The organism is Roseateles microcysteis (genome assembly GCF_036880965.1).
Lineage (GTDB): Bacteria > Pseudomonadota > Gammaproteobacteria > Burkholderiales > Burkholderiaceae_C > JAUASW01.
In genome coordinates, this window is the sequence record NZ_JBAJMV010000007.1 from 341,819 (window position 1) to 398,579 (window position 56,761).

At 67.1% G+C, this 56,761-nt stretch carries 50 protein-coding genes (2 of these 50 cut by a window edge); 19 read left to right on the plus strand and 31 right to left on the minus strand.

The annotated features are described in order from the left end of the window. The 10 genes from V3596_RS20205 to V3596_RS20250 all read right to left on the minus strand — a co-directional run. Positions 1 to 9: the start of a TonB-dependent receptor gene (locus V3596_RS20205; protein WP_334279635.1), read on the minus strand. The gene continues 2,883 nt to the left of window position 1, outside the view; the window shows 9 of its 2,892 coding nt (coding positions 1-9); it begins with the start codon at positions 7 to 9; the stop codon falls past the left edge of the window. 213 nt (positions 10 to 222) lie between these two features. Then, entirely contained in the window at positions 223 to 1,275 is a 1,053-nt protein-coding gene (locus V3596_RS20210) for an ABC transporter ATP-binding protein (protein ID WP_334279636.1), read from the minus strand. Between the two features lie 17 nt (positions 1,276 to 1,292). Further along, positions 1,293 to 2,639: a GH1 family beta-glucosidase gene (locus tag V3596_RS20215; RefSeq protein ID WP_334279637.1), complete on the minus strand. Its 1,347-nt coding sequence runs from the start codon at positions 2,637 to 2,639 to the stop codon at positions 1,293 to 1,295. Positions 2,640 to 2,661: 22 nt separating this feature from the next. Then, a complete protein-coding gene (locus V3596_RS20220) occupies positions 2,662 to 3,507 on the minus strand; it encodes a carbohydrate ABC transporter permease (RefSeq protein ID WP_334279638.1) in 846 nt (281 codons plus the stop codon). Positions 3,508 to 3,512: 5 nt separating this feature from the next. Further along, positions 3,513 to 4,433 carry a carbohydrate ABC transporter permease gene (locus V3596_RS20225; RefSeq protein ID WP_334279639.1) on the minus strand — a complete coding sequence of 307 codons (921 nt, stop codon included), beginning with the start codon at positions 4,431 to 4,433 and terminating at the stop codon, positions 3,513 to 3,515. 12 nt (positions 4,434 to 4,445) lie between these two features. After that, positions 4,446 to 5,723, minus strand: a complete 1,278-nt coding sequence (locus tag V3596_RS20230) for an ABC transporter substrate-binding protein (protein ID WP_334279640.1) — start codon at positions 5,721 to 5,723, stop codon at positions 4,446 to 4,448. A 168-nt stretch (positions 5,724 to 5,891) separates the two neighbouring features. Next, positions 5,892 to 6,947, minus strand: a complete 1,056-nt coding sequence (locus V3596_RS20235; protein WP_334279641.1) for a LacI family DNA-binding transcriptional regulator — start codon at positions 6,945 to 6,947, stop codon at positions 5,892 to 5,894. Positions 6,948 to 7,076: 129 nt separating this feature from the next. Continuing rightward, complete coding sequence (locus V3596_RS20240) at positions 7,077 to 8,168, minus strand: rhodanese-like domain-containing protein (RefSeq protein WP_334279737.1); 1,092 nt, start codon at positions 8,166 to 8,168, stop codon at positions 7,077 to 7,079. Between the two features lie 22 nt (positions 8,169 to 8,190). After that, positions 8,191 to 8,619 (minus strand): DUF6691 family protein, encoded by a 429-nt coding sequence (locus tag V3596_RS20245; protein WP_334279642.1) that lies wholly within the window; start codon positions 8,617 to 8,619, stop codon positions 8,191 to 8,193. 14 nt (positions 8,620 to 8,633) lie between these two features. After that, a complete protein-coding gene (locus tag V3596_RS20250) occupies positions 8,634 to 9,074 on the minus strand; it encodes a YeeE/YedE family protein (RefSeq protein ID WP_334279643.1) in 441 nt (146 codons plus the stop codon). 66 nt (positions 9,075 to 9,140) lie between these two features. On the opposite strand from V3596_RS20250, the gene V3596_RS20255 reads away from it, so the two are divergent. Beyond that, entirely contained in the window at positions 9,141 to 10,832 is a 1,692-nt protein-coding gene (locus V3596_RS20255; protein ID WP_334279644.1) for a helix-turn-helix domain-containing protein, read from the plus strand. A gap of 9 nt (positions 10,833 to 10,841) precedes the next feature. Here the strand turns inward: V3596_RS20255 and V3596_RS20260 are convergent, their stop codons facing one another. Then, positions 10,842 to 11,726, minus strand: a complete 885-nt coding sequence (locus tag V3596_RS20260) for an alpha/beta fold hydrolase (RefSeq protein ID WP_334279645.1) — start codon at positions 11,724 to 11,726, stop codon at positions 10,842 to 10,844. Then, positions 11,723 to 12,469 (minus strand): substrate-binding periplasmic protein, encoded by a 747-nt coding sequence (locus tag V3596_RS20265; protein ID WP_334279646.1) that lies wholly within the window; start codon positions 12,467 to 12,469, stop codon positions 11,723 to 11,725. Before V3596_RS20265 ends, V3596_RS20260 begins: the two co-directional genes overlap by 4 nt. A gap of 81 nt (positions 12,470 to 12,550) precedes the next feature. On the opposite strand from V3596_RS20265, the gene V3596_RS20270 reads away from it, so the two are divergent. After that, positions 12,551 to 13,081, plus strand: coding sequence for a histidine phosphatase family protein (locus V3596_RS20270; protein WP_334279647.1), 531 nt, complete (start codon positions 12,551 to 12,553; stop codon positions 13,079 to 13,081). 10 nt (positions 13,082 to 13,091) lie between these two features. On the opposite strand, the gene V3596_RS20275 is transcribed toward V3596_RS20270, so the two are convergent. Both V3596_RS20275 and V3596_RS20280 read right to left on the minus strand, forming a co-directional pair. Beyond that, a complete protein-coding gene (locus V3596_RS20275; RefSeq protein WP_334279648.1) occupies positions 13,092 to 14,891 on the minus strand; it encodes an ABC transporter substrate-binding protein in 1,800 nt (599 codons plus the stop codon). Positions 14,892 to 14,893: 2 nt separating this feature from the next. Continuing rightward, positions 14,894 to 16,735, minus strand: a complete 1,842-nt coding sequence (locus tag V3596_RS20280; RefSeq protein ID WP_334279649.1) for an ABC transporter substrate-binding protein — start codon at positions 16,733 to 16,735, stop codon at positions 14,894 to 14,896. Positions 16,736 to 16,954: 219 nt separating this feature from the next. Between V3596_RS20280 and V3596_RS20285 the strand changes: the two genes are divergently transcribed. From V3596_RS20285 to V3596_RS20335, 11 genes are all read left to right on the plus strand, one after another. Continuing rightward, a complete protein-coding gene (locus V3596_RS20285) occupies positions 16,955 to 17,893 on the plus strand; it encodes an ABC transporter permease (RefSeq protein ID WP_334279650.1) in 939 nt (312 codons plus the stop codon). Then, complete coding sequence (locus tag V3596_RS20290; protein WP_334279651.1) at positions 17,890 to 18,933, plus strand: ABC transporter permease; 1,044 nt, start codon at positions 17,890 to 17,892, stop codon at positions 18,931 to 18,933. The genes V3596_RS20285 and V3596_RS20290 overlap by 4 nt, the downstream gene beginning before the upstream one ends. Before the next feature lie 5 nt (positions 18,934 to 18,938). Then, a complete protein-coding gene (locus V3596_RS20295; protein WP_416383998.1) occupies positions 18,939 to 20,621 on the plus strand; it encodes an ABC transporter ATP-binding protein in 1,683 nt (560 codons plus the stop codon). A 66-nt stretch (positions 20,622 to 20,687) separates the two neighbouring features. Then, positions 20,688 to 21,578, plus strand: a complete 891-nt coding sequence (locus tag V3596_RS20300; RefSeq protein ID WP_334279653.1) for an SPFH domain-containing protein — start codon at positions 20,688 to 20,690, stop codon at positions 21,576 to 21,578. A gap of 81 nt (positions 21,579 to 21,659) precedes the next feature. Then, on the plus strand, positions 21,660 to 21,869 hold the full coding sequence (locus tag V3596_RS20305; RefSeq protein WP_334279654.1) for a type II toxin-antitoxin system antitoxin: 210 nt from the start codon (positions 21,660 to 21,662) through the stop codon (positions 21,867 to 21,869). A gap of 48 nt (positions 21,870 to 21,917) precedes the next feature. After that, positions 21,918 to 22,532 carry a TetR/AcrR family transcriptional regulator gene (locus tag V3596_RS20310; protein WP_334279655.1) on the plus strand — a complete coding sequence of 205 codons (615 nt, stop codon included), beginning with the start codon at positions 21,918 to 21,920 and terminating at the stop codon, positions 22,530 to 22,532. An 87-nt stretch (positions 22,533 to 22,619) separates the two neighbouring features. Beyond that, positions 22,620 to 22,745, plus strand: coding sequence for a hypothetical protein (locus V3596_RS20315; protein ID WP_334279656.1), 126 nt, complete (start codon positions 22,620 to 22,622; stop codon positions 22,743 to 22,745). Continuing rightward, on the plus strand, positions 22,742 to 23,623 hold the full coding sequence (locus tag V3596_RS20320) for an alpha/beta hydrolase (RefSeq protein WP_334279657.1): 882 nt from the start codon (positions 22,742 to 22,744) through the stop codon (positions 23,621 to 23,623). Before V3596_RS20315 ends, V3596_RS20320 begins: the two co-directional genes overlap by 4 nt. Positions 23,624 to 23,779: 156 nt before the next feature. After that, entirely contained in the window at positions 23,780 to 25,885 is a 2,106-nt protein-coding gene (locus tag V3596_RS20325; RefSeq protein WP_334279658.1) for a tetratricopeptide repeat-containing diguanylate cyclase, read from the plus strand. After that, positions 25,882 to 27,900: a GGDEF domain-containing protein gene (locus V3596_RS20330; protein ID WP_334279659.1), complete on the plus strand. Its 2,019-nt coding sequence runs from the start codon at positions 25,882 to 25,884 to the stop codon at positions 27,898 to 27,900. The genes V3596_RS20325 and V3596_RS20330 overlap by 4 nt, the downstream gene beginning before the upstream one ends. Next, a complete protein-coding gene (locus tag V3596_RS20335) occupies positions 27,900 to 29,504 on the plus strand; it encodes a SulP family inorganic anion transporter (RefSeq protein WP_334279660.1) in 1,605 nt (534 codons plus the stop codon). The genes V3596_RS20330 and V3596_RS20335 overlap by 1 nt, the downstream gene beginning before the upstream one ends. A gap of 277 nt (positions 29,505 to 29,781) precedes the next feature. Here V3596_RS20335 and V3596_RS20340 read toward each other — a convergent pair whose 3' ends face one another. Further along, positions 29,782 to 32,763, minus strand: a complete 2,982-nt coding sequence (locus V3596_RS20340; RefSeq protein ID WP_334279661.1) for a TonB-dependent receptor — start codon at positions 32,761 to 32,763, stop codon at positions 29,782 to 29,784. Between the two features lie 242 nt (positions 32,764 to 33,005). Continuing rightward, on the minus strand, positions 33,006 to 34,265 hold the full coding sequence (locus V3596_RS20345) for a hypothetical protein (protein ID WP_334279662.1): 1,260 nt from the start codon (positions 34,263 to 34,265) through the stop codon (positions 33,006 to 33,008). A 77-nt stretch (positions 34,266 to 34,342) separates the two neighbouring features. On the opposite strand from V3596_RS20345, the gene V3596_RS20350 reads away from it, so the two are divergent. Next, a complete protein-coding gene (locus tag V3596_RS20350) occupies positions 34,343 to 37,144 on the plus strand; it encodes a DEAD/DEAH box helicase (RefSeq protein ID WP_334279663.1) in 2,802 nt (933 codons plus the stop codon). A 45-nt stretch (positions 37,145 to 37,189) separates the two neighbouring features. Here the strand turns inward: V3596_RS20350 and V3596_RS20355 are convergent, their stop codons facing one another. Next, positions 37,190 to 37,351, minus strand: a complete 162-nt coding sequence (locus V3596_RS20355; protein ID WP_334279664.1) for a hypothetical protein — start codon at positions 37,349 to 37,351, stop codon at positions 37,190 to 37,192. Positions 37,352 to 37,517: 166 nt separating this feature from the next. Between V3596_RS20355 and V3596_RS20360 the strand changes: the two genes are divergently transcribed. Continuing rightward, complete coding sequence (locus V3596_RS20360; RefSeq protein WP_334279665.1) at positions 37,518 to 37,868, plus strand: thioredoxin family protein; 351 nt, start codon at positions 37,518 to 37,520, stop codon at positions 37,866 to 37,868. Between the two features lie 62 nt (positions 37,869 to 37,930). After that, a complete protein-coding gene (locus V3596_RS20365) occupies positions 37,931 to 39,307 on the plus strand; it encodes a leucyl aminopeptidase family protein (protein ID WP_334279666.1) in 1,377 nt (458 codons plus the stop codon). A gap of 85 nt (positions 39,308 to 39,392) precedes the next feature. On the opposite strand, the gene V3596_RS20370 is transcribed toward V3596_RS20365, so the two are convergent. Genes V3596_RS20370 through V3596_RS20385 form a run of 5 tightly spaced genes read right to left on the minus strand, consistent with a single transcriptional unit; the run spans position 39,393 to position 43,016 of the window. After that, on the minus strand, positions 39,393 to 41,036 hold the full coding sequence (locus V3596_RS20370) for a GMC family oxidoreductase (RefSeq protein WP_334279667.1): 1,644 nt from the start codon (positions 41,034 to 41,036) through the stop codon (positions 39,393 to 39,395). Between the two features lie 46 nt (positions 41,037 to 41,082). After that, on the minus strand, positions 41,083 to 41,349 hold the full coding sequence (locus V3596_RS20375; RefSeq protein ID WP_416383999.1) for an inner membrane CreD family protein: 267 nt from the start codon (positions 41,347 to 41,349) through the stop codon (positions 41,083 to 41,085). 3 nt (positions 41,350 to 41,352) lie between these two features. Further along, positions 41,353 to 41,502, minus strand: a complete 150-nt coding sequence (locus V3596_RS21760) for a hypothetical protein (protein ID WP_416384000.1) — start codon at positions 41,500 to 41,502, stop codon at positions 41,353 to 41,355. Positions 41,503 to 41,553: 51 nt separating this feature from the next. Then, positions 41,554 to 42,192 carry a MarC family protein gene (locus V3596_RS20380; RefSeq protein WP_334279668.1) on the minus strand — a complete coding sequence of 213 codons (639 nt, stop codon included), beginning with the start codon at positions 42,190 to 42,192 and terminating at the stop codon, positions 41,554 to 41,556. A 41-nt stretch (positions 42,193 to 42,233) separates the two neighbouring features. Continuing rightward, the gene (locus tag V3596_RS20385; protein ID WP_334279669.1) at positions 42,234 to 43,016 is read right to left on the minus strand and encodes a helical backbone metal receptor; all 783 of its coding nucleotides are present in this window, start codon (positions 43,014 to 43,016) and stop codon (positions 42,234 to 42,236) included. A 215-nt stretch (positions 43,017 to 43,231) separates the two neighbouring features. Between V3596_RS20385 and V3596_RS20390 the strand changes: the two genes are divergently transcribed. Further along, positions 43,232 to 43,726: an RNA recognition motif domain-containing protein gene (locus V3596_RS20390; RefSeq protein WP_334279670.1), complete on the plus strand. Its 495-nt coding sequence runs from the start codon at positions 43,232 to 43,234 to the stop codon at positions 43,724 to 43,726. 87 nt (positions 43,727 to 43,813) lie between these two features. Here the strand turns inward: V3596_RS20390 and V3596_RS20395 are convergent, their stop codons facing one another. The 5 genes from V3596_RS20395 to V3596_RS20415 all read right to left on the minus strand — a co-directional run bounded on the left by V3596_RS20395 (position 43,814) and on the right by V3596_RS20415 (position 49,439). Continuing rightward, positions 43,814 to 46,084 (minus strand): carbohydrate binding family 9 domain-containing protein, encoded by a 2,271-nt coding sequence (locus tag V3596_RS20395; protein ID WP_334279671.1) that lies wholly within the window; start codon positions 46,082 to 46,084, stop codon positions 43,814 to 43,816. Between the two features lie 255 nt (positions 46,085 to 46,339). Next, positions 46,340 to 47,116, minus strand: a complete 777-nt coding sequence (locus V3596_RS20400) for an SDR family oxidoreductase (protein ID WP_334279672.1) — start codon at positions 47,114 to 47,116, stop codon at positions 46,340 to 46,342. A 4-nt stretch (positions 47,117 to 47,120) separates the two neighbouring features. Next, entirely contained in the window at positions 47,121 to 47,789 is a 669-nt protein-coding gene (lptC, locus tag V3596_RS20405; protein WP_334279673.1) for an LPS export ABC transporter periplasmic protein LptC, read from the minus strand. Continuing rightward, positions 47,786 to 48,364, minus strand: coding sequence for a KdsC family phosphatase (locus V3596_RS20410; RefSeq protein WP_334279674.1), 579 nt, complete (start codon positions 48,362 to 48,364; stop codon positions 47,786 to 47,788). The genes lptC and V3596_RS20410 overlap by 4 nt, the downstream gene beginning before the upstream one ends. Positions 48,365 to 48,449: 85 nt before the next feature. Next, positions 48,450 to 49,439: a KpsF/GutQ family sugar-phosphate isomerase gene (locus V3596_RS20415; RefSeq protein WP_334279675.1), complete on the minus strand. Its 990-nt coding sequence runs from the start codon at positions 49,437 to 49,439 to the stop codon at positions 48,450 to 48,452. Between the two features lie 83 nt (positions 49,440 to 49,522). Between V3596_RS20415 and V3596_RS20420 the strand changes: the two genes are divergently transcribed. Next, positions 49,523 to 50,230, plus strand: coding sequence for a phosphatase PAP2 family protein (locus tag V3596_RS20420; RefSeq protein ID WP_334279676.1), 708 nt, complete (start codon positions 49,523 to 49,525; stop codon positions 50,228 to 50,230). Positions 50,231 to 50,278: 48 nt separating this feature from the next. Here V3596_RS20420 and V3596_RS20425 read toward each other — a convergent pair whose 3' ends face one another. From V3596_RS20425 to V3596_RS20440, 4 genes are all read right to left on the minus strand, one after another. Further along, the gene (locus tag V3596_RS20425) at positions 50,279 to 51,550 is read right to left on the minus strand and encodes a Glu/Leu/Phe/Val family dehydrogenase (RefSeq protein WP_334279677.1); all 1,272 of its coding nucleotides are present in this window, start codon (positions 51,548 to 51,550) and stop codon (positions 50,279 to 50,281) included. A gap of 510 nt (positions 51,551 to 52,060) precedes the next feature. After that, a complete protein-coding gene (locus V3596_RS20430) occupies positions 52,061 to 53,275 on the minus strand; it encodes an ABC transporter permease (protein ID WP_334279678.1) in 1,215 nt (404 codons plus the stop codon). A 1-nt stretch (position 53,276) separates the two neighbouring features. Further along, positions 53,277 to 53,984 (minus strand): ABC transporter ATP-binding protein, encoded by a 708-nt coding sequence (locus V3596_RS20435; RefSeq protein WP_334279679.1) that lies wholly within the window; start codon positions 53,982 to 53,984, stop codon positions 53,277 to 53,279. Beyond that, positions 53,981 to 55,210 carry an efflux RND transporter periplasmic adaptor subunit gene (locus V3596_RS20440; RefSeq protein ID WP_334279680.1) on the minus strand — a complete coding sequence of 410 codons (1,230 nt, stop codon included), beginning with the start codon at positions 55,208 to 55,210 and terminating at the stop codon, positions 53,981 to 53,983. The genes V3596_RS20435 and V3596_RS20440 overlap by 4 nt, the downstream gene beginning before the upstream one ends. Before the next feature lie 101 nt (positions 55,211 to 55,311). Here V3596_RS20440 and V3596_RS20445 point away from each other — a divergent pair, with 101 nt between their 5' ends. Beyond that, positions 55,312 to 56,761: the 5' portion of a monovalent cation:proton antiporter family protein gene (locus V3596_RS20445; RefSeq protein WP_334279681.1), read on the plus strand. It continues 545 nt past the right edge of the window; the window shows 1,450 of its 1,995 coding nt (coding positions 1-1,450); its start codon is at positions 55,312 to 55,314; the stop codon falls past the right edge of the window.

The following is a 56,761-nucleotide window of genomic DNA, read 5'->3' on the forward strand; positions in this document are numbered from 1 at the left end:
GGGTTTCATATGTCTCCTTATCGTTTGATCAACTTGCTGGCTCTTGGTCCGTCTCTGGCGGTCGGACCGGTCATTCGCTAGGCAGGTATCAGCAGGGTGCAGCTTCGGTCGGCTGCATCATGAAAGCGCTTTCACAATTTAGCTGTTACGGACACCGAACTCATACTGATTAACCCTAGCGAGTGTTTTTGCGCCACAAAACGGGTGGCGCGACCGGGGAACTCAATGCAGGCCCTGGCCCGCGCTGTCGAAGCCCAGCGCGTGCTGGGCTTCGGCGGTGATGGCCACCGTGGCACCGCTCTGCAGCGCAGCACGGTCGGCCGGCAGCTTGGCGGTGAGCAGGGCATCCAGACCCTCGACACGCAGGTGGGCAATCAGCACGTCACCCAGGTATTCGGCCAGTACGACGGTGGCAGGCACGCCTTGCCCCGCCACCTGCAGATGCTCGGGACGAAGGCCGAGGCGCTGGGTCGACGGTCCGAAGGTCTCGCCACCCAGGTCGCGCCAGAGCTGCAGATGCGCGGCGCTGGCGCCTGCCGCGGGCCGGTCGATGAAATTGATGCGCGGCGCGCCGATGAAGCCGGCCACGAACTCGTTGGCAGGTCGCTGGTAGAGGTCGGTCGGGCTGCCAAGCTGCTCGATGCGGCCCTTGTTGAACACGGCGATGCGGTCGCCCATGGTCATGGCCTCGACCTGGTCGTGGGTCACGTAGATCATCGTCGTGCCCAATTGCTGGTGCAGCCGCGTGAGCTCGATGCGCATGTCCACGCGCAGGGCCGCATCCAGGTTGGACAGCGGCTCGTCGAACAGGAAGACCTTGGGCTTGCGCACGATGGCGCGGCCAATGGCCACGCGCTGGCGCTGGCCGCCCGAGAGCTCCTTCGGGTAGCGGGCCAGCAACTCGGTGATGCGCAGGATCTCCGCCGTCTTGCGCACCTGCTCTTCGCGGGCAGACTTGCCCACGCCGGCCATCTTCAGTGCAAAGCCCATGTTCTCGGCCACCGTCATGTGCGGGTAGAGCGCATAGCTCTGGAACACCATGGCGGCGCCCCGGTCTGCCGGGCGCAGCTCGTTGGCACGCTGGCCATCGATGGCGATCTCGCCACCACTGATCTCTTCCAGGCCGGCGATCATGCGCAGCGTCGTGGACTTGCCGCAGCCCGAGGGGCCGACAAAGACCATGAACTCGCCGTCGCGGATCTCGAGGTCCAGCCCCTGGATCACCTCGGTTTCGCCGTAGCGCTTGCGCAGGCCCCGCAGGGTCACTTGTCCCATTCTGCTTGTCCTTGTGATCAGCGCTGAGCCCGCTGTTGTTGCAGGAAGTCGCGGTACCAGCGTGCGCTGTCCTTGAGCGTGCGGGCCTGGGTCGCGTAGTCCACGTGGACGATGCCGAAGCGCTTCTCGTAGCCCGAGGCCCACTCGAAGTTGTCCATCAGGCTCCAGACCATGTAGCCGCCCATGCGCACGCCCTGCTTCATCGCTGCGTCGACTGCGGCAATATGGGTGGCGATGTAGCGGGTGCGGCCGGCGTCATGCACGCGGCCGTCGGCATTCAGTTCATCCTTGAAGGCACCGCCGTTCTCGGTGACGAAAAGCGGTGGCACCGGATAGTCGCGGTGCAGGCGCAGGAGCAGCTCGGTCAGGCCTTCCGGATAGACCTCCCAGCCCATGTCGGTCACTTCGCGGCCGCTGCTGCGCACGTCCCAGGGCTCGCCGGCGCTGATCACGGAACGCGAGTAGTAGTTGACGCCCAGAAAGTCCATCGGCGTGGTGATGACCTCCATGTCGCCGGGCTGCACCTGTGGTGCGTCGGCGCCGAGGTCGTCCAGCACGTCCTGCGGGTAGCGGCCCTTGAACAGCGGGTCCATGTACCAGCGAACGACGCGGCCATCGTCCAGCACGGCCTTCGCGCGGTCGGCCGCCGAGTCCGTTGCCGCATGCATCGGCGAGAGATTGAGCACCAGCCCCAGTTGGGCCTTGCAGCCCTGTGCGCGCAAGGCCTGCAGTGCTAGGCCATGGCTCAGGAGCAGGTGGTGCGACACCTGGGCGGCAAGCTTGCGGTCCTTCAGGCCTGGCGCAAAGATGCCGACCTGATGGCCCAGCTGCGCCATCACCCAGGGCTCGTTGTGCGTGGCGATGGACACCACGCGGTCGCCCAGCCGCTCCGCCATGCCGCAGGCGTATTCGACAAAGCGATGCACCGTGTCGCGATTGCCCCAGCCGCCGCCGTCCTGCAGCGCCTGCGGCAGGTCCCAGTGGTTGAGCGTCAGGTAGGGCTTGATGCCCCGCGCCAGCAGGCCATCCACCAGCTTTTCGTAGAACGCGAGGCCCGCTTCGTTCCATTCACCGCTGCCTGTCGGGCGCACGCGCGGCCAGGAGACCGAGAAGCGATAGGCGTCGACGCCCAGGCCAGCAATCATGTCCAGGTCTTCTTCCCAGCGCTTGTAGTGCTCGCAGGCCACATCGCCGTTGCTCGCATCGGCGATGGCGCCGCTCTGGCGGCAGAAGCTGTCCCAGATCGACAGGCCCTTGCCATCAGCGGTGGAGGCGCCTTCGATCTGGAAGGCGCTGGTCGCGACGCCCCAGATAAAGTCGGTGGGGAAGGCCGCCTGCGCGGCCAATGGGTCGTAGTGGGTCATGGCATCAAGGTTCAGGAGAGGGCTACTTGACCGCGCCAACGGTCAGGCCCGAGATCAGCTGCTTGGAACACAGCACGAAGAGCACGATCAGCGGCAGCGTCGCCAGGGCAGAGCCGGCCATCAGCGCACCCCATTCGGTATCCACCGGGCTTTGCAGGCTGCGCAGCGCCAGTGGCAGCGTGTACATGTCGGGCGAGCGCATCACCACCAGCGGCCCGATGAAGTTGTTCCAGGAGGCGATGAAGGCAATCAGGCCCAAGGTGCCCAGCGCCGGCTTCAGGAGCGGCAGGACGATGCGGGCATAGATGCCCAGCTCGCTGCAGCCATCCATGCGCGCCGCCTCCACGAGCTCGCGCGGAATCGACGAGCTGACGAACTGGCGCATCAGGAAGATGCCGAAAGCACTCGCCGCGCCGGGAATGTAGAGCGCGCGCGGCTGGTCGATCCAGCCCAGCAGGTCCATGATCATGAAGCTGGGGATCATGTTCATGAAGCTGGGCAAGAGCATGGTGCCCATCACCAGCGCGAACAGCGCCTTCTTGTAGCGGAACTCGAACATCGCAAAGGCATAGCCGCCCATCGAGCAGAACAGGAGCGTGAGCGCCGTCGAGGCCAGGCCGACGTAGAGGCTCCAGCCCAGGTTGCGCCAGAAGGGCAGGCGCTTGGTCAGGATGGCGATGTTGTTCATCAGGTCGTCGCCGAACCACAGTGGCGGCGGCAGGCTGAAGATCTCGCTGCGCGAATGCGTGGCGAAGACGAACATGAAATAGAAGGGCGCCAGCATCAGCAAGGCGCCGATGCCAACGAGAACATAGGCGGCCCAAGGCGCCATGCGATTCACGCGCTGGGCTTGCATCGTGTGGTTCATGCCGATCAGCCTCCGCGGGGGCGGAAAGCCCGGTTGGTGGCCCAGGTGAGCAGGGCCACGACGATGAAGAGCAGCCACGACATCGCACTGGCCGCGCCGAAGTCGTTGAAATCGAAGGCGGTGCGGTAGAGGTAGACCGCCGTGCTCATGCCGGCCTGGTCAGAGCCGCCCTTGCCGCCGGTGAGGATGAAGGGCTCCTCGAACAGCTGCAGGCCGCCGATCACGCTCAAGGTCACACCGAAATAGATCATCGGCTTCAGGCTCGGCAGCGTGATGTAGAAGAACTGCTTGATACGGCTGGCGCCGTCCATGGTGGCGGCCTCGTACAGGTCGGGCGGTATGGTCTGCAGCGCGGCGAGGTAGAGCACGATGTTGAAGCCGACGTAGCGCCAGAACACGATCAGGGAAATGGCGGGCTTCAAGGCATCCGGATCATTCAGCCAGTCGACGGCATGCGCGGGCAGCAGCCAGCTGATGCCCGGTATTTCGCGCAGCACCGCCAGCACGATATTGATCAGGCCGTAGTCGGTCGAGAAGAGCGAGCTGAACAGGATGGCGATGGCCACGGACGAAGTGATGTAGGGCAGGAAGTAGGCACCGACCACCGGGTTGCGCCAGCGCTGAAAGGCAAGGTTGATGAAGCAGGCAAGCGCAATGGCGACCAGGTGCTGCGGCAGACCCGAGACCACGGCCAGCCAGCCGGTGTTCTGCAAGGATTTCCAGAACCATTCGTCCTGCAGCGCGAAAGCGAAGTTGTCAAAGCCCACGAAGTGCATCGCCGCCAGGCCGCTGGTCGGCTCCCAGCTCTGGAACGCGAGGTAGAGCGAGAAGCACAGCGGGAACAGGCCGAACACCAGGAACAGCAACAGGAACGGCGCCAGCAACAGGTACGGCGCGTGGCGGGGTGAGAGGCTGGGCAGTTTCATGACGTGCTCTTCTCAGCGACGGGCGCGCAGCTGCAGCAGGCGCTGCGCATCGGCCAGGGCCGTGGCAATGTCCTTGCCGCGCTCCAGCACCTTGTCGAGCTCGGTGTCGATTACCTCGCGGGCGAATGCATCCTGCTTGTGAACGCGAACGGCTTTCACATGGCTCGCCGCCTCGCGCCAATCGCGGCGCGCGGTCTGGCCACCGAGGAAGGCGATAGGCTCGTCAAGGAAGGGGTCGGCATGTGTTTCCAGCAATGCCGGGAACGCGTCCTGCGATTTGAACGCGGCGAGCTGCTGCTGGCGGTCCATCGTCATCATCTGAATGAACTCCCACGCCAGGGCTCGATTCGCCTGTTCCCCTTGGCGCGGCATCGCGAAGAAGGTACCGCCATAGGCGGCGAAGGCACCTTCCGGCAATTGCGCTGCGCGCCACATGCCGCGCGTGCTCGGCGCCAGCCAGTTGTTCAGGTGACCGGCCAGCCAGGCGCCGGAGATCTGCGTGGCGATGCCTCCGCGCTTGAAGCCTTCGGCCCAGTCGGAGGACCAGGCCGTCACGCGCGCATCGAGCTGCTGGCGGCGCACCGCGCGGGCCAGCTCGAAGGAGCGCACGAATCGCGGCGAGGTTACCAAGGGCTTCGAGTCCTTGTCGAAGTAGATGCCCTCGCCCGGCTGGATGCCGGTGCGTATCAGGATGTCCTTCATGTCACGTGCATGGGCCATCAGGTAGGCACCCGTGGCAGCCTTGAGCTTCACGCCAGCCTGCACATAGCCTTCCCAGCTGCGCGTGATGTCGGCCTCGGTCAGGCCCGCCTTGGCCAGCAGGTCCTGGCGATAGAGCAAGGTGCCTGGGCCGATGTCGGTGGGCACGGCCAGCACGGCGCCCGTGGGCGTGCTGGCCTGCTGGAACGCATAGGGCACGAAGCGCGACTCGAAGCGGCGCACGTCATAGGGCGCAGGCGTCAGGTCCAGCAGACCTGCGCCCTGCGCAAAGCGGCCGAGGTAGCCTACTTCGAGCGCCATCACGTCCGGCAGATGGACGGCCGTGGAGAGCGCCGTGATCATGGCCGTGTGATGGTCATTGAGCTCGCGGCTCACCACCTTCACCTCGACGTCGGGATGCAGCCGCTTCCAGGCCGGCAGCGCGGCACGCACGATCTCGTCCACCGCCGGGAACGCGGCGACGGTGAGCGTGCGCTGGGCTGCCGCCGGAGCGGCCAGCGCAAGACCCAGGCTCAAACCCAGGCCACAGCGCAGAGAAGCGCTCCACAAACTCCTGACCACCAACCTCATGCCTTGTCTCCGGCGTGTCGCAGCAAGTCCTGCCCTGGGGCAGAGTCTGCAGGATCACGACTCTATGTCTTCTTTATGAAAGCGCTTTCATAATAGGTCGCAGCGGTTCGGGGTGTCAATCGAGGGTAAATGCCGAGCTGTTGCGCAAGCCGCGACAGCGGCCCGGCTTCAGGGCTGCAGCGGGCGCGCCGAAGAGCGCACGATCAATCGCGGCTCGGGCAGCACGGCTGTGGGCTTTTGCCCGGCCAGCATCTGCAGGAGCGACTGCGCCGCCAGCCGACCCAGTTCATGGGCGGCCTGGTGGATGGTGGTCAGCGGCGGCACCGAGTGCGCGGCGCCGGCCAGGTCGTCGAAGCCGACCAGCGAGACGTCCTCCGGCACGCGCAGGCCGCGCCGGTAGAGCGCCAGCGAGGCGCCGAATGCCATCTGGTCATTGGCCGCAAAGATTGCGGTGAAAGGCTCGCGGCTGTCGATCAGCCGCTCCACCGCCATCAGGCCGCTCTCTTCATGGAACTTGCCCGGCAGCACCAGACTCGCCTTGTAGCGAACGCCGGCTGCTTCAAGCGCCGCGCGGTAGCCACGCAGGCGCTCCTGTGCATCGGGGTGCACCGGGTCGCCGGCGATGAAGGCGATCTGGCGGTGGCCCAGGCTCAGCAGGTGATGCGTGGCCAGGCGCGCGCCTTCGAAGTCATTGAAGTCCAGCGAATACAGGCCCGGCGCCTTGATGCTGCGGCCGGTCACCACCACTGGCTGTTCCTTGGCCAGCTTGCGCAGGGCTTCGTCGCTCAGGCGGCCGGTCAGCACGATGATGCCGTCCACGCGGCGCGAGCGCAGCACGTCGATGCAGCGCTGCTCTTCCTTGGCATTCCAGTGGCCGCTGACGAACAGCGGGCTGTAGCCCACCTGGCTCAGCTCTTCCTCGATGCCGCGCAGGGCTACGCCGTAGAACGGGCTGTCGATGGCCTGCGTCACAACACCGGCGCTGAGCGTGCGCCCGCCCGCGAGGCCGCGAGCAATCGGATTGGGCACGAAGCCCAGCTCGGCAATCGCCCGGTCCACCGCGTCGCGCTTTTCCTGGCTCACCACGGCCGTGCCATTGAGGATACGTGACACCGTGCTCGGCGAAACCCCGCAAGCCTCGGCCACCATGCCCAGCGTCACCTTCGCGCCCGAGGCTTTCGCTGCAGCGGCAATGGACTTGGTGGCGCTCTTGGGGCTCTTCATTGGCTGATGCTGCTCGGCTGCTCGGTAGTAGGGCGGCCTAGTTTAGGGGCAAGTCCGGATCGCACAGCTCAGGCACCATTGGGCTGCTCAACGTGGCGACCGCTTCACGCGGATCAGCATCCACGCCCCTCACTCCAGGCCATCCTCCACCGGCAGCTGCTCCGCACGCCAGCGCAGCATGCCGCCGGTGAGGTTGGCCACACGGCTGAGGCCGGCCTTGCGCAAAAGAACGGTGGCTTGCGCCGAGCGTGCGCCGGAGCGGCAGATGGCCACCAGCGGCCGCTCGCGGTCGAGCTCGCCCATGCGTGCCGCCAGCTCTTTCAGTGGTAGCAGCTTGGCGCCAGGAATGTGGCCCAGCGCGTCGCTGAACTCCTGCGGCTCACGCACATCGAGCAGCTGGATCTGCTGCTGATTCGTGGCATCGGCCAGGCGCTCGGCCAGCACGCCCGGCTGGATTTCCCAGATGCCGCTGAAGGCCAGAGTCAGCGGCGCCCAGTGGCCTTCGTCATCGGCCAGCGCCGTGCCGCCCTCGGGCTGGCCGCAGCGCAGGTTGGCGGGCACGGCGATGTCCATCAGCTTCGGATGCGGCAAGCCCAGGTGGTTCATGTAGCCGGTGAAGTCACCTTCGTTCACATCACCACCCAGGCGCGGGTTGTAGCGGCGCTCCTCGGCCACGCTGGTCACGGTCAGGCCACGGTAGTCATGGCCCGGATAGAGCAGGCAGGTCGCCGGCAGCGACAGCAATTGCTCATGCACCGAGCGGTAGAGCAGGCCCGGGCTGCCCTGCTGGAAGTCGGTGCGGCCGCAGCCGCGTATCAAGAGTGCATCACCGGTGAAGGCCATGCTCTGGTCGTCCAGCACATAGCTGAGGCAACCGCTGGTGTGGCCCGGTGTGGCGCGAACCTCCAGGTAGCGCTTGCCGAAGCCCACCCTGTCGCCATGGCGCAGCAGCCGGTCGGCCCCGCTGGCGCCTGCTGCTTCCGACAAGAGGATCTGGCTGCCGCTGCGCTCCTTCAGGAGCCAGGCGCCGGTCACATGGTCGGCATGCACATGGGTGTCCAGTGTGGCCACCAGGCGCAGGCCCAGCTCGCGCAGCAGTGCCAGGTCGCGGCGCTCATGCTCGAACACCGGGTCGATGATGAGCGCCTCGCCGGAGGCACTGTCACCCAGCAGGTAGGTGTAGGTGGACGAAGTCGGGTCGAAGAGTTGGCGAAAGATCAGCATGGCAGGGCTCCATCGCGCCTCAGGCACGCGGCTTGGCAATCACGAAGTCGTACAGAAACATGCCGGCCAGCATGGCGGGCACGAAGATCAGCGCCGGGCCGAAACCCACGCTCAAGGCCACCACGGCCGGGCCCGGGCACAGGCCGGCAATGCCCCAGCCGGCACCGAACAGCAGGCCGCCACCCAGCAGCTTGGCATCGATGTGGGTGGCCGTGGGCAGCTCGATCCGTTCGCCGGTCCAGGAAAGGCTGCGGCGCCTGGCGACCGCATAGGCGACGAGGCCCACGCCAATGGCCCCAGCCATCACCAGCGCGAGGCTCGGATCCCAGGCGCCCAACGGGTCGAGAAAATTCTTGACCTTGGCCGGGTTGCTCATGCCGCTGGCGATCAGGCCAAGGCCGAAGATCAGGCCACTGGCGAAGGCGAGCGCGAAGCGTTTCGTGTTCATGCGGATGCCCCTCCTCAAAGCAAGTGCCTCAGCACGAAGACGGTGGCAAAACCTGCCCCCATGAAGGTCAGCACATTGGCCAGCGAACGCAGCGAAAGCCGGCTCAGCCCGCAGACCCCATGGCCGCTGGTGCAGCCGTTGCCCATTCGCACACCGATGCCGACGAGCAAGCCGGCCAGCACCAGGCCGAGCGTGCCGACATCGATGCTGGCCGCCGGCAGCTCTGCAAAGACCCGCCACAACCAGGGCGCGGCAATGAGGCCTGCCAGAAAGGCGAGGCGCGTGCCTTCGCCACTGAGGCTGCCTTTGCGCAGCGCTTGCAAGGGGCCCGCCAGAATGCCGGCGATGCCGGCCACGCGGCCGTTGCCCAGCAAGTAGATCGCAGCGGCCAGCCCGATCAGGCTGCCGCCGATCAGCGCATGCACAGGGGTGAACTGAGTCCAGGCAATATTCATGGAGATAGGGCTCCTCGGGATGACCGGCGGCGCATCTTAGCCCCGGCCCTCCCTACAATTTATGCCATGCCGCTGTACCCGCCGAACCCGGACCTGCCCTTGCTGGAAGCTCGCCTGGGCAAGGCCTCAGCCGGCGAGCGGCCGGGTGCGCTGGCCGCGCTGGCCTGGGCCCTGCGTCAACGTGACAGCGCACGCGCCCAGGGCCTGATCGATGAAGCCCAGGCCCTGCTGGACGGGCAGGCGGCGCCGGCATCGCCGGCGTCCCAGCGCCTGCGCATCCGCCTGGCCTTGAGCGCCAGCGAGATTGCCGCCCTGCTGTGCCATTTCGAGGTGGCCGAGGAGCGGCTCGCCCTGGCGCGCGCCTTGCTGGCCGAGCAGCCCGACCCGCTGGCCAGTGGCGATGCGCTGCTGGCCGAAGCCGCCGTGGCCAAGGCCCGCGGCCAGCGTGAGCGCGAGCTGGAAGCCTACAGCCGTGCCGCTGCCGTCTATGCCGAGGCCCGGCTGCTGGAGCGGCAGGCCCAGGCCGAGGCCTGGGTGGCCTACGAGAACACATTCAGCGAGCCCAAGGCGGCCACGGCGCCCGCGCTGCCCGCCGACCCGGCCTGCGACGCCTTGTGGAGCGCGGCCCGTGGCCTGCGGCTGTCGCGGCGCGAGCCCGCCGAGGCGGCCTCGCTCTTTCTGCATGCCAGCGAACAGGCCCAGCGCGTGGGCATGTTGCGCCTGGCGATGATCTGCGTGATCAACGCGGGCACGGCCTTGCAAGGACTCGGCGAAGTGGACGATGCCGTGGCCTGCTTCGACCTCGCGGAGCGCGTGGCCCACCAGACCGGCTGGCCCGCCTTGCTGGGCGCCAGCCAGACGCGCCTGGCGGCGCTGTTCAATGAGCTGGGCCGCGAGGAAGAGGCCCATGCCCTCGCCGGCGCTGCGCTGCGCTCGCTGGCCGCCACGCCGGGCGGCATCAACCGCGCCAACGCCTGTTCGGAACTCTCGCGCAGCCTGCTGCTGCTGGGCCGGGGCGTGGAGGCCGTGCCGCCGATGGCCGAGGCGATCCGCATGTACCGCGAGGCCCGCTCGACCGACAACCTGGCGCTGTGCCTGATCCACCAGGGCCGGGCGCTCGCCGCAGCAGGCCAGCCCGAGGCGGCACTGCTGGCCGTCGAGGAATGCCAGGCGCTGATCCAGGAGCATGGCTTCAGCACGCTGCAGGTCGCCCTTTACGAGGCGCTGGCCGAGATCCACCGCCGCCATGTGTTGCCGCCACCGGCCGGCCTGATCGCCACGACGCCGGCATTGCATTACGCGCAAGCCGCCCTGCACGAGGGTTTCAAGATCGCGGGCTGGAAGCCACCCGCCCACCTCTATGCGCTGCTGGCCGAGGACTGCGCCGCCGCAAAGGATTGGGCCTCTGCCTACGGACACGCGCGCCGGGCCATCGAGCTGATGCAGGTGCGTCCACCGAGCACGCCGATGCGCAGCCTGCCCACCAGCGATGCCGCGGGCCTGTGGCGCCCGGCCTTCGCCATGCCGCTCGTGGAGGGCGACAAGAGCATGGCGCTGCAACTGACGCCCAAGGAGCGCGAGGTGCTGCAGCTGCTGGCCTTGAACTACTCGAACAAGGAAATCGCCACCGCCTTGTCGATAGGCGACGAGACGGTCAAATGGCATCTGAAGAAGGTCTACGCCAAGCTCGACGCCGGTTCGCGCAAGCATGCGGTCACCCGGGCGCGGGCTCTGGGTCTGATCGACGTCCGCGCCTGAGCGCTGCGATCAGAGGCCGGCGACGCCGGCAATGCCAGCCACGAAGCGCGGCCACAGCGGCTCGGGCAGATCGTGGCCCATGCCGTCGACCAGGTCCAGCGTCGAGCCGGCGATGCGGCGCTGCAGGTCGGGGGCGGCGGCCGGCGGCACCAGCGGGTCGGCCTTGCCGTGGATGATGTGGGTGGGTGCGCGGATCTGGCTCACGAGCTTGGCGCGCTGGCTGTCTGCCACCACGGCGGCCAGCTGCCGGGCCACGCCGCGCGGGTGGTGGCTGCGCTTCACCTGGCATGCCACGCGCTCGCGCAGCTCGGCCGGTTCGGTCGGGTAGGCCGGGCTGCCAATCAGTCGGTAGATGCCCAGCAGGTGGTCGACCACGCAGTCGACGTCGTTTGGCCTCGCCGGTCGGGACAGCAGGGCCGCGCGCAATTTCAGCGAAGGCCCGGGCAGCCGCCGCGCGCCGCTCGTGGTCATCATCAAGCTGAGGCTCCTGACGCGCTCCGGCGCGAGCAGTGCCAGGTGTTGCGCAATCATGCCGCCCATCGAGGCGCCCAGCACATGGCACTCGCGCACTTGCAGCGCATCGAGCAGACCCAGCGCATCGCGCGCCATGTCCTGCAGCATGTAGGCCGGCTGCGGCGTTGGCAGGTGCAGTGCATAAAGCATTGCGGCCAGGCCGAGATTGGGCAGGCCCTGCTCGTCCAGATGGCTGGACAGGCCGATGTCCCGATTGTCGAAGCGGATGACGCGAAAACCACGCGCGATCAGCTGCTGAACCAGACCATCGGGCCAGGCGGTCAACTGCATGCCCAGGCCCATGATCATCAGCAGCGGCTGGCCATTGCGCGGGCCTTCGTCTATAACTTCGAACTGCAGGCCGTTGCTGGCGAGTTTCATGGGCGGGGTTCCGATGCAGCGGGTTGAGCGAGTTTGACGATGGGCAGGTAGGCGGCCGAGATGCGCTCCAGCACGCCCTCGCGGCGTATGCGCGAGAGGCCTGCGTTGAACTGCTCGCACAGCGCCAAGTCCTTGAAGGCCACGCGGTAGGCCACCGGCTTGAACAAGGGCATGAAGTCCACCGGGAAGGGCCTCTCCTTGAAGCGGCTCTCGGCCAGGCGCTTGAGCTGGTGTTCAAAGATGTGGCGCTCCGCCACGATCACGTCGGCCTGGCCGCCGAACAGCATGCGCAGCTGCGAGAGCTGGTCGGCCTGCTCCATATAGCGCGGGTTGTTCTTGACGGTGGCGGCGTACTCCGGCCCCAGGTGATGGGTGGCCAGCTGGTAGGCCACGACACGCAGCTCGGCCAAGTCGGTCAGGCGCAGTCCCTTGGGGTAGCGGCCCTTGGGCGTGATCGCGAAGTCCTGGTAGTGGATGTAGACATCCGAGAAGCAGGCATCGGGCCCATCCTGCGGCGAGAGCGTGGCGGCGGCTTCCACTTCGCCGTTGCGCAATGCAAGCATCTTGCGGGCGGAGGGCATGAAGACCGGCCGGACCGTGTGGCCCACGGCCTGCAGGGCGGCCCGGATGATGTCGACCTCGACGCCAGTGCCGTCCTGCGCATCGGCAAAAGGCGCTACCGAATGGCCAAAGGCCACACGCACCTCCGCCGCCTGAGCCGGCAGGACCAGCAGCAAACTCAAAAGCCCTGCGCACAATCCCCGCATCGGCACCTCCCGAGCTGCGAGCATACTGGCACACAGATTGAATGTGAGGACGCCCGCATGAGGACTTTCCTGATCGCCTTGATGTGCCTGGCCGCTGGGCCTGCGCTGGCCGAACCTTCGCTGATCGTGCTGGCGCGGCATGCCGAGCGGGCCGAGGACGGCACGAAGGACCCATCGATCTCGGCAGCCGGCCAGGCGCGCGCGCAGGCACTGGCCGAGGCCCTGAAGTCGGCCGGCGTGCGCCACGTGATCACCACACATTACCGCCGCACCCACCAGACGGCCGGGCCGCTGCTGACGGCGCAGGGCTTGAGCCCCAAGGTGTTCACCATCAAGCCAGGCGCGATGCCGGTGCATCTGCAGGAAGTCGCGGCTGCCGTACGCGAGCTCGACGGCACCGTGCTCATCGTCGGCCACAGCAACACGCTGGCGCCGCTGGTCAATGCCCTGGGCGGACCGGTGGTGCAGGAGCTGTGCGAAACCTCGTTCAGCCATCTCTTCCTGATGACGCCAGCGGCCGAGGGGCGCCGCCTGGTGCAGGCTCGCTATGGCGCTGTCGACCCGGCGCCGGAAGGTGCATGCCAGTAAAGCGAAGCGCTCAGTGCGGCTCGATGTCGAGGAACTGCCAGAACTCGTAGCGGAACAGCGGTCGGCGGTAGCCCACGACCCAGGGCTGCATCAGGTCCGGAATGATGCGGTGCACATGGGTCTTCAAGGGCATATAGGCCAGCTGCAGGCGCTTGACCTGCAGGAACAGGGCCTCACGCTCGGGGCCATCGGGCAGCAACTGCAGGCGCTCGTAGGCCCTGTCGAAGTCCGGCTGCTCGAAGCGCGACATATTGCGGTTGCCGATCTGCCGGCTGTACAGGCGCTGGATGCAGGCCGCACCATCGGCCTGCACCGCGGTATCAGCGAGGAACCACATCATCAGCTTGCCGGCGCGCGCCGATTTGAGGTTCTCCGGCCACTTGGCGGTGACGAACTTCAGCTTCACGTGGATGCGCGCAAAGCTGAGCTTCCACAGCTCGTCGTAGGAGCGTGACAGGGAGTCCGGCTGGGTAGCGAATGCTATCTCCAGCGGCTTGCCGTCCGGCAGCTCGCGCCAGCCGTCGCCATCGACGTCCTTGTAGCCATAGAGGTCGAGCAGGGCATTGGCCCGCGCCACGTCGAAGTCCGACATCTCGCTCTTGTAGGCCGGGTCGTAGCCACTGGTGTAAGGCATGACCTGCGACTGCGCCGGCACCGCCTGGCCGCGGCGCTGCAGGCGGATCTCGCGCTCCACGTCCCAGGCCAGCGAGATCGCGCGGCGCAGTGCCACCTTCTCGGGCGTGTAGCCGCCCACCACCGGGTCCTGCATGTTGAAGAAGGTGAACACCGCATCCGCCGCCAGCGTGCGCGTCAGCTTGATGCCGCGCTTGGCCAGGTTGGGCGCCACCGTGCCATGTGGCAGCGCCACATTGACGAACTCGGGCGGCACGCGGTCCATGAAGTCCTGCTCGCCATTGAGGAAGCTGAGCCAGCGCGGCTGCGACTCCTCGATGATGGCCAGCTCGACCCGGTCCACCATCGGCAGCCTGCGGCCGCGCAGCGTGGCAGCGATCACCTGACCTTCCACGTCATCCTTGGCCGGCTCGCTTTCGTAATAACGCTCACGGTAGCCGGGATTCTTTTCCAGCACGATCAAGGAGCTGCGTCGCCAGCGTGTGAGGCGAAACGGGCCGGTGCCCACCGGGTGCGCCATGATGTCCGTGCCATACGCCTCGACCACCTCGCGGGCCAGTGCGCCCATGCGGTCGTTCTGCGCCAAGGTCTGCACCAGGCGCGGCCGGGGTTGGGCCAGGCGGATTTCCAGCGTGTGGTCGTCGATGGCGCGCAAGCCTTCGATGGGCCGGTCGTAGTTGAAGGGTTTCTTCAGCTGCTGCGCTTCGCTGCGCAGCTCGCTCAGGCCGATGATGTTCAGCTCCTCGATGGCCGCCCAGCTGGGGCTCTTCACCGCCGGGTCGGCCATGCGCTTCCAGCTGTAGACATAGTCGGCCGCCACCAGCTCGCGCCGCCGGCCCTTGAAGACCGGATCATCCGCAAAGAAGGTGCCCGGCCGCAGCCGGATGCGAAAGACGCGGAAGTCGGCCGACACCTCGGGCAGCGCCTGCGCCGTCAGCGGGACGATGCGCGGCGGCATCGCCAGCGGGTCGTAGCCGTAGGGCGCTTCGAAGATGTGGCTGGTGACGGTCAGCGAATAGAGGTCGGTCAGTTGCGCCGGATCGAAGCCGGTCTCCGCCACGACAAAGGCATAGCGCAAGACCTTGGCTTGCGCAGCTGCCGCCTTCGCTGGCGCCATCCCAGGCATCAGGCCCGCAGCCAGGGAGGCTTGCAGCAGGCGGCGGCGCTTCACGGCCATGTTCAGGAGCCCTTGCCGGTCTTCTTTGCCAGCAGCTCGGTGTCGATGTCGACGAACTGCCAGAAGTCGCGCCGGAACAGATTGCGGTTGTAGCCGACGAGCCAGGGCTGGGCCATGTCGGTGAAGATGCGGTGCACATGCACCTTGTAGGGCATGTAGGCCACCAGGAGGCGCTGCGCCTCGCGCATCGCGGCCTGGCGTTCGGGGCCGTCGGGCAACTGCTGCTGGCGCTGGTAGATCTCGTTGAAGGCCTTGAGGTTGAAGCGCGCATGGTTGGACTGCGCCGCGTTGGGCCCGTAGCCCAGGCCGAGGAAGTCGTCGCCGTCTGGCGTCGAGGCGCTCCAGCCGAAGCCCCACATCATCAGCTTGCCGGCGCGCGAGGCCTTGTTGTTCTCGGGCCATTGGGCAATCGTGAACTTGATGCGGATGTTCAGGGCATCCATGTTCTTCTGCCACTGCTCGATCAGGGCGCGGCTCTGGCTGTCGGACTGCGTGGCGTACTCCAGCTCCAGCGGGCTGCCGTCGGGCAGGTCGCGCCAGCCGTCGCCGTTCTTGTCGACATAGCCGTGCATGTCCAGCAGCGCGCGGGCCTTGGCGCGGTTGAACTCGCTCATCTCGCTCTTGAAGCCAGGCTCGTAGCCGAAGGTGTTGGGGCCGATCACGCCCTGACCCGGCACGCCCTGGCCGCGTCTCACAAGCGTGATCTCACGGTCCAGATCAACGCCCAGGGAGATGGCCCGGCGCAGCGCCACCTTGTCTGGCGTGTAGCCACCGACGACGGGGTGCTCCATGGCGAAGTACGACATCCAGGAGTCGGCGCGGGCATAGCGGATCATCTGCACGCCCTGCTTGGCCAGGTTGGGCGCAAGCTGGTTGTGCGGCATGGCGACGCTGGCAAAGTCCGGAGGAACCTCGTCGACGAAGTCGGCCTCGCCGCCCAGGAAGCTCAGCCAGCGCGGCTGGTTCTGCTCGATCACCGAGATCTCGACCCGGTCCACCAGCGGAATGCGCCGGCCCTTGAGCTTGGCAGCCTGCGCCTGCAGGCGCGCATCGTCGGCGGGCGGCTGCTCGTCGTAGAACACTTCGCGGTAGTTCGGGTTCTTCTCGAACACCATGCGCGAGCTGCGCCGCCACTCGGCCAGGCGCCAGGGGCCGGTGCCCACCGGGTGCTGCATGATCTTGTCGCCGTAGTGCTCCACCACCTCGCGCGCCACGGCGCCCATCAGCGGGTCGGCGAACTGGTAGACGAAGCGTGGGTTGCCGATCCTGGTGCGCACCTGGAAGGTGTAGCGGTCCAAGGCCTTCAGGCCCTCGATCGGATGGTCGTAGTCAAATGGCTTCTTGGTCTTCAGCGCCTCGGCACGCAGCTCGTTCAGGCCCAGGATGCCGACCGGCTCCAGCTGGTAGAGATTGGGGCTCTTCCAGCGCGGGTCGAAATGGCGCTTGATCGTGTAGATGTAGTCGGCCGCGATCAGCTCGCGCTTCTTGCCGCCAAAGGCTTCATCGTCGACAAAGAGAATGCCCGGCTTCAACCTGAAGGTCAGGGTCTTGAAGTCGGCCGAAATCTCGGGCATCGCCGCCGTGGTGCCGGGCCGCAATTGCGTGGGCCGGGCCAGGTAGGCGAACTGCAAGGGCGTCTCGAACATGCCGGAGGTCACGATGCGCGAATACAGGTCGCTGACCTGGGCCGGGTCAAAGCCGGTTTCTGCCACGCGGATCGCATAGCGCAAGACCTTCCTGGGCTCGGGCTTGCTTTGCTGGGCCTGCGCCGCGGCCAGGGGCAGGCATGCCAGCAGCACGCAGACCAGGCGATGTCGAAGCGTCTCAAACGTCACGGCATTCATCTCATCGAGGCTAGGGGAAGCGCGCAGTCTAAGGCGAGCAAACGCCCCACCATCGGCATGGCCTCTTGCCAGTTCGGCATGGGTCCGGGAAAGCCCGGAGTTTGCGCGGGTGAACCCTAGGAGGCGCTGCACTAGACTGCGCCAGATTCGAGACGGGCCCCGCCCACCGCGCTGGTGGCGGGGCCTGCCTTTCCCGCTACCCCTGGAGGCTGTACAGCAATGGCGGCATACCTGATACGGCGCCTGTGGCAAATGATTCCGACCCTGCTCGGCGTCGTGCTGCTGGTGTTCTTCCTGTTCAAGTTCTTCGGCGACGACCCGGCCGAAATCCTCGGTGGCCAGAACGCCAGCGCGGCGCAGATCGAAGCGATCCGTGAACAGCTCGGCCTCAACAAGCCGGTCTGGGAACAGCTGCGCATCTACCTCACGCAGATCGTGACGTTCGACTGGGGCAAGAGCTGGGCGACCAGCGAATCGGTCGCGAACCTGTTCAAGACCCGCCTGCCCGCCACCCTGACCGTGACCCTGCCCATCCTCTTCCTGGAGGTGGTGCTCGCGATCCCGTTCGCGATGGCCGTGGCCTACCGGCGCGGCAGCCTGACCGACCGCGCCGTGATGGTCATCACCACGGTTGCACTGTCGGTGTCGCTGCTGGTCTATGTGATCCTGGCCCAGTACTTCTTTGCCTTCCGCCTGGGCTGGTTCCCGGTGCAGGGCTGGAGCGACAGCGTCTGGACCAATCTGACGACGTACGCACCGCTGCCGATCCTGATCGTGGTGACGGTGGCGCTGGCGCCGCAGATCCGGCTCTACCGCAGCTTCTTCCTCGACGAGATCGGCCACGACTACGTGCGCACCGCGCGCGCCAAGGGCCTGAGCGAGCGCGTGGTGCTGCTGAAGCATGTGCTGCGCAATGCCTTGATCCCGATCCTCACCAACATCACGGTGCTGGTGCCCGGCGTGCTGGTGGGCAGCTTCCTGATCGAGGTGTTCTTCTCCATCCCGGGCCTGGGCCGCGAGATCCTGCTGGCGGTCAATCGCAATGACTATCCGGTGATCCAGGCCTTTGCCATCTACCTGGCCATGCTGACGATGAGTGTGAACCTCCTGACCGACCTGCTCTATCGCCTCGTCGACCCACGGGTGGTCCTCAAATGAGCGCGGTCCTCACAACGAATGCGAAGCCGGAACGCTCGCGCGGCGTCTGGCATGCGGCCGGACGCCGCCTGCGGGCCGACAAGGTGGGCATGGTGGCCATGGCCATCGTGGTGTGCTTCCTGATCCTGGTGCTCGCCACAGGCCTGGGCTGGATTGCATCGGACTGGCAGGAAGAGAAGGGTGTGCCCAACGCGCCACCCACGCTGATGGGCCCGGCGCCGCCGGAGGCCACCGGCGTGATCGTTTCGCCCAAGGGCCCGAACGTGGACCTGAGCGACATCGACCCGCTGGCGCCCAAGTACAAGGAGTGGGCCGAGCGGGCCAGCCAGTTCAAGACCACGGAAGTGGTCAAGGCCGAGACCCTGCCCTTGGGTGGCGACCGCCTGGGCCGCCATGTGCTCGCCAAGGTGCTCAAGGGTGCCGAGGTGTCCATCATGGTGGGCCTGCTCGCCGCGCTGGTGGCCACGCTGATCGGCACCGTGCTGGGCTCGATCTCGGGCTTCTTCGGCGGACGCATTGGCGACTTCATGGAGTGGGTCTACAACGTCTTCACGGCGATGCCCAACATCCTCCTGATCTTCTCCTTCGCGGTGATCTTCGGGCGGGGCGTCGGCTCGGTGGTGATGATCCTGGGCCTGACCGGCTGGACCGGCACCTACCGCCTGGTGCGTGCCGAATTCATCAAGCACCGTGGCCGCGAGTACGTGCGCTCGGCCGAGGCGATTGGCGCCTCCAGGTTCTCGCGCATGTTCAAGCACATCCTGCCCAATGTCTCGCATGTGGCGCTGGTGCAGCTGTCGCTGAGCGTGGTGAGCTTCCTCAAGAGCGAAGTGATCCTCTCCTACCTTGGCCTGGGCGTGGGCGTGGACCAGGTCTCCTGGGGCACGATGCTGTCGGAAGCGCAGGGTGAACTGATACTCGGCTATTGGTGGCAGCTCGCCGCCGTGGCCAGCTTCATGGCTGTTTTCGTGACCGCCTTCGCGCTGTTCACCGATGCCTTGCGCGATGCGCTGGATCCGAAGCTGCGAGGCCTGGAATGAGCGAGATGCTGCTATCCATACAAGACCTCAAGGTCGCGTTCCGCATGGGCCGCGTCGACGGCCAGATGCAGCGCCAGCAGGCGGTCAAGGGCGTCAGCTTCGACATCCCGGAGAACTCGACCGTCGCCCTGGTTGGCGAGTCGGGCTCGGGCAAGAGCGTGACGGCGATGTCCATCTTGAACCTCCTGCCCAGCAATGCCGAGCGCAGCGGTGCGATCCTGTTCCAGGGCCGCGATCTGCTGCAGGCAAGTCAGCGCGACTTGCAGTCGGTGCGTGGCCGCGAAATCGCCTGCGTGTTCCAGGATCCGATGAGCTCCCTGAACCCGGTGTTCGACGTGGCCACGCAGATCTGCGAGCCCTTGATGAAGCACCTGGGCATGAGCCGCCGGCAAGCGCTGGTGCGCGCCGAGGAGCTGCTGAACGAAGTCGGCATCCCCGAACCCAAGCGCCGGCTCAAGGCTTATCCGCATGAGATGTCGGGCGGCCAGCAGCAGCGCGTGATGATTGCCGTGGCACTCGCCTGTGGCCCAAAGCTGCTGATCGCCGATGAGCCCACCACGGCGCTCGACGTGACCATCCAGCGCCAGGTGATGGAGCTGCTGGCCCGGCTGAAGGAAAGCCACCACATGAGCCTGCTCTTCATCTCGCACGACCTCGGCGTTGTTGGCGAGATGTCGGACCAGGTCGTGGTGATGCGCCATGGCGAGGTGCGCGAGAAGGCGCCTGTGGCGCGCATCTTCGGCGCACCGCAAGACAGCTACACCAAGGCCTTGCTGGCCTGCCGCCCAAGCTTGACCGAGAACCCCGCGCGGCTGCTGGTGATCGACGATCACATCGCCGGTCGCAGCGCTCAGAGCACGGCCAAGCCCAAGGACCCGGATGCACCGGTGATTCTGGAGGCGCGCGGCCTGACGAAGAGCTTCTTCTTCAAGACCGGCCTGTTCGGCAAGACCGAATTCAAGGCCGTGAAGGAAGTGAGCTTCAAGCTGAGGAAGGGCCACACGCTGGGCGTGGTCGGCGAGTCGGGTTCGGGCAAGACGACGATGGGCCTGACCCTCTTGCGCCTGCATGAACCGAGCGGCGGCGAGGTGCTGTTCGAGGGCCGCGACCTGCTCAAGCTCAGCGGCAACGAGTGGCAGAAGATGCGCCGCCGCATCCAGGTGGTGTTCCAGAACCCCTATGCCTCCCTGAACCCGCGCTTCACCATCAGCCAGACCCTGGTCGAGCCGATGGAGATCCACAAGATCGGCGCCAATCACGCTGAGCGACTGGCCACGGCCAGCGCGCTCTTGAAGAAGGTGGGCTTGGACGACTCGGCGCTCGCCAAGTACCCGCACGAGTTCTCCGGCGGCCAGCGCCAGCGCATCGCCATCGCGCGCTGCCTGACCCTGCAGCCCGAGGTGTTGGTGCTGGACGAAGCGGTCTCGGCGCTCGACGTCTCGGTCCAGGCCCAGGTGCTCAATCTCCTGAAAGACCTGCAAGACGAGTTCGGCCTCAGCTACATCTTCATCAGTCACGACCTGGCTGTGGTGAAGTTCATCTCGGACGAAGTGCTGGTGATGCAGAACGGCGACGTGGTCGAGCAGAACCACACTCAGGCGCTGCTGGCCGCGCCGCAGCAGGAGTACACGCGCAAATTGTTGGGCGCCGTGCCGAGGGGCTATCAGGGGGCGCTGGCCACGAGCTGAAACCAGCGCTTGCAATTGCGGGCAGGTGAAATTAAAGTGATATCACCTTTTAGAGGAGATATCACGATGAGCAACACCACAAGCGGCCGCCGCGAGACCGCAGCTCTTACGGCCAATGGTTATTCGGCCCTGCTGGTCGCCCTGGCGCTGGCCGTTGCCGGCGGCCTGCTGATGTACCGTGGCATCGGCAACCCGATGCCCATGCTGATCGCCATCCTGTTGATCGCCGCTGCAGTGCTGACGGTGGCTGGCCTCTACATGCTGCAACCCGGCGAAGCCAGCATCCTGACGCTGTTCGGCCACTACAGCGGCACCGACCGCAAGGACGGCCTGCGCTGGGCCAACCCGCTGGCGATGAAGCGCAAGATCTCGCTGCGCGCGCGCAACCTGAATGCAGCGACGCTGAAGGTCAACGACAAGCGCGGCAACCCGGTCGAGATCGCGGCTGCGCTGGTCTGGCGTGTCGAGGACACGGCACGTGCCGTGTTCGAGGTCGACGACTTCGAGACCTATGTGCGCATCCAGGCCGAGACCGCGATCCGCCACCTCGCCTCGCAATTTGCCTATGACGAAGGCGACGACACCAACAGCGGCGAAACCACGTTGCGCGCCGGCCAGGACGAGGTGGTGCGCGAACTGGTCAAGGAGCTGCAGGACCGCTGTGCCGAAGCCGGCGTGACCGTGGTCGACGCCAAGATTACCCACCTCGCCTATGCGCCCGAGATCGCCCAGGTGATGCTGCGGCGCCAGCAGGCCGAAGCCATCATCAGCGCCCGCAAGAAGATCGTGCAGGGCGCGGTCAGCATGGTCGAGGAGGCGCTCAAAGGCCTGTCCGAGCGCGACATCGTCGTGCTGGACGACGAGCGCAAGGCCGCCATGGTGTCCAACCTGCTCGTGGTGCTGTGCTCCGACAAGGAGACGCAGCCCATCGTCAACGCCGGCACGCTCTATAACTGAGTCGGGGGTCAGGTCATGCGCAGGGTTCTTGTCTTGATACTGATCGCTGTCGCGGCCGACGTCGCCGCCTGAAAAGAAGCCATGGCCAGCCCCGACAAGAAAAGCTTCGCCCTGCGCCTGGACCCCGCCCTGTGGGCCGAGATCGAGCGCCTGGCCGCGCAAGAGCTGCGTTCGGCCAATGCCCAGATCGAGTACCTGCTGCGCGAGGCGCTGGCCCGGCGTGGCATCAAGCCCGAGCTGAACCCGGCCAAGCGCGGCCGGCCGCCTAAGGAAGACGGTGAATCCCCCTGATATGCAACGGGGCTTGCGACTTCGCACGGTCGTGCTAAAGTCTTCGCCATGGAAGCCGCCAAGACCGAACGCAGCGAACTGACCCAGAGTGCCATCGTCGATGCCGCGCTGGAGATGGCCGCGCTCGACGGGCTGGACAGCCTGAGCATCGGCGAGGTCGCCAAGAAGCTGAACCTGTCCAAAAGCGGCGTGTTCTCGCGCGTTGGCTCCCGTGAAGGCCTGCAGCGCGCAGTGATGGCGGAGTTCGAGCGCCGTTTCCAGCAGGACGTGCTCTTGCCCGCCCTGCGCGAGCCTCGCGGCCTGCCGCGGCTGGACACGATGATGAAAGCCTGGCTGGAGCGCGTCTGCCGCGCCGGCCCGCGGGGCAGCTGCCTCTATGTGGCCGGTGCCTTCGAGTTCGATGACCGCGACGGCCCGATGCGCGAGCTGCTGCTCGAAGGCGTGCAGCGCTGGCGCAGCGTCTTGCGCCGCAGCATCCTGCAGGCCAAGGACTGCGGCCACCTGAAGGCAGACACCGAAGTCGAGCAGCTGGTGTTCGAGCTCGACGCCCTGTTCACGGGCCTGCTGCGCGAGGCCCGTTTCCTGCGCAACCCCGAAGTCATGGCGCGCGGCCTGGCCGCCTATGAGCGCCTGATCTCCCACTACCGTCCCACCGGCGCCTGAGTTCCATGAAGACCCAGGGCGCGTTCCTGCTCGATGTCTTTTCGCACGGTCGTGCGCAAACACCGAGTCAAGCCTAAGGAGGCTGTCATGTTGATTCCGCTGCTGTTCCTCGTCGTCATCGCCACGCTTGCCCGCGGTGCCCTGGCCCTGCGCCGCCTCTGGCACGCATTGCCTCGCGACAACCACGACTTTGCCCTGGAGGAGCTGCGATGAGCCCCGGCGCGGCCAAGGCCAATCCGGCCAGCCTGTTCTACGCCGGCGGCGCCACGGCCGCCTTGCTGCGCCAGGGTTTGCGGCTGGCCCAGGCCATGGGCCCGCGGCTGGGTGGCGCGCTGGCGCTGCGCTTGTTCTGCAGCCCGCTGCCGCCCAAGTTCCTGGGCCGGCTCGCCCTGCCAGCTCCCTGGCTGGCCGAGGACTGGGCCTTCGAAGGCAGCCATCTGCGCGCCTGGCGCCATGCCGACGCGTCCGTTGACAGGCCGCGGGTGCTGCTCGTCCATGGCTGGGGCGGTCGGGCGGCCCAGATGAAATCGCTCGCCGACGCACTCTGGCAGCAAGGTTTCGACCCGGTGCTGCTGGACATGCCGGCCCATGGCCACAGCGGCGGCTGGAGCAGCCATCTGCCGCAATGGCGGCGAGCGCTCTTCGTCGCAGCTTCGCGGCTCGGCCCACTGCATGGCATCGTGGCGCATTCGCTGGGCGCGGTCGCCACACTCAGCGCTGCGGCGCGCGGCCTGCCTGTCAGGCGCCTGGCGCTGCTGGCCACCTCAGCGCCGCCAGCCACGGTGCTGGGCTGGTTCGGCCACGCATTCGGCCTCGGCGAGAAAAGTCGCCATGATTTGCGCAAACGTCTGGAGCACTTGAGCGATGGTCCGCTGGAACAGTTCGAACCGGCCTGGCTGGGCGCTCACCTGCAGCAGGCGGTGCTGCTGATCCATGACGAGCAGGACCGCGCAGCACCACTGGCGCATGCGCGTGCGCTGGACGAAGCCTTGCCTCAGGCGAGCTTGCTGCTCAGCAGCGGCCTCGGCCATCGCAGGGTTCTGGACCATATTTCACATCTGGCGGCTGTATGTGCACATCTTCGGGGATAGCCCGGGTCGGGGTGCGGGCGGGCTTCACTACACTCGCCCGTGTCCGCAGCAGCAATAAAGCTCCAAAAAACCAAGCAGACCCCGGTTGGATTGGCGACGTGCCTGAAGCGCAAAGCAAGCAGGCCGATAGCCCGTTCGATGAGCATGGCCCTTCCAGTGTCAGCCCCCACCGTCACGAACCGTCGGCCATCGCCGCGGAGGCCCGCCCATGCCTTGGCGGGTTTGTGCTGCGCGCTGCTGGTGCTGGGTTGCCAGCCGAGCACCGACAAGCCGGCTGAGCCGGCAGCCAGCGCGAGCGCTGCTTCGCTTGTCGGCAGCGACAAGCAGCTCGATGAAGCGGTGGACCGTATCGAGCGCAGCGCGCGCGCGCGTCCGCGCGAACACCTGAAAGAACTCGCCCTCTTGCAGGCCAAGACGGCGCCGGGCAGTGACGAGCGCCTGCACCTGCTGGGGCTGCGCGGCGAAGTGGCCGGCCTTTCCATCGATCGCGCCAGCATCGAGCAGGTCGTGAACGAGCTGGACCAGTGGCCCAACGCCAAGTCAGCCGCCGCGGCCAAGGTCGTGGCCGCCACCACCCTGGCCCGATTCCATCGCGAGCGCGGCGACCTGCGCGAAGCGGTCAAGGTCCTGCGCCAGGCGCCGGCCGAGGGCGTCGCCGCCGCCCCCATGCTCCTGCAGCTGCGCTACCAGCAGCTGCGCTCCTTCGCCGAATCTGACGCCGGCAACCTCGACGCCTCGGTGATGGCCGCAGACAAGGCCTTGAAGCTGGCCGAGCGCAGCGGCCAGATCTGGCGCAAGGTCCTCGTGCTGGCCGACATCGCCAGCCTCTACATGCGCTCGCAGCAGCCGGAGCGCGGCAAGCAGACCATCGAGGAAGCCGTGCGGCTCGCCGAGAGCGACCCTGCTCCGGATCCGATGACCCTGAACCAGGTCCAGACCGCTCGCGCCATCGTCTACAGCCTGGTCGACGACCTCGTCACGGCCCGCAAGTCCTTCGAGAAAGCGCTGGAGTATTCGACGCAGGCCGGTGCGCCCGGTGTGATCGCGCTCAACCTGGCAAACCTGGCAGACATCCACCTGCGCCAGAACCAGTTCGCCCGCGCCCTGGAGCTGGCCACGCAAGCACTGCAGCTCGCGCGTGAGGCCCACCAGCTGAGCGCCGAGTCGCTGTCGCTGCACAACAGCGGCATCGCCAAGATCGCGCTGAAGCGGGTCGAGGAAGGCAAGCAGGAAGTGCGGCAATCCATCACCATGGACGAGCAGCAGGGCGCGATCTCGATCGCTGCCGACGGCTGGGCCGAGCTGGGCACCTATCTCGAGAAGGCCGGCGACTGGGCCGGGGCCATCGATGCCCACCATCGCTACCGGGAGCTGATTGACCGCGTGCTGCGCGAGGAATCACGCAAGACCGTGCTGGAGCAGCAGGAGCGCTACGACGCCGAGCAGCGCGGCAAGGAAATCGAGCTGCTCAATCGCGGCAACAGCCTGAAGGCCGAGCAGATCCGCGCCCGCGACCTGCAACTCAAGCTGTGGGCCGCGCTGGGCGGCTGCATCGTGCTCTCCGCCGCCCTGCTGGGCCTGGCCTACCAGCGCATCCGCAAGACCAACCAGGCGCTGGCCACCAGCAACGAGAGCCTGAAGATCCAGAGCGAACGCGACCCGCTGACCGGCCTGGCCAATCGCCGCCACTTCCAGGCCGCCATCAAGCGCCTGGCTTCCAAGGGCGGTTTGTCGGGCACCGTGTTCCTGATCGACATCGACCATTTCAAGCGCATCAACGACCAGCATGGCCACGCCGCCGGCGACTCGGTGCTGATCGAGGTGGCCCGCCGCCTGCGCGCCGCTCTGCGCGAAGACGATCTGGTGGTGCGTTGGGGTGGCGAGGAATTCCTGATCGTCGTCGAGACGCGCGACCCGGCCACGGCCCAGCACCTCGCCCAGCGCCTGCTGGACCTGATCGCACAACCGGCGGTCCAGCACGGCAGCCTGCGCGTGCCGGTCACCGCCTCCATCGGCTTCGGCAGCTTCCCGCTGGCGCCCAATGAGTTGCTGGTCGACTGGGAGCGCGCCATCGACCTGGTCGACACGGTCATGTACATGGCCAAGGCCCATGGCCGCAACCGCGCCTATGGCATCGAGCGGATGGACGTGACAGACGAGGCCGCGCTGCAGACGATCTCCACCCGCATGGAAGCGGCCTGGCATGAGGGCCAGGTCGGGCTGAGCGTGCTGCAAGGTCCGCCCGGGGAGAGCCGGCTATGAGGCGCACCTGCGCGCGCGCGCTGCTGCCGCTGGTGGCAGCCCTGCTGCTGAGCCCGTCCGCGGCACAGCAGCCGACCACGGCCCAAGAGCTGGACAGCCAGCTGATGGCACTGATCCGCGAAGGGCTGGACCGCCCCGACAAGGCACTCGGCCGCCTGGAGGAGCTGCGCAAGGACGGCACCCTGCCCGCCGCGCTCGACTATGCCGAAACGCGGGTGCTGCTGGATGCCGGCCGGCTCGAGGCCGCCGACCAGAGCGCCAAGCGCCTGGCTGGCTTGCCGGCCCAGGCAGGACGCCTGCAAGTGCTGCGCGCGCTGATCGATGACCGCCGTGGCAATGCCGAGGCCTCGCTCGCCAGCGCCACCAAGGCCGTGGAGTTGCTGGGCCCGGGCTGCCCGGTGAATGAGGAGCGCGCCGCCATTGAGCGCGGCGCCTGCGACTACCGGCCGCTGTGGTCGGCCCTGCGCCTGCTCGAAGCCGCCAAGCGAGGCGGCGGTGCCTTGACGCAGGCCGTGGAACTGTCCAAACGCGCGCTCAATCTGGCGCAGGCGGGCCCGGACCTGAGCATGGTGGTCTTGAGCGCCGGCTCGCTGGCCCTGCTGTACCAGTCGCTCGATCAGCCCGAGCCCATGCAGCAGGCGCTGGACCGAATGACGGCAGCGGCCGAGGGCGATGCCCAGCGCATGTTCCAGGCCATGACCTACCAGGCGGTGCTGGCCGGGCGGGGCGGCAACAAGCAGGCGCAATTGCAGTTCCAGCTGCGCGGCCTCGAATTTGCCCAGCAGGCCGGTGCGGTCCGTCAGGTCGCACATGCCCAGGCCAATCTGAGCGACTACTACATGCACCGCGGTGAGCCGGCACGGGCGCTGGCCATGGCCCGCACGGCATTGCCGGTGGTGCTGAGCTTCAAGGACCGCAGCATGGAGCGGCTCCTGCGCCACAACATGTCGGTCGCCCTGATCCGCCTGCATCAGCTGGAGGCCGCCAAGCGCGAGATGGCGCAGGTAGAAGTCCTGCGCCAGACCCAGCCCGATCTGGCCGGCCGAGCGCGCGAGTTGCGCGAGCTGGGCGAGGCGATGGCCGAATCGGGTCAGCCCCGCGAAGCAATTGCCGTCTTCCACGAGGAACGTGCGCTGACCAGCAAGGCCAACGAGCGTGCCCGCGAAGCCGCCCTTGAAGCGCTGCGCCTGAAGTACGACAGCGCCCGCGGCGAGCGCGATCTGGAGTTGCTGCAACGCGACCGCAGCCTGAAGGACCAGGAACTCGCCAACAGCCGACTGGCCCAGCAGGTGGGCATCGCCGTCGGCGTGCTGCTGGCCTTGCTGGTGGTGCTGGGCGGCGTGATGGTGCGCCGCGTCCAGGTGGCCAACAAGAACCTCAAGGCCAACGAAGCGCTGCTGCGCGCCCAGAGCGAACGCGATCCACTGACCGAGCTGGCCAACCGTCGCCACTTCCTGGCCGTGATGGAGCAGCAGGCGGCCAACCAGTTCGACGGCGCCCTGCTGATGGTCGACATCGACCACTTCAAGCACGTGAACGACCGCCATGGCCACGCGGCCGGCGACATCGTCATCTGCGAGGTGGCCCGTCGCATCTCGCATGCCGTGCGCCAGCAGGACCTGGTCGTGCGCTGGGGCGGTGAAGAGTTCCTTGTGTTTGCGCCCGGTGTGGCACAGTCGCAATTGCACGGCCTGGCCGAGCGCATCCTGTTCAGCGTCGGCGCCGAACCGGTGACGACCGAAGACGGGCCGCTGTCCATCACCGTCTCGATCGGTTTCGCCCATTTCCCCTTGCCGCCGATGCGCCTGGCACTGCACTGGGAGCAGGCGGTCAACTGGGCCGACATGGCGCTCTATACCGCCAAGTCGCAAGGCCGCAACCGCGCCATGGGCATCGCGACCGTGGACGCCAAGGACAGCGACACGCTGCAGCAGATCGAGGCCGACTTTGACGCCGCCTGCTCCTCGCAGCGGGTCAGCCTGCAGCAGATCCTCGGCCCGCAGCGCGAGGGCTGATGTTCAGCCCGGCCAACTCCTGGCGCGACTATTCGCGCCGGCTCCTGCGTGAGGATTTCAGCGCCGCCCTGGTGGTCAGCGTGCTGCTGATTCCGCAAAGCCTGGCCTATGCGCTGCTGGCCGGCCTGCCGCCGCAAGTGGGGCTCTACGCCAGCCTCTTGCCGCTGCTGGCCTATGCCTTCTTTGGATCAAGCCCGGTGCTGGGCATCGGCCCGGTGGCCGTGCTGGCGCTGATGATTTCGCAGGCGCTCGGCGCCTTGCCGGCTGGCGTGAGTCCTGCCGAAGGTGCCCTGGTGCTGGCGGTGGAAGTGGGGCTCCTGATGCTGCTGGCAGCAGCACTGAGGCTGGATGCCCTGGCCTCGCTGCTGAGCGTGCCCGTGCTTCATGGCTTCGAGACCGGAGCGACGCTGTCGATCGCACTGTCGCAACTGCCGCCACTGCTGGGCAGCCCGGGAACCGCGCAGCTCCTGCAGTTCGAACCAACGACCACCCTGTTCGGCGTCGCTGCGCTGACCCTGCTGGTGCTCGCGCGCCGTTCCTTGAGCGGCCAGGCGGCTCGGTTTGCGCCATTGGTCATCCTCCTGCTGGCGCTGGGCCTGGCCTGGGGCTTCGAGGTGCAGGGCCGGGGCGTGGCCGTGGTGGGCATCCTGCCGCCGCTGCATCTGGGCCTGGCCTTGCCGCGGCTGGACGGCGAGATCTGGAGCGCCTTGCTGCCGCATGCCTTGTTGCTGGCGCTGATGGCCTATGTCTCCAGCCTGGTGGTGGCTGAATCGCTGGCGCGCCGTCGTGGCGAGCGCGTGGACGCGCGGCGCGAATTGCTGGGCCTGGGCGCGGCCAACCTGGTGGCCGGCTGCAGCGGTGCGATGCCAGTGGCCAGCAGCTTCTCGCGCAGCGTCCTGATGCACGACGCCGGCAGCCGCTCCCGCATGACCGGCGTCTTCGTGGCCGTCCTGATGGGTCTGGCCGCCTGGCTCCTGGCCGAGCCGCTGGCCTGGCTGCCCAAAGGCGTGCTCGCCGCCACCATCCTGGTCGCCGTGCTTTCCGGCCTGCGGCTTCAGCCCTACCGCGAGGCCTGGCGTTTCTCGCGGCCCGAAGCCTTGCTGATGCTGCTGGTGACACTGACCGTGCTCGCCTGGAGCCTGGCGGCAGCGCTGGCACTCGGCGTGGCCGGCTCGATTGCCTTGCTGCTGCAACGCACGGCCCGCCCGCATGTGGCCTTGATCGGCCGCGTCCCCGGCACCGAGCACTATCGCAATGTCGACCGGCACCAGGTCGAATGCCGGGCCGATGTGCTGGGTCTGCGCATCGACGAGAGCCTGGTCTTCACCAACGCGCGCAGCCTGACGGACGTGGTGCAGTTGCATGTCGACCATCATCCCGGCACGCGCCGCGTGGTGCTCCTGATGTCGCCGGTCAACAGCATCGACTTCTCCGGCCTCGAAGCGCTGCGGGAACTGCAGACGGCCTTGCAACGCCAGCGGGTGCAGCTCGATCTGTCCGAGGTCAAGGGCCCGGTGCTGGACCGCCTGCGCGCTGGCGGCTGGCAGCAATGGTTCAAGGGCCAGGTCTTTCTCAGCCATCACCAGGGCATGAGCGGCGACTGAGAGCCTCCGGGCCAGGCGGCCGACAACGGCACGTTGCTGCCATTCGCTTCGCGCTAGCAGAGGTCGGGCGGTAGGCACAGGCTGGCACCGCCACCGGGCTCATGGCCTGCGAGCAAACACCCCCGTGCAACGCTCTCCCGACGTGGCTTAGCGAGTGGCTGCTACATGCCGAGAGCAGCCCACCCAGATCGGCGATGAACAACAAAAAAGCCGCCCCGAGGGGCGGCTTTCAGCATGTCAAGGCAGCACCCGGAGGTGCCGCTCTTCAGGCTTCTACTTAGAACTCGTAGCGAGCAGTCAGGCGCACATAACGCGGTGCCTGGAAGCGGCTCGGGCTCAGGTAGTTCTGGTTCAGACGGTACGGAGCGGTAATGCCAGTGGCCTGGTCATAGTCGCGCGTTTCGTTCAGTTCCAGAGCGGTCTGCGAGTTGAACACGTTGAACACGTCAGCCTGCAGCGTCAGCTTGTCGGAAGCCCACTTCGGGGTGTACGACAGTTGCAGGTCGATCTGCGTGGACCACGGCGTACGGCCGGCGCTACCGCGCGGGATCAGGGCGACTTCCGTCGCGCTCTTGCGGCAGTAGTACGACGACGGGCTGGACTTCCAGGTTTCGTCATAGTCCGGCACCGTGTTCGGCACGAAACCGATACAGCTGTACGGACGGCCCGACGAAATCGAGGCGTTCAGGCCGGCGCGGAACTCGTCGGTCAGCGCGTAGTTGCCGTAGATCTTGACGACGTGGCGGCGGTCATTCGGCAGGTAGCCATAGGCACCGTCGGTGAACGAGCCGAAGTCAAAGTCTTGCGTCAGGCCAGCGTCTTCCTGGTTCAGCGTCGACTGCACATAGCCTTCGGCCGTGCCCTTGCTCTTCGACCACACGTAGGACATGTTCACGCCCCACTTGCCGTCAAAGGGCTTTTCCAGGCTCAGTTCGAGAGCGGAGTACTTACGCTCGTACTTGGCGAGGTTGAAGTACTTGGCCGGGATGTTGACAACGGTGTAGGTGCCGTTGTTTTCCAGGTCCATGGCGACGCTCACGTCCTTGCCAGGATTGACCATCAGGCAGGGTGCCAGCGTATGCGAGTCGAAGTTCGTCTTGCCGTTGTCGGCGGCCCAGTTGACCATCGGATAGTGGCCGCAGAAGTCGTCCATGCCGTCCTGGATGACGCGGTACGTACCCTTCACGCCAGCGGTCCAGCCCTTGGCCACGACCTTCTGGATACCGAGGATCCATTCGTCCTGGCTCATCGGGTTCAGGTTGGTCGCGGCAATGGTGCGCGGATCCGGTTGACGGCCGTCGGAGTTGACGACGGTGGAGCCGATCTGGGTCAGGCCCGTCGGAGCGCCCGTCTTGGCATCGCGGCCGGTGTAGCGGTACATCGCTTCCGTGCTCGACTCGCCGCGCGTTGCGCGGATGTTGGTGTTCGAGGCAACAGGAATGAAGTAGCGGCCAGCGTTACCGTACAGCTTGATCGACGAGTCACCTGCCATGTTCCAGGCGAAGCCCAGACGCGGAGCGATCAGGTTGGTGGCCTTGATGAAGCTGACGCCGGCGCTGTTGTGGTTGTCGAAGGACTCGGAACGCAGGCCACCGTACAGCAGCAGGTTGCGGCTGGCTTGCCAGCTGTCTTCCACGTAGGCCGTGTTGTTGGTCAGGTCGTACTCGCCGCTGGTCTGGTCCGACGTACGCAGGCGAACGTAAGGCGTGTTGCCTGGCAGTGCCACGCCATAAACCGTGCCGCCGGCAGCCGGCGTCACGAAATAGCGCCAGTACTGGCCGCCCGAGTAGCTCGAGCCACCGGCTTGCGACGACGTGAACTTCACGTTGTCGAGACCGGCGCGGATCGTGTGCGAGCCCAGGTTGTATTCGATGTCGAAACGCGACGAGACGCGCAGGTCGCGGTCAGGCTTGGCGTTCGGGTCACGACCCGGCGTGCCGGGGAAGGGCTCGACCCAGCAGCCCAGGGCCACCAGAGCGCCGACTTCGTAGACGGTCGGGCACTCGGCGCCGCCGGTACGGGCACCGCTGTACACACCCAGGTAGTCGCTGACGCGACCGTACAGGGCCGACACCGTCAGGTTGTCGGTCATGTAGCCGGTGTAGCGCAGGATGCCGACGTCGCCGCCGCCCTTGAGCTGGCTCTTGGCACCCACACCGTCATGCGACGGGCTGTAGTTGACCGAGTTCTTGTAGTCCGTGTAGTCGACGGAGCTCTTGGTGTCGATCGCGGTCAGCTCGAAGCGGTGGTCGTCGCTCGGCGTGAAGTCGACCTTGACCATGCCGCGCGGGCGGGTGTTCTCGGTAACGGTGCTCTGCGTCGTGCCGTAGGTGTCATTCTTGATCGAACGACCTTCGACCAGGCCGAAGATGAACAGCTTGTCCTTGATGATCGGACCGCCGGCATACACGTTCAGGTTCGTCGAGGAACGGGTGTTCTGCGACTGGAACAGGTAGTAGGCATTCGGACGATCAGCTTCCTTGTCGCGCACGTCGGTGCCGCTGGAGCGCAGGGCCGAAGGCTCCATGTACAGGGAGCCGCCAACCTTCCATTCGTTGGTACCGCGCTTGGAGACCTGGTTGATCACGCCACCCAGCGAACGGCCGAACTCGGCGCCGTAGCCGCCGGACTTGACCTGCAGCTGAGCAATCGCGTCGAACGGCAGTTGCGCGTAGGACGTGAAGTTGCGGATGTTGGTGACGTCCAGGCCGTTGATGAAGTAGCCGTTTTCAGCCACCGACGCGCCATTGAACGAGGGCAGCGTGCCGTCGCCGATGCCGGCGTCGCCAGCGACCACGCCCGGAGCCAGCAGGGCCACCGAGTTGACCGCGCGTGCCACCGGCAGCGCTTCGACCTGCTTGGCCGAGAAGACCGTGTTGGTTTCGACGCTGGAGACGTCGATGGTGGTGCGGCGGGCCGAGCCGACGATGTCCACGCGTTCCAGCGCTTCAGCGTCGAGCTTGACTTCGGTACCGGTACCGATGTTCACCGTGACTTCACGGGTCTTGCCGCCGGAGACGATCTGGTAACGGCCAGGAGGCAGCTTGCCGAAGTTGAACGCGCCGGACTTTTCCACCGTCGTTTGACGACGCAGGCCGGTTTCCATGTTGACGATGGAGACCGTGGCACCCGCCGTGGCGCTACCGAAAATTGCGCCTTCAGCGCTCTGGGCATATGCCACGCTGGCCATGCACAGGCTGGCTGCCGCCGCCAAGATCGACTGGCGCATCACCACCGTCGACCGCTTTGCTTGTTTCATAGAGGATCTCTCCAGGAAGAAAAAAGGTGTGCCCCTGTGACTAGGTTCATGTCCCATAAGTCACAGACACGCGAGCGGCGATTTTTTGCGAAGTGCGGCCCGACCCCCCTAAGGGTGAATCCCAATAACAACGACTGGTCGTGACGCTGCCACAACACCCCCCGTGTTCCGCGGCTTGCCAAGGGTCAAGCTGGGCTATAGACGTGTCGCCGAGGTGTCATACCCCCCCGCAGGGCCCCTTTCTATGGGGCGCCCAGGGGCAGGGCACGCAGTCGGCGCTCGATTTCTTCCATCATCTGGCGGTAGGCCGGGGCGCCGGGGCCGCCATAGCGGCTGCGAAAGTCGCGTTCATGAAGAAATTCAGGCAGGTCATCTACATGGGGGAATAGTTGTTCCTCCACAACGCCTTGGGCCAGAGTCTGCAGCCATTCGCGGGGTCTTTGCCGGGCCCATTGGCCAAAACGGCTGCCGGCGCGGTCGGCGGCGATGTCGTTGAAGCTGAAACCGCTGCCGTCCCGGGCATCGGCCAGCTCCTTCTGCACACCGATGGCGTCGGCCAGCGGGCCGCCCGCCTCGGAGGCCAGCGCCGCCGAGATCAGGAAATGCTGTCCGAAGTCCTGGCGCCGGGCAAAGCCCAACCAGGCCGGGCGCGCCGCCGGCCAGTCGTCAGCCTTCGGAAACAGCGTGGCGGGGCCTCGGCCCGAGGCATGCAGGGCCAATGCCACCAGCAGGGCGCGCGCTTCGAGGGAGGCGCTCGCGTCGTCGCTGCTGCGGCTCAGGGCGAGCTCGGCCAACGGCTTGAACACCTCGACAGTGGGCAGTTGCTCCAGGCCGGCCGCCGCCGCGAGGCGCCGCTGCAGCACCTCCCAATAGACCCGGGCACGCTGCTGCTCGGCCACGGGCAACAGGCTGCCCACCGCTCGGCGAGCGCTGTCCGCCTGCCAGACATAGACCAGCAGCGCCCGCTGGTGCTGAAACTCGATGCGCTGGACCAGGTCACCGGCGAGCTCGAAACCTGCGGTGGCGCTGTAGCGGTCCAGCAGGCGCTGACCCATCCAGCGCAACACAGGCCGAGGCAGCGGCAGCCGCCCCAGCTGGCCGCCGGCAATGTCGGGCAGGCCCGGCCCCTCGACCAGGCGCAGCTCCAGGTTCAGCCAGAGGGGCAGCAACGGGACACGCCGACTGGCCCGCACCGTCATCGTTCCCTGGCTCACCTTCAGCTGGCTGGCTGCCACGCCACCATGGCGCGCCAGGTAGTTGAGGATCAGGTCCAGCTCACGTTCGCTGGCGTAAACCACCCGCGGACGGCCCACCGGGCCCGAACGCGGGTCGGCGCGTCGCAACAGGGCGCGGGCGGCGTCCAGGTCGGCGGCCGATGTGGGCGGGCGAGCGTTCAGCACCGGCGAGGTCTGCACGGCCAGCACCAGGGATAGCAGCAGAGCCAGCAGCAGCAGGATCAGAAGGCGGCGGCTCCAACGCCCCAGGAATCGAACAGCAGCCACTTCAAGCCCTTGTGCAAGATCAGCCCCAATCGGCCAGCGGCGATTGTGCGGTAGCGGGGGCTGGACAATGGCAGGCCATGACCGCCCCGAGCCCTGATGCCGCCAACCCGATCTGGCCACCCGACGCCGAGCGGATGCGCCAGCTTTTCGCACCCGAGCGCCTGCGCCGCGGCGCACTGCTGGGTGAGCGCCTGATCGAGCTGAAGCTGGACGAAGACGGCGCCATGGCGCGGCTCTCCGGTGCGGGCGGACAGGTCTTCGAGCTGACGCTGCAGGGCGTGACCGGTCGTGATGGCCGGCCACACTACAGCGCCCTGTGCACATGCAAGCAGAGGCATTTCTGCGAGCACGCCGCCGCCGTGATCCTGAGCCTGCCCCGCCATGCTGCGGTCGATGCCGGCAGCGATGCCTTGGTGCAATGGGCCGGCGCGCTGCGCAGTCAGGCCAGCCGCAGCACCTTGAGAGAACTGCCCAGGCTGGCCGATGCCGATGCCGGCCGCCTGCTGGACCTGCTGATGGACGACGGCTTGGGCGCCGAGGTGCAAGCCGTCTTCCGCCCCCGGCTGACCCTACGCACCCTGGGCCGGGGCGACGGGCTGCTGGGTATGGCGCGCGACGGCGCCATCGGGCCCCGGGGCGACAGCGTCAGCCTCGCCTGGGTGGACTGGACCTACCGCGGCGCCGCCGGCTTTGCCTGGCAGACGCCCGCACCCCGCAGCCTGCTCAACAGCCGGGCACCCGCGCGACAGCAGGTCGCCGGCCGCTGGCTGCAGCGCGACCTGGCCGCCGAGGCCGATGCGCGGGACCAGCTCTGGGACCTCGGGCTGATGCCGGTCGACGCCACTCGGCTGCAATGGCGCGACCCCGACGCCGCCGCCTGCCCGGCCGCCCCCTGGACCTTGGCGCAGGAGGCCCAGTTCGGCGAGTTTTGCGTCAGTCAGTTGCCCAAGCTGCGTGAGCTGGGCTGGCAGGTCGACGTGCAGCCCGGATTTGCCCACCTGCCGGCGCGGGCCGAAGTCTGCAGCGCCCGGCTGGAACGTCTGGCCGGTTCCGGCAGGCGTGGCTCCTGGTTGCTCAGCCTGGGTCTGGAGATTGATGGCGAGAACCTGGACCTGGCGCCGCTGATCGCCGACCTCTTGCGCCGCGATGGCCGCTGGCTGCGTGCCGAGGTGATTGCCAGCATCGATGACGATGCCGAAGTGATCCTGCATGCGCCGGGCGGCCGCCGGATCGCGGTGCGTGCGGCGCCGCTGAAAGCCGTCATTGGCGCGATGGTGGAGCTGCTGGTCGAGATCCAGGACGCCGGCCCCATTGCCCTGAGTGACTGGGAGGCCGGAAGGCTGGAGGCCTTGGACGACCGCAGTGGCTGGCAGTTCCATGGCGACGCCGATCTGCGCCTGCTGGCCCGGCGCCTTCGCCTGGCCGGCGAGCCGCGGTTGGTTGAACCACCTGCCGGCCTTGGCCTGGACCTGCGCCCCTACCAGCGCACCGGCCTGGCCTGGCTGCAATACCTGCGCGAACAGAACCTGGCCGGCATCCTGGCCGACGACATGGGCCTGGGCAAGACCGCCCAGACATTGGCACATCTGTTGATCGAGAAGCAGGCCGGCCGCCTGGACCGCCCGGCGCTAGCCGTGCTGCCGACGTCCTTGCTGTTCAACTGGCGGGCGGAGGCGGCAAGGGTCGCGCCAGACCTGCGGCTCTTGACGCTGCACGGCCCGGCGCGCCAGGCCAATTTCGCCCGTCTGGCGGAGTTCGACCTGGTGCTGACGAGCTATCCCTTGCTGTGGCGCGACATCGACATCCTCTCGGGCCAGCCCTGGCATCTGCTGGTGCTGGATGAAGCCCAGCAGGTCAAGAACGCCGGCAGCCTGGCGGCCAAGGCGCTCCGCCGGCTCAAGGCCCGGCACCGGCTGAGCCTGACCGGGACGCCGATCGAGAACCATCTGGGTGAGCTCTGGGCACAGTTTGACTTCCTGATGCCGGGTTTTCTTGGAGATTCACGCACATTTGCCCGACGTTGGCGCAAGCCCATCGAGGAAAACGGCGAAACGCTGCGTGCCGAACTGCTCTCCCAGCGGGTGCGCCCTTTCATCCTGCGTCGGCTGAAAGACCAGGTGGCGGCCGAGCTCCCACCGCTCACCGAGGTGCTGCGCCGCGTGCCTTTGCAGGGTCGGCAGCGGGAACTCTATGAAAGCGTGCGGGTGGCCGCGGACAAGCAGGTGAAGCGTGTGCTGGAGCGCCAGGGGTTCGATGGCGCCCGCATCGCCGTGCTGGACGCACTCTTGAAGCTGCGCCAGGTTTGCTGCGACCCCCGCCTCCTGCCTGGCGAAGCAGGCAAGGACAACCAGGGCCGGGCCAAGCTGGACTGGCTGGCCGAAACCCTGCCGGGCCTTGTGGAAGAGGGCCGCCGGGTGCTGGTGTTCTCGCAGTTCACCGGCATGCTGGACCTGCTCACGGAAGAGCTGACCCAGCTCGGGCTGGCCCATTTGCAGCTGACCGGCGCCACGCCGGCGGGCGCGCGTGGCGAGTTGGTCCGGCGTTTCCAAGCCGGCGAATCACCGCTGTTCTTGATCAGCCTCAAGGCCGGCGGCGTCGGCCTCAATATGACTGCGGCGGACACGGTGATCCATGTCGACCCCTGGTGGAACCCGGCCGTCGAGGAACAAGCGTCCGCACGGGCGCACCGGATCGGCCAGGACCGGCCGGTCTTTGTCTACAAACTGGTGGTGGAGGGCAGCATCGAGGAGCGGATGCTGGAACTGCAGGCGCGCAAGAGGGCGCTGTCAGAGGCCGTGCTGGGCAGTGACGAGGCCGCGGCGGCCAAGTTCTCGGCAGCGGATCTGGACCTGCTGCTGGCCCCGTTGGGTGGGGCCTGAAATGGCTCAGCGCACCGTGGTGGTGCGCTGATGGAGGCGGGGGACTTAGCGCTTGCGGTCGCAGCGTTGGGCCAGGGCCAGGCTGCGGCGGTCGCAACCGAAATGGCCGGATTCGAAGGCTTCGTGCTTGCGGCCCTTGTCGCTCTGCCACTCGGGCATCGGGATGCGGCGCGGTTGCTGTTCGGTCGTGCGTTGCTGAGACTTCATCATGGCTGTATGCCCCGTTGACTCAACCCGGGTCCCTCTGAGCGGGGTCCCTTGCCGGGCTGTTGAGGGGGACAACGCAGGCAATTTGAGGCCGGTTGACAGTCCAGCAACATTTGCTGACCAAGCGGCCTGACTCGCTCGGGCTGCGGCTACATTTGGCCCCACGATGAGCCCCGCAACTACCGCTGCCACCCCGCTGGTGGCCTGCCTGTGCGCCAGCTGGTGTCGCGTCTGCGACAGCTACCACGACGTCTTTGCCCAGCTGCGCGAGCGCCATCCGGGGGTCCGCTTCGTCTGGGTGGACATCGAGGACGACGAGGAACTGGTCGGCGACCTGGAGGTCGAGACCTTCCCGACCCTGCTGGTGGGCCAGGGCGCCCTCCTGCATTTCATCGGCCCGATCACGCCGCAGCTGGCAACGGCCGAACGCCTGCTGGCCAGCATGGCAGGCGCCGGCCCGGCCAAGGCGTCGCCAGCCGCCATGTCCTTGCTGGCTCGACTCCAGCACAGCTGCTGATCGGGCGCACCTTGGCGGGCGACAATGGCGCTCTCCTTCACCAGCCTTCGGTACCCGCTGCCATGACGGTTCAACTCACAAAGTCCGCCCCCTCCGCTGCCATCGCCATTACCGTGGTCGATCGCGCCGCCTTCAAGGAACTGGCTCCGAAACTGCCGGCCGCCACCCGCAACTGGCTGGCCGCGGTCGGATTTGATGGCAAGCCCGACAGCCACGCCCTCATCCCCGATGCCGAAGGCAAGCTGGGCCAGGTGTTCGCCGGCGTCGAGCGCGCAGCCAGCCCCTGGGCGCTGGCTGCACTGCCGCAAACGCTGCCGCAAGGCGCCTATCAACTGAGCGACGCCGGCCTGCAAGTGCCGGCCGAGCAGGCCGCGCTCTCGTGGGAGCTGGGCGCCTATCAGTTCGACGTCTACAAGCCGCGCCGCCGCCCAGCAGCGACGCTGCAACTGCTCTCCTCGCCCGAAGCCCAGCGGGGCCTCGCGATGGCGCATGTGATTGCCGCCACCCGCGACCTGGTCAACACGCCGGCCGAGCACATGGGCCCGGATGAGCTGGCGCAGGCCGCCAAGCATGTGGCCAAGCAGCATGGCGCGAAGTTCTCGGCCATCGTCGGTGAGGATCTGCTGAAGAAGAACTTCCCGGCCATCCACGCCGTGGGCCGCGCAAGCACCCGTGCGCCGCGCCTGATCGAATTGAACTGGGGCAGCAGCAAGCATCCGAAGCTCACCATCGTCGGCAAGGGCGTCTGCTTCGACACCGGCGGCCTGGACATGAAGAGTGCCGACGGCATGCGCCAGATGAAGAAGGACATGGGCGGCGCCGCCAACGCGCTGGGCCTGGCCTCGCTGGTGATGGCGCTCAAGCTGCCGGTGAACCTCCAGCTGCTGATCCCCGCGGTCGAGAACTCGGTGGCCGGCAACGCCTACCGCCCCGGCGACGTGATCAAGACCCGCCAGGGTCTGCAGATCGAGATCGGCAACACCGACGCCGAAGGCCGCGTGATCCTGTGCGACGCCCTGGCCTACGCCAGCGAGTCCAAGCCCGAGCTGATCATCGACCTGGCTACCCTGACCGGCGCCGCCCGCATCGCGCTGGGCGCGCAATTGCCGGCTCTGTTTGCCAAGCACATGGATACCGCCCGCGACCTGGTGGACCTGGGCCTGAAGCTGGACGACCCGCTGTGGCACATGCCGCTGTGGGCGCCCTACAAGGAAGGCATTGCCAGCAGCATCGGCGACATCGTCAACACCGGGCGCAATGCGCTGGGTGGCGCGATCAATGCCGCGCTGTTCCTCGAGTACTTCGTGCCCGAGTACCAGGACTGGCTGCATGTGGACCTGTTCGCCTGGAACGACGTGGCCCGCGCCGGCCGCCCGGTCGGCGGCGAAGCGCAGACGATACGGACGCTGCTCGCCTACCTCGAAGAGCGCTTCAAGTAATGTGAGCACCCGGTGGCGGTGTACCGCCACCACCCGCCGAGCGGGTGCCCGGCAGGCTTGGGGCGGCCCGGCGCCTGCCGGCGACCTAACTTCGCAAGATCAGCTCCGCCGCGCGCTCGGCAATCATCAGCGTCGGCGAGTTGGTGTTGCCGCTGGTGATGGTCGGCATCACGCTGGCATCGACCACGCGCAGGCCGGCCACGCCGCGCACACGCAGCTCGCTGTCCACCACGGCCGATTCATCTTCCGCCCGACCCATCTTGCAGGTGCCGACCGGATGGAAGATCGTGGTGGCGATGTCGCCAGCCAGGCGCGCCAGCTCCTCGTCCGTCTGGAACTGCGAGCCCGGCTTGAACTCCTCAGGCTTGTAGCGGGCCAGCGCAGGCTGCGACACGATGCGGCGCGTCAGGCGCAGGCTCTCCGCCGCAATGCGGCGGTCCTCCTCGGTGCTCAGGTAGTTCGGCGCAATCGCTGGCGCCACGCTCGCGTCGGCAGACGTGATGTTGACCGTGCCGCGGCTCGTCGGGTTCAGATTGCAGACGCTGGCGGTGAAGGCACTGAAGGCATGCAGCGGCTCGCCGAAGGCATCGAGCGAAAGCGGCTGCACGTGGTATTCGAGATCAGGCCAGGCCTTGTCTGCGCTGCTCCTGGCAAACGCGCCGAGCTGCGAAGGTGCCATGCTCATCGGCCCGCTGCGCTTGAGCGCGTATTCGAGGCCGATCATCGCCTTGCCCCACCAGTTGCCGGCCAGCTTGTTCAGCGTCTTCGCGCCCTGGACCTTGAAGACCGCGCGGATCTGCAGATGGTCTTGCAGATTGGCACCGACGCCGCTCATCTCCGCTTGCACCTCGACGCCGTGCTTCTGCAGCAGCGCGCCGGGCCCAATGCCGGAGACCTGCAGGAGCTGCGGTGAACCGATGGCACCCGCCGCGAGCAAGACCTCGCCGCCCTGCTTCAGCATGACCTGCTCGACGCCATGCGGCGTGTGCACTTCGGCACCGGTGCAGCGCAACTGGCCATCGACGCGATCAAACAGCAGTCGCTGCACGCGCGCACCGGTCCAGAGTTCGAAGTTGGGCCGGCCGTAGCAGGCCGGACGCAGAAAGGCCTTGGCCGTGTTCCAGCGCAGGCCTTTGCGCTGGTTGACCTCGAAGTAGCCGACGCCTTCGTTGTTGCCGGCGTTGAAGTCTTCGGTGGCCAGGATGCCGGCCTCGGTCGCAGCCTGGGCAAAGGCATCGAGGATGTCCCAGCGCAGACGCTGGCGTTCGACCCGCCATTCGCCGCCATGGCCATGCGCCGACTGGAAGGCAGTGCTGGCGCCTGGCCCATCCAGACGCCAGTGGTCCTCATGCTTCTTGAAGAAGGGCAGCACCGAATCCCAGCGCCAGCGCGCATCACCGACGGCAGCGGCCCAGTCGTCGTAGTCGCGCGACTGGCCGCGCATGTAGATCATGCCGTTGATGCTGGAGCAGCCGCCCAGCACCTTGCCGCGCGGGTAGCGCAGCGAGCGGCCGTTCAGACCCGCATCGGGCTCGGTCTTGTAGAGCCAGTCGGTGCGCGGATTGCCGATGCAGTAGAGATAGCCGACCGGGATGTGAATCCAGTGATAGTCGTCGCGCCCCCCGGCCTCCAGCAGCAGGACCCGCCGGCGCGGGTCTGCCGACAGCCGGTTGGCCAAAAGGCTGCCGGCCGTGCCGGCGCCGATGATGATGTGGTCGTAGAGATTCATGATGCCGCCATGCTGGCCGAGCAGCCAGCGAGCGGCAAGCGGCCTATCACCGAGTCGAGAGCGTCGGCGTTGTGCCGGCGCCAAGCTTGTACCAGTCGAGCCTGCGCGTCAGCGTCATGACAGCCGCCAGCAGGGCAAACAGCAGGAGCGAGCCGATCACCAGGGCAGCCTGCTCCAGGCGCAAGAGCACGAACAGCGCGGCGGAGCCATAGGCGAGTCCGAAGCTCAGGTGCTCCGACAAGCTCAGGAGAAGCAGGAAGAACAGGCTCAAGGCCAGGCCCACGGTGATGAAGGTCAGCGCAATGAAGAGCACGCCCTACTTGATCGCGCGGTCGCTCATCACGAAGGGGTTGACCGGGTCGAACAGCGCCAGGTCGGGTGGCGCTTGCTGCAGGCGCTGGCGGGCTTCGGTCAGCCAGCTGAAATGCTCGACGTCCAGGCCCACGCGGCGCAAGGAAAACCGCATGGTGTCGGCAATCGCCGGGGCATCCTCCAGCAATAGAACACAGGACCCAGCTCAGTGGCCCGCGGCCGAGCTCAGGATTGGGAACAGCTTCTGCAGACCGTCGGCCAGCAACTCAACGGCCAGGGCCGCGAGGATCAGGCCCATCAAGCGGGTCATGATGTTGATGCCGGTCTGGCCCAGCACCTTGGCGATGCGGCCGGAAGCCGAGAAGACTGCGAAAGTCACCAGCCCGACGACCACGCCATAGCCCACCAGCACGCCAAGCTGCCACCACTGCTGGGTCTGCTTGGAATAGATCACCATGGTCGAGATCGTGGCCGGGCCTGTCAGCAGCGGGATGGTCAGCGGCACGACGGCGATGCTGGCGCCGGCATCGACCTTGTGCGCGCCCTCGCTCACGTCTTCCTTGCGGCCTTCGGCCGGCTGCGCATTGAGCATCTGCAGGGAGCTGATCAAGAGCAGCGTGCCGCCGCCAACCTGGAAGCTGGCCAGCGAGATGCCGAAGAACTCGATGATCTTCATGCCGAAGAGCGCGCTCAAGGCGATCACCACGAAAGCGGTGAACGAGCTGACCACGATGGTGCGGCGGCGCTGCTCGCGCGTGAAGTTCTGCGTGAAATGGATGAAGAAGGGCACCACCCCGACAGGGTTGACGATGACCAGCAGGGCGACGAGGGGCTTGAAATCCATGAGGCAATTGTCAGTGCAGCCAGAGACGCATCGGCCGGGTTCTATCCCTGAGTCGCCAGCCGGCGCAGATAGGCCAGCCCTGGAGCCGCTCTCGGCCCGTACCAGCTCAGCAGTTCACCATCCACCAGGCGCACGTGGGCATTCGGGCACAGGGCCTGCGCCTCGGCCAGGTGGGAGGCGTCGAAGCGATAGGGCTCCGAGCTCAGGAGCAGCTCGTCAATCCCGGCCAGCCAGGGCTCATCGCCATTCAAGGCCGGATAGCGGGCCGCGCCATGCTCGCCGCCCTCGACAGGCGGCCAGGTCTGCCAGCCGACCTGGGCCAGCATGCGGGCGATATAGGTGTCGCGGGCCACGGTCATCCAGGGCGCTCGCCAGATCAGATAGAGCGCCCGGCGCGCCGGCCAGGGGCGCGCTGCACAGGCGGCCAGCTCGTTCTCCAGAGCCCTCCGCAAGGCCGCCGCCCGATCAGCCACGCCCGGCAAGTGGCCGAACAGGGCCAGCATCTGGTCCAGCAGGGCGAGGTTGTCCTGCGGCGCGTTCGGATGGGTCACGACGATATTGGGCACGAACTCGCGCAGCGCCGTGACTGTTTCCAGCCGGTTTTCATCCACATTGACCAGCACATGGCTGGGCGCCAGGCGGCGCAGCTTGGCCAGGTTCACATCCTTGGTGCCCCCAATCTTGGGGATGCTCGCCACGGCCGCGGCCGGGTGGATGCAAAAGCCGGTGCGAGCCACCAGCCAGGGCGCCAGGCCGAGCGCCACCAGCAGTTCGGTCAGCGAGGGCACCAGGCTGGCAATGCGGATTTCGGGGGGCTGGGTCATGGGCCGCGCATCTTAGCCAGCAGGCCCGCACTGCGGGATCGGCCCGACCGGGTTATCTCTAGGCACGAAAAACAACACTCGCCGTGGGCGTTGTATGGATCGCTGGACCCCTCACCCATAATCGGCTACCTGTGTCTGGACGCCGCACCTTCGCTTGAATGGTTCACGTGGGTTGAAAGTCCGCATGGTTTTTTTGGTATTGAAAGGGCTTCCCCATGGGAAACAAGCTTTATGTGGGCAATCTGGCCTACAGCGTGCGTGACGAATCGCTGCAAGAAGCATTCGGTCAATTTGGCACTGTGACCTCTGCAAAGGTCATGATGGACCGCGACACCGGCCGTTCGAAGGGCTTCGGCTTCGTCGAAATGGGTTCGGATGCCGAGGCTCAATCGGCAATCAACGGCATGAATGGCCAGGCCCTGGAAGGCCGCGCCATCGTCGTGAACGAAGCACGTCCTCGTGAAGAGCGTCCGGGCGGCTTCGGCGGCGGCGGCCGTTCGGGCGGCGGCGGCTTCGGTGGCGGCGGTGGCCGTTCCGGCGGCGGCGGCTACGGTGGTGGCGGCGGTGGCGGCTACGGCGGTGGTGGTGGCGGCGGCTACGGCGGTGGCGGCGGTGGCCGTTCCGGCGGTGGCGGCTACGGCGGTGGCGGCGGTGGCCGTTCCGGCGGTGGCGGCGGCTACGGCGGCGGTGGCCGTTCCGGCGGCTACTGATACAGGCCGATCAACCCTCACGGGTTGATGCACAGGCAAGAAGGCGCTCCTCGGAGCGCCTTTGTCGTTTCTGGATCGCCCGCAGCCTCAGTTCGACCAGGCCCAGACCAGCTTGGCAAACAGCTGGCGCTGCCAGGGCTCGCGCGCAGACTCGCGCGCCTGGCTGGCACCGACGCTCAGGATGCGGCCATGGCCCACGCGACGCTGCAACACCAGCGAGTCGCTGCCACCCTGCTCGTCCAGCGCCGCCAGCACCCCCTCGGCGCGCCGCCCCGCATGGCTGCGCTGACTGATCAGGCGCAAGGAATCGCGGGCATCGAAGTGAACGACGGCCAGGGTCTGGCTGTTGCGCTCGCTCAGGCTGCGTTGCCCGGCCGGGTTGTTGACCCAGCCCTGCCCCAGCTGCTGCTCCAGCTCCAGCCACCACGATTGCGGCAAGGCAAACCGGAACTTGGCCTGCATCACGAGGTTCATGCCGCTGCCCAGGCGATCCGCCTCGACATCCAGCCGACGCCCCCACTGCAGCTCGGCATGCAGCAGGCTCAGCCAAGGCGCCGGATTGGACTCCAGCCCGATGTTCACGGTGCGCGGCGCATGCAGCGCACCGCCTGAGCGCGCCCGCTGCTGTCCCAGGCCCAGATGACCCCAGACACCCGTGTTGCGCGCCGTGGCGAACCAGAAACCCGGCTCCAGCAGGCGTTCGATCACCTCACCACCGCGCTGTTGCGCGCCATCGGCCAGCGCCTCGGTCTGCGCGAGTTTCAACTGCGCTTCCAGCTCGAACAGCGGCAGGCCCGCCATCTCGCTTGCGCCCAAGCGGCGCGCCAGTTCGCTTGAAGCACGCCGGATGCCGGCCTGCGGCACGAAGCCGTTGTCATTGGCAAAGCGTGGCGTGATCTCTTCCAGGTGCAGCTGGTTGATCCATTCGGCAGAGCGGTGCTGCCAGGCCAGCCAGAGCTTGTGACCGCTTTCACTGGCGCTGCGCACGGCCCGGCCTTCGCCGTCAAACGCGGCCGTGCTGGCGGACTGCAGCCAATGGCCCCGCAAGAGATCGGACTCGCCCGTCCGCCAGCTGAAGTCGCTGCCGACGACACGATTGAACGCGCCGCCGCCATAGCCGCGCTCGGAGGCGAGCAAGCCCAGGCTGGCATTGCCGAGCTGTTGTCGCCCGCGAACAAAGCTCGCCTGTGAATGGCCGCGGTAGGCATGGGCAGCGGTGGCATAGGCCGCCGGGCGCAGCACATCGCCACCGCCGGCATCGCGCAGGCTCAGGCCCACAGCATCGGCCGAGGCGCCCCGCCAGGTGGCGCGCAAGCCCCAGTCAGGGTCACTGATGGTGCGCGAATAGAACGCCGCCAGGCCATGCGCCTGGCCCGACTCGTCCGGCTGGCTCTGGCCGACCACGTCGGTGCTCTCCAGGAAGAAGGGCCGCTTCTCCTGCTGGAACAGCGCGAAGCGGGTGTTGGCGGCCATCTGCGGCGCGTCGGATTCGATCTGCGAGAAGTCCGGGTTCAGCGTCGCATCGATCACCCAGTCGGCGCGCGGCCGCCACTTCAGCTCGGCTCCCAGCGTGGCCTTGCCGCTGCCTTCAGCGCGGCGCCAGGTCAGCTCGGGCCGAATGCTCAGGAAGCTGCGCTCGCGCACCTGCTCGACCAGGTCGCCCAGACCTTCCAGCGCTTGCAGCTCGGCGATGAAGTTCAGGGCGTCCTTGGTCAGCGTTGGCGGGCTGACCATCAGATTCGCGTCCTCACGCGGCACGCTGCGCGTGAGCATCACGCGCCAGGGCTCGCCCCCGCTGTGCGGGAAGCGCAAGGCCGCCAGGGGCCAACGCAGCTCGACGCTGTAGCCATCGGGCAAGCTTTGCACCGCCGCCTGCACATCGAAGTCGGGCGCCAGGTCGTCGCTGTCGTCATCGGCGATGAACACGCCATCCGCCAGCGAACCCGACGCGCCCACGCGCACGAACTGCGCCGCGCGCCGTCGCCCAACCGGGTCGATGACGACCGAGACATAGTCCTGCTCGAGCCCGACTTCATCGCGCCGGCTCAGCGGCGCGCGGATGCGCCCGGGCTCCGGGTCGTAGGCACGGATTGCAAAAGTGAGCGCATGCTCGTCGGCAATCACTTGCACGGTCGTGCGCCAGCGGGCCGGCTGCCGGTCTTCGGGCAGGAACTGCACAAAGCGCTCGTAGACCGGCGCCGCGCGCCAGAGCGGCTCGTCCAGCCGGCCGTCGATCTGCAGCGCGGCCTGGCCGGCCTGGCGCAGCGCGCGCATCGAGGCGGCCGCCGGCTCGGGATCGGCCGCCCATGCGCTGCCGCCCAGCCCCATCACGAGGGCCGTGGAAAAAAACTTGTTCATGATTCAGGAAACCAAGAGAGTGGCCCGCGCCGCTTGCGTGCGCCGGGCCAGGTTCGGGGTCGGCCGCGCTGCCTTCAGCAACAGGCGGGGCCGGACTCGCGGATTCGTCGGGGAGCGGACGAATTCTCAGCAGGGATGCAGAACCTTGATCATCTGGGCCTCCTTGCGCCGCCATGGCCGGCGCTTCTCTTGAATGGCGCGCAGTGTAGCCAGCCCGCGACGGGCCTGCCAAGGGTCATGGTTACGGCTTTTTTCTTACTCGCCCTGACGGCGCTTGCGCGGCCGGCCGGCCAGCGCCTTGTCGAACAGCCAGTTGGGCAAGAGACGCATCAGCTTGGCGACCACGCCCATCTGCCATGGGATCGTGCGGTAGCTCGCGCCGGCCTCGATGGCCGCGAAGGCACGTGCAGCGAAGTCTTCGGGCTGCATCAGGAAGGGCATGCCGTAGCGGTTCTTGCGGGTCAGCGGCGTGTCGATATACCCGGGCAGGATCGTCACGACCTGCACGCCTTGCGGCCGGCATTCGCCGCGCAGGCTTTCGCAATAGCTGATGACGGCGGCCTTGCTGGAGCAATAGCCCGCATGGCCCGGCAGGCCGCGTATGCCGGCCACGCTGGCGATGCCGACCAGGGTTCCCGAGCACCGCTTGTTCATCGGGCCGATGAAGGGCTGGAAGGTCGCGGCCAGGCCGATGTTGTTGGTTTCATAGATGGCGCGCATCACTTCGATGTCCTCGAACTCCGCGCTGTCCATGCCGATGCTGATGCCGGCATTGGCGATCACCACATCGGGCAAGCCTTGATTGGCGATGCAGGTGCGGCCGGCGGCAGTGATCTCGGCGATGTCGCGCACGTCGGCGCCATAGACGGCGAAGCGCTCCGGTGCCAGGCCCTGCTCGCGCGCCCAGGCCTGAAGCTCGGCCGAGCGGCGGGCCACCAGCGCCAGCCGCCAACCCGCCCGGTAGTAGTGCAGGGCCAGGGCCTGGCCGATGCCGCTGGAAGCGCCGGTAATGAAGACGAGTCTTGCCGTCATGCCATCAGTCCTGCTTGCGCGCGCCAGGCGGATCAAGGCGTGCCGTGCTGCGCCCCTTGAAGGTCAGCCGGCCCTTGAGGTTGTCGTATTCGAAGTTGTGCAACTGCAGCTCGGTGTTGCCGTAGTTGACGCGCACCGGCAGGTGCGAGCGCAGCCGCTCGGTATGCAGGAAGGCGTGCAGGAACTCGCCACGCACTTCCAGGCCGGCACGCTGCTGGCCGGCCGCCATGCGCTGCAGGGTCACGTCGCCGAGCAACTGCATTTCGCTGCCGTCGGCGTTGCCGATGGCGCGCTTGGCCGAGGCCACGGTGATGCTGCCGTCCTGGCCGATCGAGCGCAGACGCACGCCGTCAATCTCGACCGTGTCGGTGTCAGGGTAGTGGCGCATCTCGCGGCCTTCGACCTCGACGCGCATCGCGCCCTTGGGGTCGAAGCGCTGCAGGCCGAAGCCCTGCATCGAGTAGTCGGGCTCATGCTTCAGCGGCGCCTCCGTCTGCGCATCTTCAGGCTGCGGCGAATTCTTGATCAGCCAGGAAGTGCCCGCCGCCAGGAACACCAGCAGCAGCAAGGGCAGATAGGCCGACAGCACCGATTGCAGCCGCCACACCCAGGGCTTGTTGCTGACCGGCCGACGCGGCCCGGCCGCCGGAGCCAGGCGGGCGGCCGGATTCAAGCCTTGCCCCCGTCCAGCGTTTCCAGATGGCTGTTCAAGAGCCCGGCATAGCGGCCGTTGGCCATCAGGAGCAGGTCGCAGAATTCGCGCGCGGCGCCATGGCCACCGGGCGCTGCAGTCACGTGATGAGCAAGGGCAATGACCTCGGCATGGGCCTGGGCCGGGGCGCAGGCAAAGCCGGCGCGTGTCATCAAGGGCAGGTCGGGCCAGTCGTCGCCCATCGCCGCGACTTCATTCCATTGCAGGCCCAGCGCCTGCAGAACCGGCAGCGCGGCAGCGAGCTTGTCCTTGGCGCCATAGACCGCATGCTTCAGGCCCAGGTCCGCCACGCGGCGGCGCACCGCCGGCGAATCGCGCCCAGTGATGACGATGGGCACGATGCCACCTTCGGCCAGCAGCTTGAGGCCGTGGCCGTCCAGCGTGGCAAAGGCCTTGAAGGCTTCGCCTTCTTCACCGATATAGATGCGGCCATCGGTCAGCACGCCGTCCACGTCGAAGATGGCGGCTTTCAAGCCAAGGCCTGGGCCTTGGGCCTTGAGCAGCAGTTCGGGCGGGAAAACAAGAGCAGCTTTCATACGAGTTGACCCCGCGCCCGCACGGCCGCCCGAAGGGCGCGGCGGCCCCCTTGGGGGGTGGCGACCAAAGGGAGACTGGGGGCCATCAAATTACCTTCGCACTCATCAGGTCGTTGATGCTGATCGCGCCCTGCAGCGTGTTCTGCTCATCGACCACCAGCACCAGCGTGATGCGGGCGGTTTCCATCAGCTCGGCGGCGTCGACGGCAAGAGCCTCCGCGCGGATGGTGCGCGGGCCCTTCTTCATCACGTCAGTGGCCTGCAGCGAGCGCAGGTCGCGGCCGCTTTCAACCAGGCGGCGCAGGTCGCCGTCGGTGAAGATGCCCAGCACCTTGTCGGCCGCGTCGACGATGACAGCAGCGCCCAGCGCCTTGGCCGACATCTCGCGCATCATCTCGGTGAAGCCGGCATCCAGCCCCACGCGCGGCAGTGCGTCACCGCTTCGCATCAGGTCGCGCACATGGGTGAGCAGCTTGCGGCCCAGCGCACCACCGGGGTGGGAACGGGCGAAGTCTTCCTCGCGGAAACCGCGCGCGTCGAGCAGGGCCACGGCCAGCGCATCGCCCAATGCCATCTGCGCCGTCGTGCTGGCGGTGGGCGCGAGCTTCAAGGGGCAGGCTTCTTCGGCGACGGCGCTGTCCAGCACCACGTCGGCATGGTTGGCCAGGCTCGATTCGGCACGGCCGGTCATGGCGATGATGGGCACGCCCAGGCGGCGCAGCACCGGCAGGATGGCATTGAGCTCGTCACTCTCGCCCGAGTTGGAGAGGGCCAGCACCACATCGCGCGTGGTCACCATGCCCAGGTCGCCATGAGCGGCTTCGCCCGGATGGACGAACATCGCCGGCGTGCCGGTGGAGGCCAGCGTGGCGGCGATCTTGCGGCCCACATGGCCGCTCTTGCCCATGCCCATCACCACGACCCGGCCCTTGCAGTCGAGCACGAGGCGGGCGGCGCGGGCGAACTCATCGCCCAGACGCGGGCCCAGTTCGGTCAATGCGCGGGCCTCGATCTGCAGGGCCTGGCGGGCCATTGCGACCGCTCGTGCGGCGTCGAAATTGGCAGCTTCAGTCATGGCCGGCAGTGTAGCCGCCGGGGCTGCTGGCCGGGTTTGCAGCAAGGCGGGCTTCAGCTCGGGCCGCTACGATGCGCCGCGCCATGAACGCTGCCTCTTCCACCCCTTCTACCGCTGCCACCCCTTCCGCGTTTTCGCTCAAGCCCGCATGGCTGATTGCCGGCCTGGGCCTGCTGGCCCTGCTCGCCTGGGATGCCGGCGGCCTCGACCTCGCCGTCATCCGTCCCTGGGCTGGCAGCGACGGCTTCCCCTGGCGCGAGCATTGGCTGACGCGTGACGTGTTCCATCAAGGCGGCCGCGCGCTGGCCGGCCTGGTGATTGCCTTCATGGTCGTGCTCAATCTGTGGCGCGGTCTCCTGCTGGCCATGACACGCCGAGAACGGCTCTGGTGGCTGGGCACTTCGCTGGTGTGCCTGCTCCTGATCCCGCTGCTTAAACGCCAGAGCCTGAGCAGCTGCCCCTGGGACCTGAACGAGTTCGGCGGCATGGCGCAGTACGTCTCGCATTGGCGCTTTGGCGTGGCCGATGGCGGCCCCGGCCACTGCTTCCCCTCGGGCCACGCCAGCTCGGCCTTTGCCTTTCTCGCCGGCTTCTTCGCGATGCGCCGCGCCTACCCGCAACTGGCGCGAGGCTTTCTGGTCGGCGTGCTGATCTGCGGCGCCTGCTACGGCTGGGCGCAGATGGCGCGCGGCGCCCATTACCCGAGCCATACGATGTGGACGGCGTGGATCTGCTGGACCCTGACGACGGCCAGCGCCCAGTGGCTGCTGAGCGGCAAGCGGTCGCAATAAGAAAGCCCGCCGAAGCGGGCCTTGTCTGTCCGGGCCGAGGCCGGGATTTCAGGGATACAGACCGCGCTCTTCACGCGCCTGCAGCACGCGGGTGCAAGCCACGACGAAGGCGGCGGTGCGCAGCGAGATGCGGTGCTGTTCGCTGGTTTCCCAGATGTGCTTGAAGGCGCCGGTGATGATCTTGTCCAGGCGGACGTTGATCTCGTCTTCGGTCCAGAAGAAGCTGGAGAAGTCCTGCACCCATTCGAAGTAGGACACGGTCACGCCACCCGAATTCGCGATCACGTCGGGCACGACGATGATGCCGCGGTCGGCCAGCACGGCATCGCCGTCCGGCGTGGTCGGGCCATTGGCGCCTTCCAGCACGATCTTGGTCGAGAGGCCTTCGGCGCGCTCCTTGGTGATCTGGCCTTCGAGGGCGGCCGGGATCAGCACGTCGCTCTTGACCTTCCAGAAGTCGTCGTTCGCGATCTTGTCAGCGCCCTTGAAGCCGCCGACGCCACCGGTGGCCGCCACATGGTCCAGCAGGTTCTGCATGTCCATGCCCGACTCGTTGAGGATGGTGCCGGTGTGGTCTTGCACGGCCACGATCTTGGCGCCGTTGGCGGCGAACAGCTTGGCGGCGATGGAGCCGACGTTGCCGAAGCCTTGCACCGCAACGCGGGCGCCTTCCATCGGCACGTTCAGGCGGCGCATCGCCTCACGGCCGATCACGAACACGCCGCGGCCGGTGGCCTGCACGCGGCCCAGCGAGCCCCCCAGCGGAATCGGCTTGCCGGTGACGACACCGGTCGCGGTGGCGCCGGTGTTCATCGAGTACGTGTCCATCATCCAGGCCATGATCTGGCCGTTGGTGTTCACGTCGGGCGCCGGAATGTCCTGCTGCGGGCCGATGATGATGCCGATTTCGCTCGTGTACCGGCGTGTAACTTTCTCAAGCTCCTTCAGCGACAGCACCTTCGGATCGAGGCGGATGCCGCCCTTGGCGCCGCCGTAAGGCAGGTTCACGGCCGCGTTCTTGATCGTCATCCAGGCCGACAGGGCCATCACTTCTTCCAGCGTGACGTCGGGGTGGTAGCGCACGCCGCCCTTGCCCGGGCCGCGGGTCAGGCTGTGCTGGACACGGTAGCCCTCATAGTGGGCGATGGTGCCGTTGTCGAGCTCGATGGGGATGTCGACGATCAGCGCGCGCTTGGGGCGGCGCAGCGTCTCGACCCAGCGTGCCAGATGGCCGAGGTACGGCTCGACGGCGTCGATCTGGGACAGGTAGGTACCCCAGGGACTGTTGCGCGTGGGCGAAACGAAGGACAGGTTGGGCATGTACTGCTCCGTAATTTTCGGTGGCGCGAACGGTATCGCGAACCGGGTGCGGCGCGCCAGCCTCGGCCGCAGCCTTGTTCACATGCGCCTATGCGCCTTGTGCATAGGGCGTCCGAGTTTGCGCTTTGGCAAGGCTTTGCGCAAACAAATGCACGGATTGACGGCATGCGGCACGTTGCGGACTCTTGCCTTCTTCCTCGAAGGTGCGTCGAAGATCAGGCCGCCAGCGGGTTCCCCTGCGCTCGTGTCCCCCGGCCCTGGCTGCGCCAGGTCCTCCTCCTTTACCTCGCTTCGGGAAACCCACTGCCGACCTGATCCGCACCACTGTGGCCTTCGCCTGGTGGCATGCGCAGGTTCGGCCGAGGGCGTCGGGTGAGGGTTTGGGCGAGGTAAAGGAGGAGGATCGGGCGAAGCCCGGTCCGGGGGACAGGAGCACAAGCCCTCACCCGATGGCCTCGGCAGCGCGAAAGAAGGAAACAGCATTTGGCTGCTATGTGCCGCAAGCCGCCCTCAGTCCTGCCTCAGGCACTCAATCGGCAGCAGCTTGCTCGCCCGCCTGGCCGGGTAGTAGCCGAAGAATAAGCCGACGCTCGCCGCAAAGCTCACCGCCACCACCATATGGCGCACGGCCAGGGGCATGTCGAAGTGGGCGAAATGGCTGATCGCCGCCGCTGCACCCCAGGCAAGGCCGAGGCCCGCCAGGCCGCCGAGGATGCAAAGGACAACAGCCTCGACCAGGAACTGCGCCAGCACATCGCGCGGCTTGGCGCCAATGGCCATGCGGATGCCGATTTCGCGCACCCGCTCGGACACGCTCACCAGCATGATGTTCATGATGCCGATGCCGCCGACGATCAGGGCAATCGCGCCGATCAAGCCCATGCCCAGTTGCAGCCCCTTGGCGATGGAGGCGCCGGCCTTGGCGATGCCGGCCAGGTCGATGGTGCGGAAATCGTCTTCACGATCACCGGTGATGCGGTGGCGGTCGCGCAGGAGTTCGGCGACGTCCATCTCCACGTCACTCATGGCCGTGCCTTCACGACCCTGCACCGTCAGCGCATTCACGACGCCGGGCAGCAGCCGTTCGCGGCTCGGCGCCGCGGTGATGGGCACCAGCATCAGCTCGCCCTCGTCATTGCCGTTGAGGCCCTGGCCTTCGGTGGCCAGCACACCGATCACGGTGTAGGGTCGGCCATCGAGTCGCACCGACTGGCCGATGGGATCCCGGCCGGCGTAGTACTTCTTGGCCAGCTTGGCGCCGATCAGCAGCACGCGCTTGCCGCTGCGCACGTCGTTGTTGTCGAAGCTCACGCCTTGCTCGACCGGCCAGTTCTTCAAGCTCAGCATCTCGGGCGTGACGCCGAGTACCGAGAGGTTCTCGTTGTCACTGCCGAAGTGCGCCTGCACGAAGCCGCGGATCTCAGCCGCCGCGAGCTTCACCGAGGGCAGTTGCGCGATCGCCTCGGCGTCGCCCAGCGTCAGCGCCGGTCGCTTGCCCGAGGTGCGCACCGCGCCTTCGGTGGCCGCAGCCGGGAACACCAAAAGCTGGTTGCGGCCCAGGCGCGAAAGTTCCTTGTCGATGAAGGCGCGCATCCAGTCGCCGGTGGCCATCATCATCACCACCGAGGTGATGCCGATGATCACACCGAGGATGGCCAGGGCCGAGCGCAAGCGATTGGCGCGCAAGGAGCGCAGCGCTTCAAGAGTGAGTTGCCAGAAGCCCATGTCAGTGCACCTCCGTGCCGGGCTTGCCGTCAAAAGCGATGCGACCGTCCTTCAGCCGCACCAGGCGCTTGGCCCGCATGGCCACGTCGGGTTCGTGCGTGACCAGCACGATGGTCAGGCCGTCGTCGCGATTGAGCTGCTCGAACACATCGAGCACTTCGCTGGTGGTCTGGCTGTCCAGGTTGCCGGTCGGCTCATCGGCCAGCAGGAGCGGCGCGCGATTGGCCAGCGCGCGGGCAATCGCCACGCGCTGCTGCTGGCCTCCGGAGAGCTGGTTGGGCAGGCGCTTGCCCAGCGCACCCAGCCCCACCTTGCCGAGCATCTCGGTGGCGCGCTCACGCGCAGCGCTGCGCGACTGGCCGGCATAGACCAGCGGCAGGGCGACGTTGTCGAGCACCGTCATGCGCTTGAGCAGGTTGAAGCTCTGGAACACGAAGCCGATCTCGCGGTTGCGGATGCGCGCCTGCTCATTCACGTCGGCCTTGGCTGCGTCAGCACCGGCCAGCGACAGCCGGCCTTCGTCGGGCCGGTCCAGCAAACCAATCAGGTTCATCAAGGTGCTCTTGCCCGACCCGCTGGCACCCATCAGGGCCACGTAATCGCCACGCGCCACATCCAGGTCGATGCCATGCAAGACCGGCGTCACGATCTCGCCGCTGCGGTAGCTCTTGGTGAGCCCCCGCAGTTCGATCAGGGGGGCTGCGCTCACTTGCTGTCGTCCTTGTTCGCGTTCTTGGCGCGGGTGACGACGGCGTCGCCTGCCTTCAGCTTGCCGCTGACCAGCTCGGTGTAGCGGGTGTTGGACAGGCCCACCGTCACCTCGGTCGGCTGCGGCTTGCCCTGGGCATCCAGCGTGTAGACCTTGTGGACCCGCACGCCGCCGCGCAACTGGTTGAGCACGCCGTCGTCATTCGATGCCGCGGCTACGGCCGACGCTGCGGCAGCGGAAGCCACCGCCGATGCGCCTGACGCCGGCTTGGCCGCAGCCATCGCGTCTTCATCCGGGCGGAAACGCAGCGCCGCCGTCGGCACGCGCAGCACCTGCGGCTTGGTGGCGACGACGATGCGGGCCTGCGCCGTCATGCCGGGCTTGAGCAGGCCGTCGCGGTTGTCCACGTCCACGATCACGGCATAGGTGACGATGCCCTGCTGATTGGTCGCCCCCAGGCGCACCTGGCGGACCTTGCCTTCGAACTCGCGCTCCGAGAAGGCATCGACCGAGAAGCGCACCGGCCGGCCTTCGCGGATCATGCCCACGTCAGCCTCGCTCACGTTGACGCCCACTTCCATCAAGGCCAGGTCACGGGCAATCTGGAACAGCTCGGGCGTCTGGAAACTGGCGGCCACGGTCTGGCCCACGTCCACGCTGCGCTTGATCACCACGCCGTCCACCGGCGAAACAACGGTGCAGCGGGCCACGTCGTTCTCGGCCGCCTCGACCTGGCCGCGCGCGGCGTTCACGTCGGCGCGCGCCATGTCCAGCTCGCGCCGGCTCTGGTCGCTCTGGGCCGCACCAATGAAGCCTTGTGCCGCCAACTTTTCGTTGCGCTCATGACTGCCGGCGGCAAAGGCCACGCGGGCTTCGGCCGAAACGAGCTGCGCTCGCGCCTGGCGCAGGCGGGCTTGATACGGCGTGTCGTCCAGGCGCAAGAGAATCTGGCCTTTCTTCACGCGGTCATTGAAGTCGGCCTTGCGCTCCATGACCGTGCCATTGACAGCCGCACCGACGACGACGAGCCCGATGGCCTGCAAGTTGCCGTTGGCGCTGACCACCTGGGTGATCGGGCCCTGGTCGATGGTGGCCGTGCGGAATGGCGGCGGCGGTGGCGCCGTGGGATGGCTCTTGCCCCAGGCCCACCAGGCGCCTGCGCCGAGGCCGATGACGACGGCGGCGATCAGGCCGCGGCGCAGCCTCTGCTTGCTCTTGCTCTGCATTGTCCGGTTCTCCTCCGAAGGGCCCTCCAGGGCCGCGGCGCATGGTACTCCGGGGAAGGCATGGCGCCGGATGAGGAAACTCACCCCTTACCATCCCGACCATGACATCGTTGGAACTCGTCCTGCTCTACCTGGTCGCCGCCGTGGCCGGCGTGGTGCTGTGCCGTTCCTTGAAGCTGCCGCCCATGCTGGGCTACCTGGCGGTCGGCGTGCTGATCGGCCCCAATGCGCTGGCTTTTGCCAAGGACACCGCTGGCGTGCGCTACCTGGCCGAGTTCGGCGTGGTGTTCTTGATGTTCGTCATCGGGCTCGAGTTCAACCTGCCCAAATTGCGCTCGATGCGGGCGATGGTGTTTGGCCTGGGCCTGGCACAGGTGTTGGTCACCATCGTCGGTGCGGTGATCGGCAACGTGATGCTGGAATGGAGCTTCGCGCTGCTGGGCATTCAATGGCAGCTTGGCTGGCAGGGTGCACTGGTGCTGGGCGCCGCCATGGCCATGAGCTCCACGGCCATCGTCGTGAAGCTGATGGCTGAACGGCTGGAGCTGGAAAGCGAGCATGGAAGGCGCGTGGTCAGCGTGCTGCTGTTCCAGGATCTGGCCGTGGTGCCGCTGCTGGTGCTGATACCAGCCTTGAACAGCGAAGGTACGGTGATGCTGCAGTCGCTGGGCTGGGCTGGGCTCAAGGCCGTGGTGCTCCTGGGCATCCTGCTGTGGGGCGGGCAGAAGGCCATGCGCTGGTGGCTTACGCTGGTGGCCCGGCGCAAGAGCGAAGAGCTGTTCATGCTCAACCTGCTCCTTGTCACCCTGGGCCTGGCGTGGATGACCGAACACGCCGGGCTGTCGCTGGCGCTGGGCGCCTTCGTCGCCGGCATGTTGATCGCCGAAACCGAATACAAGCACCAGGTGGAGACCGACATCCGGCCTTTCCACGACGTGCTCCTGGGCCTGTTCTTCATCACCATAGGCATGAAGCTCGACTGGCGGCCGGTGGCCGAGCAGCTACCCCTGGTCTTGCTACTGACGCTGCTGCCCGTCGCGACCAAGGCAGGCCTGATCGCCTTGCTGGCCAAGTTGCTGCGCGCACCCACAGGCACCGCGCTGCGCACCGGCCTCTACCTGGCGCAGGCCGGCGAGTTCGGCTTTGTGTTGCTGACGCTCGGCGCCCAGCATCAGCTGATCTCGCCGCAGTGGGTGAGCCCGGTACTGGCCAGCATGGTCTTGTCGATGCTGGCCTCGCCCTTCCTGATCATGTACAGCAACCGCATCGTGATGAAGCTCTCCAGCAGCGACTGGATGATGCAGTCGCTGCAGTTGACGACCATCGCCAAGAAGTCGATCAAGACCGAGGCCCACGTGATCATCTGCGGCTACGGCCGCAGCGGCCAGAACCTGGCGCGGCTGCTGGACACCGAGCACATTCCCTACATGGCGCTGGACCTGGACCCCGACCGGGTGCGCCAGGCCGCGGCAGCGGGCCAGAGCGTGGTCTTCGGCGACGCTGCCAAGCTGCAAAGCCTGATGGCGGCGGGCCTGGCGCGCGCAAGCGCCG

Bases quoted from the DNA above. Each gene is read 5' to 3' on its own strand.
- V3596_RS20330 (WP_334279659.1), top strand. From the start codon at position 25,882: ATGAGGCGCACCTGCGCGCGCGCGCTGCTGCCGCTGGTGGCAGCCCTG.
- V3596_RS20410 (WP_334279674.1), bottom strand. From the start codon at position 48,364: ATGAAAGCTGCTCTTGTTTTCCCGCCCGAACTGCTGCTCAAGGCCCAA.
- V3596_RS20220 (WP_334279638.1), bottom strand. From the start codon at position 3,507: ATGAACCACACGATGCAAGCCCAGCGCGTGAATCGCATGGCGCCTTGG.
- V3596_RS20360 (WP_334279665.1), top strand. From the start codon at position 37,518: ATGAGCCCCGCAACTACCGCTGCCACCCCGCTGGTGGCCTGCCTGTGC.
- V3596_RS20310 (WP_334279655.1), top strand. From the start codon at position 21,918: ATGGAAGCCGCCAAGACCGAACGCAGCGAACTGACCCAGAGTGCCATC.
- V3596_RS20320 (WP_334279657.1), top strand. From the start codon at position 22,742: ATGAGCCCCGGCGCGGCCAAGGCCAATCCGGCCAGCCTGTTCTACGCC.
- V3596_RS20230 (WP_334279640.1), bottom strand. From the start codon at position 5,723: ATGAGGTTGGTGGTCAGGAGTTTGTGGAGCGCTTCTCTGCGCTGTGGC.
- V3596_RS20270 (WP_334279647.1), top strand. From the start codon at position 12,551: ATGAGGACTTTCCTGATCGCCTTGATGTGCCTGGCCGCTGGGCCTGCG.
- V3596_RS20280 (WP_334279649.1), bottom strand. From the start codon at position 16,735: ATGAATGCCGTGACGTTTGAGACGCTTCGACATCGCCTGGTCTGCGTG.
- V3596_RS20340 (WP_334279661.1), bottom strand. From the start codon at position 32,763: ATGAAACAAGCAAAGCGGTCGACGGTGGTGATGCGCCAGTCGATCTTG.
- V3596_RS20210 (WP_334279636.1), bottom strand. From the start codon at position 1,275: ATGGGACAAGTGACCCTGCGGGGCCTGCGCAAGCGCTACGGCGAAACC.
- V3596_RS20295 (WP_416383998.1), top strand. From the start codon at position 18,939: ATGCTGCTATCCATACAAGACCTCAAGGTCGCGTTCCGCATGGGCCGC.
- V3596_RS20285 (WP_334279650.1), top strand. From the start codon at position 16,955: ATGGCGGCATACCTGATACGGCGCCTGTGGCAAATGATTCCGACCCTG.
- V3596_RS20250 (WP_334279643.1), bottom strand. From the start codon at position 9,074: ATGAATATTGCCTGGACTCAGTTCACCCCTGTGCATGCGCTGATCGGC.
- V3596_RS20290 (WP_334279651.1), top strand. From the start codon at position 17,890: ATGAGCGCGGTCCTCACAACGAATGCGAAGCCGGAACGCTCGCGCGGC.
- V3596_RS20260 (WP_334279645.1), bottom strand. From the start codon at position 11,726: ATGAAACTCGCCAGCAACGGCCTGCAGTTCGAAGTTATAGACGAAGGC.
- V3596_RS20315 (WP_334279656.1), top strand. From the start codon at position 22,620: ATGTTGATTCCGCTGCTGTTCCTCGTCGTCATCGCCACGCTTGCCCGC.
- V3596_RS20335 (WP_334279660.1), top strand. From the start codon at position 27,900: ATGTTCAGCCCGGCCAACTCCTGGCGCGACTATTCGCGCCGGCTCCTG.
- V3596_RS20245 (WP_334279642.1), bottom strand. From the start codon at position 8,619: ATGAACACGAAACGCTTCGCGCTCGCCTTCGCCAGTGGCCTGATCTTC.
- V3596_RS20350 (WP_334279663.1), top strand. From the start codon at position 34,343: ATGACCGCCCCGAGCCCTGATGCCGCCAACCCGATCTGGCCACCCGAC.
- V3596_RS20385 (WP_334279669.1), bottom strand. From the start codon at position 43,016: ATGACCCAGCCCCCCGAAATCCGCATTGCCAGCCTGGTGCCCTCGCTG.
- V3596_RS20425 (WP_334279677.1), bottom strand. From the start codon at position 51,550: ATGCCCAACCTGTCCTTCGTTTCGCCCACGCGCAACAGTCCCTGGGGT.
- V3596_RS20395 (WP_334279671.1), bottom strand. From the start codon at position 46,084: ATGAACAAGTTTTTTTCCACGGCCCTCGTGATGGGGCTGGGCGGCAGC.
- V3596_RS20420 (WP_334279676.1), top strand. From the start codon at position 49,523: ATGAACGCTGCCTCTTCCACCCCTTCTACCGCTGCCACCCCTTCCGCG.
- V3596_RS20215 (WP_334279637.1), bottom strand. From the start codon at position 2,639: ATGACCCACTACGACCCATTGGCCGCGCAGGCGGCCTTCCCCACCGAC.
- V3596_RS21760 (WP_416384000.1), bottom strand. From the start codon at position 41,502: ATGCGGTTTTCCTTGCGCCGCGTGGGCCTGGACGTCGAGCATTTCAGC.
- V3596_RS20365 (WP_334279666.1), top strand. From the start codon at position 37,931: ATGACGGTTCAACTCACAAAGTCCGCCCCCTCCGCTGCCATCGCCATT.
- V3596_RS20390 (WP_334279670.1), top strand. From the start codon at position 43,232: ATGGGAAACAAGCTTTATGTGGGCAATCTGGCCTACAGCGTGCGTGAC.
- V3596_RS20370 (WP_334279667.1), bottom strand. From the start codon at position 41,036: ATGAATCTCTACGACCACATCATCATCGGCGCCGGCACGGCCGGCAGC.
- V3596_RS20380 (WP_334279668.1), bottom strand. From the start codon at position 42,192: ATGGATTTCAAGCCCCTCGTCGCCCTGCTGGTCATCGTCAACCCTGTC.
- V3596_RS20400 (WP_334279672.1), bottom strand. From the start codon at position 47,116: ATGACGGCAAGACTCGTCTTCATTACCGGCGCTTCCAGCGGCATCGGC.
- V3596_RS20305 (WP_334279654.1), top strand. From the start codon at position 21,660: ATGGCCAGCCCCGACAAGAAAAGCTTCGCCCTGCGCCTGGACCCCGCC.
- V3596_RS20430 (WP_334279678.1), bottom strand. From the start codon at position 53,275: ATGGGCTTCTGGCAACTCACTCTTGAAGCGCTGCGCTCCTTGCGCGCC.
- V3596_RS20415 (WP_334279675.1), bottom strand. From the start codon at position 49,439: ATGACTGAAGCTGCCAATTTCGACGCCGCACGAGCGGTCGCAATGGCC.
- V3596_RS20275 (WP_334279648.1), bottom strand. From the start codon at position 14,891: ATGGCCGTGAAGCGCCGCCGCCTGCTGCAAGCCTCCCTGGCTGCGGGC.
- V3596_RS20440 (WP_334279680.1), bottom strand. From the start codon at position 55,210: ATGCAGAGCAAGAGCAAGCAGAGGCTGCGCCGCGGCCTGATCGCCGCC.
- V3596_RS20235 (WP_334279641.1), bottom strand. From the start codon at position 6,947: ATGAAGAGCCCCAAGAGCGCCACCAAGTCCATTGCCGCTGCAGCGAAA.
- V3596_RS20225 (WP_334279639.1), bottom strand. From the start codon at position 4,433: ATGAAACTGCCCAGCCTCTCACCCCGCCACGCGCCGTACCTGTTGCTG.
- V3596_RS20300 (WP_334279653.1), top strand. From the start codon at position 20,688: ATGAGCAACACCACAAGCGGCCGCCGCGAGACCGCAGCTCTTACGGCC.
- V3596_RS20255 (WP_334279644.1), top strand. From the start codon at position 9,141: ATGCCGCTGTACCCGCCGAACCCGGACCTGCCCTTGCTGGAAGCTCGC.
- V3596_RS20355 (WP_334279664.1), bottom strand. From the start codon at position 37,351: ATGAAGTCTCAGCAACGCACGACCGAACAGCAACCGCGCCGCATCCCG.